At 71.3% G+C, this 57127-nt stretch carries 50 protein-coding genes (1 of these 50 cut by a window edge); 6 read left to right on the top strand and 44 right to left on the bottom strand.

Annotation, left to right across the window (positions count from 1 at the left end):
• Positions 1 to 217: 217 nt before the first annotated feature.
• The 3 genes from DDW44_RS21880 to cimA form a co-directional block, all read right to left on the bottom strand.
• Positions 218 to 490 (bottom strand): DUF1876 domain-containing protein, encoded by a 273-nt coding sequence (locus DDW44_RS21880; protein WP_017946708.1) that lies wholly within the window; start codon positions 488 to 490, stop codon positions 218 to 220.
• Positions 490 to 1815 (bottom strand): hypothetical protein, encoded by a 1326-nt coding sequence (locus tag DDW44_RS21875; RefSeq protein WP_108907461.1) that lies wholly within the window; start codon positions 1813 to 1815, stop codon positions 490 to 492. Before DDW44_RS21875 ends, DDW44_RS21880 begins: the two co-directional genes overlap by 1 nt.
• 161 nt (positions 1816 to 1976) lie before the next feature.
• On the bottom strand, positions 1977 to 3602 hold the full coding sequence (gene cimA, locus DDW44_RS21870) for a citramalate synthase (protein WP_018891250.1): 1626 nt from the start codon (positions 3600 to 3602) through the stop codon (positions 1977 to 1979).
• Between the two features lie 533 nt (positions 3603 to 4135).
• Between cimA and DDW44_RS21865 the strand changes: the two genes are divergently transcribed.
• Positions 4136 to 4840 (top strand): hypothetical protein, encoded by a 705-nt coding sequence (locus DDW44_RS21865; protein WP_108907460.1) that lies wholly within the window; start codon positions 4136 to 4138, stop codon positions 4838 to 4840.
• Positions 4841 to 5137: 297 nt separating this feature from the next.
• On the opposite strand, the gene DDW44_RS21860 is transcribed toward DDW44_RS21865, so the two are convergent.
• The 4 genes from DDW44_RS21860 to ureA form a co-directional block, all read right to left on the bottom strand.
• On the bottom strand, positions 5138 to 5677 hold the full coding sequence (locus DDW44_RS21860; RefSeq protein WP_212765379.1) for a TetR/AcrR family transcriptional regulator: 540 nt from the start codon (positions 5675 to 5677) through the stop codon (positions 5138 to 5140).
• 250 nt (positions 5678 to 5927) lie between these two features.
• Positions 5928 to 6947, bottom strand: a complete 1020-nt coding sequence (locus DDW44_RS21855; protein ID WP_017946713.1) for an agmatine deiminase family protein — start codon at positions 6945 to 6947, stop codon at positions 5928 to 5930.
• 51 nt (positions 6948 to 6998) lie between these two features.
• A complete protein-coding gene (locus DDW44_RS21850; RefSeq protein ID WP_017946714.1) occupies positions 6999 to 8711 on the bottom strand; it encodes an urease subunit alpha in 1713 nt (570 codons plus the stop codon).
• Positions 8708 to 9517 carry an urease subunit gamma gene (gene ureA, locus DDW44_RS21845; protein ID WP_108907459.1) on the bottom strand — a complete coding sequence of 270 codons (810 nt, stop codon included), beginning with the start codon at positions 9515 to 9517 and terminating at the stop codon, positions 8708 to 8710. Before ureA ends, DDW44_RS21850 begins: the two co-directional genes overlap by 4 nt.
• A 195-nt stretch (positions 9518 to 9712) precedes the next feature.
• Between ureA and DDW44_RS21840 the strand changes: the two genes are divergently transcribed.
• Positions 9713 to 11158 carry a cytosine permease gene (locus DDW44_RS21840; RefSeq protein WP_108907458.1) on the top strand — a complete coding sequence of 482 codons (1446 nt, stop codon included), beginning with the start codon at positions 9713 to 9715 and terminating at the stop codon, positions 11156 to 11158.
• Positions 11159 to 11246: 88 nt separating this feature from the next.
• On the opposite strand, the gene DDW44_RS21835 is transcribed toward DDW44_RS21840, so the two are convergent.
• From DDW44_RS21835 to DDW44_RS21810, 7 genes are all read right to left on the bottom strand, one after another.
• Entirely contained in the window at positions 11247 to 12335 is a 1089-nt protein-coding gene (locus DDW44_RS21835) for a branched-chain amino acid aminotransferase (protein ID WP_018891256.1), read from the bottom strand.
• Between the two features lie 261 nt (positions 12336 to 12596).
• Positions 12597 to 13670 carry a 3-isopropylmalate dehydrogenase gene (locus DDW44_RS21830; RefSeq protein WP_108907457.1) on the bottom strand — a complete coding sequence of 358 codons (1074 nt, stop codon included), beginning with the start codon at positions 13668 to 13670 and terminating at the stop codon, positions 12597 to 12599.
• A 224-nt stretch (positions 13671 to 13894) separates the two neighbouring features.
• Positions 13895 to 14041: a hypothetical protein gene (locus DDW44_RS32145; RefSeq protein ID WP_017946719.1), complete on the bottom strand. Its 147-nt coding sequence runs from the start codon at positions 14039 to 14041 to the stop codon at positions 13895 to 13897.
• Between the two features lie 592 nt (positions 14042 to 14633).
• Positions 14634 to 15191 (bottom strand): GNAT family N-acetyltransferase, encoded by a 558-nt coding sequence (locus DDW44_RS21825; protein WP_017946720.1) that lies wholly within the window; start codon positions 15189 to 15191, stop codon positions 14634 to 14636.
• 386 nt (positions 15192 to 15577) lie between these two features.
• Positions 15578 to 15817: a hypothetical protein gene (locus DDW44_RS21820; RefSeq protein ID WP_018891258.1), complete on the bottom strand. Its 240-nt coding sequence runs from the start codon at positions 15815 to 15817 to the stop codon at positions 15578 to 15580.
• A 156-nt stretch (positions 15818 to 15973) separates the two neighbouring features.
• Entirely contained in the window at positions 15974 to 17605 is a 1632-nt protein-coding gene (gene pruA, locus DDW44_RS21815) for an L-glutamate gamma-semialdehyde dehydrogenase (protein WP_108907456.1), read from the bottom strand.
• A gap of 308 nt (positions 17606 to 17913) precedes the next feature.
• A complete protein-coding gene (locus DDW44_RS21810) occupies positions 17914 to 18840 on the bottom strand; it encodes a proline dehydrogenase family protein (protein WP_108908901.1) in 927 nt (308 codons plus the stop codon).
• Between the two features lie 183 nt (positions 18841 to 19023).
• Between DDW44_RS21810 and DDW44_RS21805 the strand changes: the two genes are divergently transcribed.
• The gene (locus DDW44_RS21805; RefSeq protein WP_108907455.1) at positions 19024 to 20397 is read left to right on the top strand and encodes a PucR family transcriptional regulator; all 1374 of its coding nucleotides are present in this window, start codon (positions 19024 to 19026) and stop codon (positions 20395 to 20397) included.
• Positions 20398 to 20446: 49 nt separating this feature from the next.
• On the opposite strand, the gene DDW44_RS21800 is transcribed toward DDW44_RS21805, so the two are convergent.
• From DDW44_RS21800 to DDW44_RS21665, 28 genes are all read right to left on the bottom strand, one after another.
• A complete protein-coding gene (locus tag DDW44_RS21800) occupies positions 20447 to 21520 on the bottom strand; it encodes a BtrH N-terminal domain-containing protein (protein WP_240800372.1) in 1074 nt (357 codons plus the stop codon).
• Positions 21521 to 21524: 4 nt separating this feature from the next.
• Positions 21525 to 23303, bottom strand: a complete 1779-nt coding sequence (locus DDW44_RS21795; RefSeq protein ID WP_108907454.1) for a carbamoyltransferase family protein — start codon at positions 23301 to 23303, stop codon at positions 21525 to 21527.
• A 15-nt stretch (positions 23304 to 23318) separates the two neighbouring features.
• Positions 23319 to 23714 (bottom strand): pentapeptide repeat-containing protein, encoded by a 396-nt coding sequence (locus DDW44_RS21790; protein ID WP_017946727.1) that lies wholly within the window; start codon positions 23712 to 23714, stop codon positions 23319 to 23321.
• 15 nt (positions 23715 to 23729) lie between these two features.
• Complete coding sequence (locus DDW44_RS21785) at positions 23730 to 24767, bottom strand: BtrH N-terminal domain-containing protein (protein ID WP_108907453.1); 1038 nt, start codon at positions 24765 to 24767, stop codon at positions 23730 to 23732.
• A 4-nt stretch (positions 24768 to 24771) separates the two neighbouring features.
• The gene (locus DDW44_RS21780) at positions 24772 to 25521 is read right to left on the bottom strand and encodes a DNA alkylation repair protein (RefSeq protein WP_108907452.1); all 750 of its coding nucleotides are present in this window, start codon (positions 25519 to 25521) and stop codon (positions 24772 to 24774) included.
• Positions 25521 to 27020, bottom strand: coding sequence for a B12-binding domain-containing radical SAM protein (locus tag DDW44_RS21775; protein ID WP_108907451.1), 1500 nt, complete (start codon positions 27018 to 27020; stop codon positions 25521 to 25523). The genes DDW44_RS21780 and DDW44_RS21775 overlap by 1 nt, the downstream gene beginning before the upstream one ends.
• A gap of 6 nt (positions 27021 to 27026) precedes the next feature.
• Positions 27027 to 27872 carry a carbon-nitrogen hydrolase family protein gene (locus DDW44_RS21770; RefSeq protein ID WP_244224080.1) on the bottom strand — a complete coding sequence of 282 codons (846 nt, stop codon included), beginning with the start codon at positions 27870 to 27872 and terminating at the stop codon, positions 27027 to 27029.
• Entirely contained in the window at positions 27869 to 28573 is a 705-nt protein-coding gene (locus DDW44_RS21765) for a class I SAM-dependent methyltransferase (RefSeq protein ID WP_108907450.1), read from the bottom strand. The genes DDW44_RS21770 and DDW44_RS21765 overlap by 4 nt, the downstream gene beginning before the upstream one ends.
• Positions 28563 to 29942, bottom strand: a complete 1380-nt coding sequence (locus tag DDW44_RS21760) for a coproporphyrinogen-III oxidase family protein (protein WP_108907449.1) — start codon at positions 29940 to 29942, stop codon at positions 28563 to 28565. The genes DDW44_RS21765 and DDW44_RS21760 overlap by 11 nt, the downstream gene beginning before the upstream one ends.
• Positions 29939 to 30913: an ABC transporter ATP-binding protein gene (locus DDW44_RS21755; protein WP_018891270.1), complete on the bottom strand. Its 975-nt coding sequence runs from the start codon at positions 30911 to 30913 to the stop codon at positions 29939 to 29941. The genes DDW44_RS21760 and DDW44_RS21755 overlap by 4 nt, the downstream gene beginning before the upstream one ends.
• Complete coding sequence (locus DDW44_RS21750) at positions 30906 to 31667, bottom strand: ABC transporter permease (protein WP_108907448.1); 762 nt, start codon at positions 31665 to 31667, stop codon at positions 30906 to 30908. The genes DDW44_RS21755 and DDW44_RS21750 overlap by 8 nt, the downstream gene beginning before the upstream one ends.
• A gap of 14 nt (positions 31668 to 31681) precedes the next feature.
• On the bottom strand, positions 31682 to 32533 hold the full coding sequence (locus DDW44_RS21745) for a carbon-nitrogen hydrolase family protein (protein ID WP_108907447.1): 852 nt from the start codon (positions 32531 to 32533) through the stop codon (positions 31682 to 31684).
• A complete protein-coding gene (mfnA, locus tag DDW44_RS21740) occupies positions 32530 to 33711 on the bottom strand; it encodes a tyrosine decarboxylase MfnA (RefSeq protein ID WP_017946737.1) in 1182 nt (393 codons plus the stop codon). Before mfnA ends, DDW44_RS21745 begins: the two co-directional genes overlap by 4 nt.
• A 1-nt stretch (position 33712) precedes the next feature.
• The gene (locus tag DDW44_RS21735; RefSeq protein WP_108907446.1) at positions 33713 to 34501 is read right to left on the bottom strand and encodes a carbon-nitrogen hydrolase family protein; all 789 of its coding nucleotides are present in this window, start codon (positions 34499 to 34501) and stop codon (positions 33713 to 33715) included.
• On the bottom strand, positions 34498 to 35436 hold the full coding sequence (locus DDW44_RS21730; RefSeq protein WP_108907445.1) for a carbon-nitrogen hydrolase family protein: 939 nt from the start codon (positions 35434 to 35436) through the stop codon (positions 34498 to 34500). Before DDW44_RS21730 ends, DDW44_RS21735 begins: the two co-directional genes overlap by 4 nt.
• Positions 35437 to 35505: 69 nt before the next feature.
• Entirely contained in the window at positions 35506 to 36528 is a 1023-nt protein-coding gene (locus DDW44_RS21725; protein ID WP_244224079.1) for a phenylacetate--CoA ligase family protein, read from the bottom strand.
• A gap of 8 nt (positions 36529 to 36536) precedes the next feature.
• The gene (locus tag DDW44_RS21720) at positions 36537 to 39566 is read right to left on the bottom strand and encodes a flavin reductase (RefSeq protein ID WP_108907443.1); all 3030 of its coding nucleotides are present in this window, start codon (positions 39564 to 39566) and stop codon (positions 36537 to 36539) included.
• Positions 39563 to 41023 (bottom strand): 4-hydroxyphenylacetate 3-hydroxylase N-terminal domain-containing protein, encoded by a 1461-nt coding sequence (locus tag DDW44_RS21715; RefSeq protein WP_108907442.1) that lies wholly within the window; start codon positions 41021 to 41023, stop codon positions 39563 to 39565. The genes DDW44_RS21720 and DDW44_RS21715 overlap by 4 nt, the downstream gene beginning before the upstream one ends.
• Positions 41024 to 41076: 53 nt before the next feature.
• Positions 41077 to 42546 carry a tryptophan 2,3-dioxygenase gene (locus DDW44_RS21710; RefSeq protein WP_108907441.1) on the bottom strand — a complete coding sequence of 490 codons (1470 nt, stop codon included), beginning with the start codon at positions 42544 to 42546 and terminating at the stop codon, positions 41077 to 41079.
• A 7-nt stretch (positions 42547 to 42553) separates the two neighbouring features.
• Positions 42554 to 42802, bottom strand: a complete 249-nt coding sequence (locus DDW44_RS21705) for a ferredoxin (RefSeq protein ID WP_017946744.1) — start codon at positions 42800 to 42802, stop codon at positions 42554 to 42556.
• Entirely contained in the window at positions 42792 to 44171 is a 1380-nt protein-coding gene (locus DDW44_RS21700; protein WP_108907440.1) for a phenylacetate--CoA ligase family protein, read from the bottom strand. Before DDW44_RS21700 ends, DDW44_RS21705 begins: the two co-directional genes overlap by 11 nt.
• A complete protein-coding gene (locus DDW44_RS21695; RefSeq protein ID WP_108907439.1) occupies positions 44168 to 45154 on the bottom strand; it encodes a BtrH N-terminal domain-containing protein in 987 nt (328 codons plus the stop codon). The genes DDW44_RS21700 and DDW44_RS21695 overlap by 4 nt, the downstream gene beginning before the upstream one ends.
• Positions 45141 to 45818 carry a hypothetical protein gene (locus DDW44_RS21690; RefSeq protein WP_108907438.1) on the bottom strand — a complete coding sequence of 226 codons (678 nt, stop codon included), beginning with the start codon at positions 45816 to 45818 and terminating at the stop codon, positions 45141 to 45143. The genes DDW44_RS21695 and DDW44_RS21690 overlap by 14 nt, the downstream gene beginning before the upstream one ends.
• Entirely contained in the window at positions 45815 to 46504 is a 690-nt protein-coding gene (locus tag DDW44_RS21685; RefSeq protein ID WP_017946748.1) for a class I SAM-dependent methyltransferase, read from the bottom strand. The genes DDW44_RS21690 and DDW44_RS21685 overlap by 4 nt, the downstream gene beginning before the upstream one ends.
• Entirely contained in the window at positions 46497 to 48569 is a 2073-nt protein-coding gene (locus tag DDW44_RS21680; protein WP_244224078.1) for a molybdopterin-containing oxidoreductase family protein, read from the bottom strand. The genes DDW44_RS21685 and DDW44_RS21680 overlap by 8 nt, the downstream gene beginning before the upstream one ends.
• Complete coding sequence (locus tag DDW44_RS21675) at positions 48566 to 49600, bottom strand: BtrH N-terminal domain-containing protein (RefSeq protein ID WP_279634813.1); 1035 nt, start codon at positions 49598 to 49600, stop codon at positions 48566 to 48568. The genes DDW44_RS21680 and DDW44_RS21675 overlap by 4 nt, the downstream gene beginning before the upstream one ends.
• A 49-nt stretch (positions 49601 to 49649) precedes the next feature.
• Positions 49650 to 50921: a TrpB-like pyridoxal phosphate-dependent enzyme gene (locus DDW44_RS21670; RefSeq protein ID WP_108907435.1), complete on the bottom strand. Its 1272-nt coding sequence runs from the start codon at positions 50919 to 50921 to the stop codon at positions 49650 to 49652.
• A 374-nt stretch (positions 50922 to 51295) separates the two neighbouring features.
• Positions 51296 to 52339 (bottom strand): ParB/RepB/Spo0J family partition protein, encoded by a 1044-nt coding sequence (locus DDW44_RS21665; RefSeq protein WP_108907434.1) that lies wholly within the window; start codon positions 52337 to 52339, stop codon positions 51296 to 51298.
• A 723-nt stretch (positions 52340 to 53062) separates the two neighbouring features.
• Here DDW44_RS21665 and DDW44_RS21660 point away from each other — a divergent pair.
• Genes DDW44_RS21660 through DDW44_RS21650 form a run of 3 tightly spaced genes read left to right on the top strand, consistent with a single transcriptional unit; the run spans position 53063 to position 54678 of the window.
• Positions 53063 to 53461, top strand: a complete 399-nt coding sequence (locus DDW44_RS21660; RefSeq protein ID WP_108907433.1) for a hypothetical protein — start codon at positions 53063 to 53065, stop codon at positions 53459 to 53461.
• Between the two features lie 3 nt (positions 53462 to 53464).
• Positions 53465 to 54301, top strand: a complete 837-nt coding sequence (locus tag DDW44_RS21655; protein WP_108907432.1) for a hypothetical protein — start codon at positions 53465 to 53467, stop codon at positions 54299 to 54301.
• Positions 54298 to 54678 (top strand): peptidase inhibitor family I36 protein, encoded by a 381-nt coding sequence (locus DDW44_RS21650; protein ID WP_017946755.1) that lies wholly within the window; start codon positions 54298 to 54300, stop codon positions 54676 to 54678. Before DDW44_RS21655 ends, DDW44_RS21650 begins: the two co-directional genes overlap by 4 nt.
• A gap of 149 nt (positions 54679 to 54827) precedes the next feature.
• Here DDW44_RS21650 and serA read toward each other — a convergent pair whose 3' ends face one another.
• Positions 54828 to 56429 carry a phosphoglycerate dehydrogenase gene (gene serA, locus DDW44_RS21645; RefSeq protein WP_026165107.1) on the bottom strand — a complete coding sequence of 534 codons (1602 nt, stop codon included), beginning with the start codon at positions 56427 to 56429 and terminating at the stop codon, positions 54828 to 54830.
• Positions 56430 to 56718: 289 nt separating this feature from the next.
• On the bottom strand, positions 56719 to 57127 hold the final stretch of the coding sequence (gene ilvC, locus DDW44_RS21640) for a ketol-acid reductoisomerase (protein ID WP_108907431.1). It continues 593 nt past the right edge of the window; 409 of the gene's 1002 nt are visible here — the last part of the coding sequence; the start codon falls outside the window, past its right edge; its stop codon occupies positions 56719 to 56721.

The raw sequence follows: 57127 nt of genomic DNA, 5'->3' as shown, positions 1-57127 counted from the left end.
TTTGCGACCGCAACGCCGACTCAAGAGGGGTTCGCGCCATCCTGGCTACGCTTCGCACAGGTTGCGTCACCGAACGGAGCGGATCGACGGCGCGGGCCCTGGCTCGGCCCTGGTGGAGGCGGTGGCTCGGCCCGCGCGAGGCGGGGCGGCCCAGCCCGCGTGGGGCCGGTGGCTCAGCCCTCGTAGGGCCGGTGGCTCGGCCCGCGGAGCCGGTGGCTCAGCCCGCGCGGAGGCGGTGGACCGACTCGCCCGTGCGGGTCTCGATCTCCGCGGCCACCTCGTGCAGCAGCGAGTGGCTCACCCCGTTCAGGGCCCGCGCCACCGCCAGTTCATCGCCGATATGGGGGATGTCCTGGTCCGCTCGGTTGCGGTGGGCCGTGCCCTCGCCGACGTACAGTTCCGCGTTCTGGCCCCGCAGACGCGCCTCCGCCTGGGTGGTGCGGTCGCTCTCGGTGATGACGATCTCGACGTTCCACTTCTTGGTGCGCATCAGAATCCACCGCCTCCGTCGAAGCCTCCTCCGGAGCCCCAGTCGCCGAAGCCGCCGCCGAAGTCGGAGGAGCTGAAGTCGGCCCCGGAGAAGTCGCCGCCGTCGAAATCGCCGCCGCCGTACTCGGCGCCGTACGCCGGGGTGGACAGGGCACTGCCCAGCAGCGTGCCGGCGAGCAGGCCGGGCAGCAGCGCGCCGCCGAAGTAGCCGCCCGCCCAGGGCCCGTAGGCCGGACCGGCCTCCCAGTACGGGCGGCGGCCGGACTCGGTCTCCACGGTCCGGGCCATGGGGTCCTCGCCGTCCTGGAGACGGGCCGCGTCGGCGGCGCACACGGGTACCTCGCGGGGGGTGCCGGCCGCCGGGGTCCAGCTCATGTCGGCCGTGGACGGGCCGTGGCGCGGGTCGAAGAAGCACGGAGCCCGGCGCTCGGGGAGCGGGGCGCCCTCCCTGCGCGCGGCCAGCACCGCCAGCGCGTAGCGGCCCTCCTCCAGCGCCCCGGTGACGACCCGCACGTCGTGGGGGTGTTCCGCGGCCGCCATGGCGGACTTGGCCTCCTCGTAGGAGTCCAGGGCGCGTTCGTAGTCGGCGCGCATCGCGTCGTCGGCGCCCGGCTCGGACGGGTGGAAGTCGAGCCGGTCCAGCTCCTCGCCGTAGGCGGTGATGTCCTCGTCGACGACCACCCGCAGCTTCTCCAGCGCCGCCCGCTCCTCCTCGGCCCTGCGGCGGCGGTTGCGGCGGACCACGGCGTAGGCGCCGGCGCCGCCCGCGGCGAGCACGGCGCCCACGGCGATCAGCGAGCCCGTCCCGGCGCCGGTGGGGTCGGATCCGTCGCTCCAGGACGCCGGTGCGCTGCCGCGGACGGTGGGGAGCGCCTGGTCGACGAAGTTGCCGAGCTGTGTGGCGGCGTCCGTACCCGGGGTGTTCACTCCGGAGACGAGGTTGCGCACCGCGTTCCGCGGCATCACGGTGCCGTCGGCGCCCGCGTCGAAGCGGTCGCCGAGGCGGATGCCGTACAGCCCGGTGATTCCGGTGGCGGTACGCAGATCGCGCAGCACGCTGTCCGCGGGGAACTGCGGGCTCTCGGGCAGGACGGCGACGAACACGGGCTTGTCCGCGTTCACGATCCTCTGCTCGAGGGCCTTCTCGTCGGCCTGGGAGAGCTGGGCACGGGCGGCCGGGTCCACATAGACCGGGTCCTGCTTCAGCGCGGCGGCCGCGTCGGAGACGCCCGTGGTTCCGGCGCCCGCGCCGGGAGCCAGGGCCAGCAGCAGAAGGAGTGCCAGCCCGGCGAGGGCAGACAGCAGGGCGAACGGCCTGGTCCTCATAGCATCGAAGCTACCTGAACAGCGCGGAATAGGACATAGCCCCTGGTGGTGCCACCAGGGGCCGTGTGCAGCACCAGGAGCCGCCGACGGGCCCGGCCACTCCGCGGGCCCGGCACCCCGAAGGCCGGCACCTCGCGGCCCCGGCTACTCCGCGGGCCCGGCTACTCCGCGGGCTCGACGCCCGCGCGCAGCAGTCCGTAGGTGTACGCGTCCTCCAGGGCCTGCCAGGAGGCGGCGATGATGTTGTCGCCGACGCCCACCGTGGACCATTCGCCGGTGCCGTCGCCGGTGGTGACCAGCACCCGGGTGGTCGAGCCCGTGCCGTGCCGGCCCTCGAGGATGCGGACGCGGTAGTCGACCAGCTCCAGCTTGGCGAGCTGGGGGTAGATCCGCTCCAGGCCCACCCGCATCGCCCGGTCCAGCGCGTTGACGGGACCGTTGCCCTCGGCGGTGGCGACGATGCGCTCGCCCTTGGCCCACAGCTTCACCGTGGCCTCGTTGGCGTGGCTGCCGTCGGGACGGTCCTCGACGATGACCCGCCAGGACTCGGTGCGGAAGTAGGTGAGCGCACGCCCTTCCGCCTCCGCGCGCAGCAGCAGCTCGAAGGACGCGTCGGCGGCCTCGTACGTGTAGCCGCGCAGTTCGCGCTCCTTGACCCGCTCGACGACCCGGCCGATGAGCTCCCGGTCGCCGCGGAGGTCGACGCCGAGCTCCCTGCCCTTGAGCTCGACGGAGGCGCGGCCGGCCATGTCGGAGACCAGCATCCGCATGGTGTTGCCGACCCGCTCGGGGTCGATGTGCTGGTAGAGGTCGGGGTCGACCTTGATCGCGGAGGCGTGCAGCCCGGCCTTGTGGGCGAAGGCGGAGACACCCACGTAGGGCTGGTGGGTGGACGGCGTGAGGTTGACGACCTCGGCGATGGCGTGCGAGATCCGGGTCATCTCCCGCAGTGCGCCCGGGGGCAGCACCTGCTTGCCGTACTTCAGCTCCAGCGCCGCCACGACCGGGAAGAGGTTGGCGTTGCCGACGCGCTCCCCGTAGCCGTTGGCGGTGCACTGGACGTGCGTCGCACCCGCGTCGACGGCGGCGAGCGTGTTCGCCACCGCGCACCCGGTGTCGTCCTGGGCGTGGATGCCGAGGCGCGCGCCGGTGTCGGCGAGGACGGTGGCGACGACCGCCTGGACCTGGGCGGGCAGCATGCCGCCGTTGGTGTCGCAGAGGATGACCACGTCGGCGCCCGCCTCGTGGGCGGTGCGGACGACCGCCTTGGCGTAGCCGGGATTGGCGCGGTAGCCGTCGAAGAAGTGCTCGCAGTCGACGAACACGCGTCTGCCCTGCGCGCGCAGATGGGAGACGGTGTCGCGGACCATCTCCAGGTTCTCGTCGAGGGTCGTGCGCAGCGCGAGTTCGACATGGCGGTCGTGGGACTTGGCCACCAGTGTGATCACCGGGGCCCCGGAGTCCAGCAATGCCTTGACCTGCGGGTCCTCGGCGGCGGCCGCACCCGCACGGCGGGTGGCGCCGAAGGCGACGAGCTGGGCGTGCTTGAAGTCGATCTCCTGGCGGGCCCGGGCGAAGAACTCCGTGTCCCGGGGGTTGGCGCCCGGCCAGCCGCCCTCGATGAAGCCCACGCCGAACTCGTCGAGGTGCCGGGCGATGGTCAGCTTGTCCGCGACGGTGAGGTTGATGCCCTCGCGCTGCGCTCCGTCGCGCAGCGTGGTGTCGAAGACATGGAAGCCGTCGTCGAGGACCGTGTACCCATCGGTGTCGGTGGCCTCTGTGGTCATGGCTGTTGTGACTCCTGTCGGATGAGTGGCTCCGGAAGCTCTGGCTCCACTTGCCCCCATCTTCGCGCGCCTCGGTCTCCGGCCGCGGGTGGGGCCGCAAAACGAAAAAACCCCTCGCGGGTGCGAGAGGTCTGCGCGCGGGTCTGGGGCACGGTGCCGCCGCCGCGGGGGGTTGCTGTCCACGGTTCAGCGGTCACTGCGGACCGGCGCGCTGCTGCCGATAATCATGGCGAATGCGAGCACGGTGGCAGTCTGCCACATATGCGTGCCGGGGTGGACAGCGGTCTCAGTATGCGGGCGGTGTGCCGACCGCGCAGGCGATCGGGCCCGCTCCGGCACCCGATCGGCGGGCGGGGGCCGCCCGGCCGGGTGGTAGGGGAATCCCCATGAGCTCACTCCCCCCCACGGGTCCGCCCACGGGACCCGTCCCCCGGCCCTCCGGACCGCCTCCCGGTCAGCCCCCTCCGGGGGGCGGGGCACGCCGCGGAGGCGACCGGCGCAGGCGTGCACTGATCGCCGGAGGCGCGGCCGCGGTGCTGGTGCTCACCGTGGTGCTGGTGATGTCGCTCGGCGGCGGCGATGACGAGGGCGGCGGGGGTGCGGTCTCGCCCGCGCCCACCGGAACGCGGCCCACCGACACCAAGGCCGCGGAGGCCGAGGCGCGGGCCGTCGCGACGCGGGTCGCGCTCACACCCCCGGACTGGGGTCCCGGCTTCGCCCGGCACACACCGTACGAGGTGGACCCCGCCCCGGAGTCACTGGTGCGGGAGAACTGCGAGTTCGCCAGCCGGCCCAGCCGCATCGGAACGCTGGCGTCGCTGCTGCGCAACGTGACCGAGACGGCGACGGGCATCGCGGGGACGTCCGAGGTCAAGGTGTTCGCCGACGACGCCACGGCGCAGCGGTACCTCGCCGACGCCCGGGACAACATCCACCGCTGTCCGGAGCAGTTCCGCGGCAAGGAGCGCTGGAACGACGTGCGCGAGGCGAGCCCCCCGGAACTGCCGGGCTTCGACGAACTGGTCGCCGAGGAGGGCCGCCAGGTGGTCACGGCGAAGGGGGCCAAGGTCAACGACGTCTATGTGATCGCCACCGGGCGGGACGGCCGGAACGTCCTCAGCGCCTACGTGGTCGGCAAGGCCGATCTGGACGCGCAGATCCGGAAGTACGCCACCGACACGCTGCGGAAGATGCACCAGCGCCTCGGGCAGCAGCCGGAGGCGGCCGCGGGGAGATGACCACCGGCGCGGGGCGACGACCACGGCACGAGGAGATGACCACCGGCGCGGGACGATGACCACGGCACGAGGGATGACCACGGCGCGGGACGGTGACCACGGCGCGGGACGGTGACCACCGGCGCGGCGCCCGCGCCCGCGGACCGTCCGGGCGGCCCGGACAGCCCCCGGCCCGACCCGTACCGTGGCGCCCGCGCCCGTGGAGCGTCCGGCCGCTACCGGCGGCGCCCGTACCCCCGCGGGACCGCGCCGCCGAAGGGCCGGGCGGCCGGGCACCCCGGGCGCGGCGGCCGGCGGTCACGGGAGCAGCGAGTCGGCGATGAACTCCCGCACATGGGCCAGCACCTGGTCCCGGCCGGTGCCCGGTATGCCGACCGCCACATGCACGCTGAAGCCGTCGAGCAGCGCACGCAGCCGCGCGGCGTAGCGGTCCGGGTCCACGGCGCGGAACTCGCCGCGCGAGACGCCCTCGGCGAGCAGGGCGACGAGATCGCGGTGCCAGGCGCCCTCGATGGCGGCCTGCCGGGCGCGGGCGTCCTCGTCCGCGTTCTGCGAGCGGTTCCAGACCTCCAGCCACAGCGTCCAGTGCGGATCGCGGGGCCCGTCGGGGACGTACAGGTCCACATACGCGTCGAGCCGCTCGCCGGCGGTGGCCGGACGGGACAGCAGCGCGCTGCGCTCGAGACCGAGCCGCCCCTCGCTCCACTCCAGGGTCCGCAGCAGCAGCTCGTCCTTGGTGCGGAAGTAGTAGAGCAGATGCCCGCTGCTCATACCGACCTCGCGGCCGAGTCCGGCCATGGTCAGCCCGTCGAGCCCGTGCTCGGCGATCGTCGCCATCGCCGCGGCGAGCACCTCCTCGCGGGGAGGTGCGGTGTTGCGGCGTCGGGAGCCCGGAGGAACGTTCACCCGTACGTTCTACCCGATCCCCCGGCCGGCCGCCGACGGGCCCGGAGCGGGCCCGGGGCGGCCCCGAGGCCGGTTCCCGGGCCCGCCGGAGGGCCGCCGTGCCGGGGCCCGGACACCGGAGCCTCGCCGCCCGGTGGACGGCGAAGCGCACGCGCCGTGCCGGGCACTCCCGGGCACCGGGTCAGGCCTTCGGCTGCTGCTGGGTGATGCAGTGCACGCCCCCGCCGCCCGCGAAGACCGCGCGGGCGTCGACCAGGGTCACCGTCCGCTCCGGGAAGAGGCGGCGGAAGATGCCGGCCGCGATCTCGTCGTGGGGGTCGTCGAAGGAGCCCAGTACCACTCCCCCGTTGCAGAGGTAGTGGTTGATGTACGAGTAGTCGACCCACTCCCCCTGCTCGTCCCTCAGCACGGTCGGCGCCGGGACCTCGACGACCTCCAGCGTGCGCCCGCGGGCGTCCGTGTGACCGCGGAGGATCTCCGCGTACGTCCGGGAGCGCTCGTGATCCGGGTGGGCCGGGTCCTTCTGGCTGTGGACGAGGACCACACCCGGCCGGGCGAACGCCGCGACGATGTCGACATGGCCCTGGGTGCCGTATCTGCCGTAGTCGCCGGACAGGCCGTGCGGCAGCCAGATCGCCTTGCTGGTACCGAGCTTGGCGTGGATCTCCGCCTCGACCTGCTCACGCGTCCAGCCGGGGTTGCGCCCGGCACCGAGCTGGACGGTCTCCGTCAGCAGGACCGTGCCCTCGCCGTCGACGTGGATCGCGCCGCCCTCGTTGACGAGCGTCGAGGGCAGGACGGGCACGTCCACCAGGTCCGCCACATGGCGGGCGATCTTGGAGTCGTGCTCCCAGCGCGCCCAGTCCTGGGCGCCCCAGCCGTTGAACACCCAGTCCACTGCGGCGAGGCCGCCCTCGCCGTCGGTGACGAACGTCGGGCCGATGTCCCGCATCCACGCGTCGTCCAGCTCGCGCTCCACGATCTCGACGTCCGCCCCCAGCAGCGCCCGCGCGCCCTCCGTCTGCCCGGGTCCCACCACCATGGTGACCGGTTCGAAGCGGCGCACGGCGCGGGCGACGGCGGCCCAGGCGGCACGGGCCTCGGCGAGCTCCACGTCGTCGGTGAAGGTCGGGTTGGGGCCCGGCCAGGCCATCCAGGTTCGCTCGTGCGGGGCCCACTCGGGCGGCATGCGGAACGTCATCACGGATCCTTGGTGAGGGGTTCGGAGCAGGGCTCGGGAACTCGGGCGGGCTCAGAGGAAGTACAGGCGGTTCAGGGACATGGACTCCACCGGATCGGAGCGCAGGGGATCGCCGTCGAGCGTGACGAGTCCGCTGTGCGCGTCCACGGCCACCTGGCCGACGCGGGAGTTGCGGAGCAGGTCCCTGGGGCCGATACCGCGGGTGCCGCGCACCGCGACACGCCGCCTGCGGGTGGGCATGGTGTCGTCGCCGAGGGCGGCCGCGGCCTGGGACACGAAGGCCACGGAAATCTCCGCCGGGGTCGCGCCGTGCGCCCCGAACTGCGGTCCGAGGACGAGCGGTTCGCAGGTGTCGGTCGCCGCGTTCGGGTCGCCCGTCACCCCGTACGCCGGAAAGCCCGACTTCAGCACCAGTTGCGGCTTGGCGCCGAAGAACTGCGGCTTCCACAGCACGATGTCGGCGAGCTTGCCCGGCTCGATCGAGCCGATCTCGTGCGACAGCCCGTGGGCGATCGCCGGGTTGATGGTGAGCTTGGCGATGTAGCGCAGGACGCGGGCGTTGTCGTCGTGCGCGCCGTCGCCCTCCATGGGGCCCAGCTCGGCCTTCATCTTGCCGGCCATGGCGAAGGTGCGCCGGACGGTCTCGCCCGCGCGGCCCATGCCCTGGGCGTCGGACGAGGTGATGCCGATCGCGCCGAGGTCGTGCAGCACGTCCTCGGCCCCCATCGTCCCGGCGCGGATCCGGTCCCGCGCCATGGCCGCGTCGCCTGGCAGGTCGGTCTTGAGGTCGTGTACGGAGACGATCATCCCGTAGTGCTCGGCGACCGCGTCCCGGCCGAAGGGCAGGGTCGGGTTGGTGGAGGAGCCGATGACGTTCGGCACCCCCGCCATGCGCAGCACGTTGGGCACGTGGCCCCCGCCGCAGCCCTCGATGTGGAAGGCGTGGATGGTCCGGCCCTCCAGGACCCTCAGCGTGTCCTCGACGGAGAGGCACTCGTTGAGGCCGTCGCTGTGCAGGGCGACCTGCACGTCGTACTCCTCGGCCACCCGCAGGGCGGTGTCGAGCGCGCGGGTGTGGGCGCCCATGTCCTCGTGGACCTTGAAACCGGACGCGCCGCCCTCGGCGAGCGCCTCGACGAGGGGGGCCTCGCCGGAGGACGAACCGCGGGCCAGGAAGCCGATGTTGACGGGCCATGCGTCGAAGGCGCCGAAGGCGTGCCGGAGCGCCCAGGGGGAGTTGACGCCGACGCCCCAGACCGGGCCGAACTCCTGGCCGATGATCGTCGTGACGCCGGAGGCGAGCGACGCCTCCATCACCCTCGGCGAGAGCAGGTGGACATGGGTGTCCACGGCGCCGGCGGTGGCGATGAGCCCCTCGCCGGAGACGATGGTCGTACCGGTGCCGACGACGACGTCCACGCCGTCGACGGTGTCCGGGTTGCCGGCCCGGCCGATGCCCGCGATCCGGCCCTCGCGGATGCCGATGGACACCTTGCGGACGCCCTGGACGGCGTCGATGACCAGCACGTTGCTGATGACCACGTCGCAGGTGTCGCGTACGGCGGCCGCCTTGAGGTGCAGTCCGTCACGGGCGGTCTTGCCGAAGCCGGCGAGGAACTCGTCCCCGGCCTTCTGCGAGTCGGACTCCACCCGGACGACCAGGCCGGAGTCGCCGAGGACCACCCGGTCTCCGGCGCGCGGGCCGTGCACGCCCGCGTACTCGTACGGGTCGATGCCGTACTCGTACGGGTCGATGCCGCTCACTGGTCCTCCTCGGGCCGGCAGGGCGCCTGCTGCCGGGATGGGCGCGGTGCGGATTCCCGCCGGACGGACTGCCCGGCGGCGGGCCCCTGCCCGGCCGTGTTCCGGCCGAGGGGGCGCTGCTGTCCGCCGGTGGCTCCGAGATAGCCGCAGGCGGCCGCCCGCCGCAGGGCCTCCGCCTTCGCTCCGGGGGCGTCGAGCGGGCCGTCGACCAGGCCCGCGAATCCGATCGCCACGCGGTCGCCGCCGATCGGCACCAGTCCGACCCGGACCTCGTCGCCGGGGCCGAAGCGGACGGACGAGCCCGCCGGCACGCAGAGCCGCATGCCGTAGGCCGCCGCCCGGTCGAAGTCGAGCCGCGGATTGGCCTCGAAGAAGTGGAAGTGGGAGGTGACGCTGACCGGTACGGCTGCGGTGTTGCGCACCGTGAGCCGCACCGCGGGCTCCGGCTCGGGGTCCGCGGGTCCGGGCAGTACGGCGCCGGGCGCCGATGCGCCGAGCCCTCCGCCGCCGATGGGGTCGGAGACGACGGCGAGCCGCGACCCGTCGTCGAACACCGCCTCGACGTGGACCTCGGTCACGACGTCGGCGACGCCGGGGAGGACGTCCTCGGGGCCGAGCACGGAGCGGGCCGCCTCGACGGCCTCGGCGAGCCGGCGGCCGTCCCGGGCCGCCTCGCACACCGTGTCGGCGATCAGCGCGGTCGCCTCGGGGACATTGAGCCTGAGCCCCCGGGCACGCCGCGCCCGGGCCAGTTCGGCCGCGCCGAACAGCAGCAGCCGGTCCCGTTCGGTCGGGGTCAGTCGCACGTCACCACGCCTCCCTGGAGGCCCGCCGGGGGTCCTCCCACTGGATGCAGCATGCCGGAATCCTCACTTCCGATTCCGGATGTTCGAACGACACTCTAACCCCGAAATCCGTTCACGGGAAGCATTGACCCGGGACGTGGAACCGGTCCACATTGAGCAGCACTCAAACCATTGCCGGCGGAGCAGGAGAGCCCGATGCCGATCGAACAGCACGGAGTCGACACCATCCCCGAGGCGGAGCGGACCAGCGGCCCCCGCGATCTGGTGGCGATCCTGCTGGGCTCCAACCTGTGCCTCGGCGTGATCGTCTTCGGCTGGCTCCCGGTGTCCTTCGGACTGGGCTTCCGGGGCGCGGTGACCTCGGTCGTCGCGGGCACCGCCGCGGGGGTGGCCGTGACGGCCCCGCTCGCACTCGTCTCGCTGCGCACGGCGACCAATCTGTCCACCTCCAGCGGCGCGTTCTTCGGGGTGCGCGGCCGGCTGATCGGCTCGGTCGTCGGACTTCTGCTGTCCCTCGGCTACACCGCTCTGACGCTGTGGGTGGGCGGCGACGTCATGGTCGGCACCCTGGCGCGGGCGCTCGGCATGCCGGCCGGGGACGCCACCCACGCGGTCGTCTACGCCGTGCTGGCCGCGCTGACCGTCGTCGGCGCGGTCTTCGGCTACCGGCTGCTGCTGCGGATGAGCAGGATCCTGGCCGTGGGCATGATCGTGCTCCTCGCCCTGGGTCTCGTCGCCTACGCGCCGGAACTCACCACGGCGGCGCCGGCGGGCACCCCGTACCTGCTGGGCTCCTTCTGGCCCACCTGGGCCCTGTCCGCCGTGGCCGCCGGGCTCAGCGGCCCGATCGCGTTCATCACGCTCCTCGGGGACTACACCCGCTACATCTCCCCCGGGCGGCACACCCCCCGGTCCGTGCTGAACGCCACCTGCCTCGGCCTCTTCGCCGGGCTGCTGATACCGCAGCTGTTCGGCACCGTGACCGCGCTGGCGGCCCGGGCCTCGCTCGACTACGCGGGGCCCCTGGTCGAGGCCGCCCCCGCCTGGTACGTACTGCCGCTGCTGCTGGCCGCAGCGGCCGGCTCGGTCGGCAACGCCGGACTGATGCTCTACTCGATGGGCCTCGACCTCGACGCGATCGTGCCCCGGGCCGGCCGCACCACGGCCACCGTGATCGTCGCCGTCGCGGCCACCGCGTTCGTCTTCCTCGGGCACTTCACCTGGGACGCGCGGGCGGCGATGACCTCGTTCGTACTGCTGCTCACCGCGATCGGCACGCCCTGGGCCGTGATCACCCTCATGGGCCATCTGCACTGCCGCGGCCGCTACGACGCCGACGCCCTGCAGGTCTACAACCGGCGCGCCCGGGGCGGCGCGTACTGGTTCCGCGGCGGCTGGGAGCCGCGGGCGACGGCGGCCTGGGCACTCGGCGCGGCCGTCGGGCTGCTCTCCGTGTCGACCCCGTTCCACGAGGGCCCGCTGCTCGGCCTGACCGCGGGAGTGGACTGCAGCTTCGTACTGTCGGGCCTGACGGGTGGGCTGGTGTACGGCGCGGTCCGGCCTCGCCGGGACCGGAACGGCTCCGGCGGCGCGCCCGCCACCCCGGGCCGGACCGGGCGGGCGGCGGCCGGGGCCTCCTGAAGCCGCTCGCCGACCGGGCGCGAGGGGGTCGACCGGGGGCGACGGGGTGCGCCGCGGGGCGCGTCCCGCGGCACCGGCCCGCCAGGGGTCAGCCGAGCTCGTGCATCCAGCCGTGCCGGTCCTCGGCCGTGCCGGTCTGGATGTCCAGAAGGGCCCTGCGGAGCTCCATCGTGACCTTGCCCGGCTCGCCGTTCGACTGGGTCCACTCGCCACCGGTGGACTTGACGGTGCCCACGGGCGTGATGGCGGCGGCGGTGCCGCAGGCGAAGACCTCGGTGAGGGTGCCGTTCTCGGTGTCCCGCTTCCACTGGTCGGTGGTGATGGTGCCCTCCTCGGACTCATAGCCGAGGTCCCGGGCGAGGGTGAGCAGCGAGTCGCGGGTGATCCCGGCGAGCAGCGAGCCGGTGAGTTCGGGCGTGACGATCCTGTCCCCGTACACGAAGTACAGGTTCATGCCGCCCATCTCCTCGACGGTCCGGTGCTCCAGGGCGTCGAGCCAGACGACCTGGTCGCAGCCCTTCGCCGCGGCCTCGGCCTGGGCGAGGAGGGAGGCCGCGTAGTTGCCGCCGGTCTTGGCGAAGCCCATGCCGCCGGGGACGGCGCGGACGTAGTTCTCCGACAGCCAGACGGAGACGGGCTTGACGCCGCCGGGGAAGTACGGGCCGGCCGGCGAGGCGATGACGATGAACAGGTACTCGTTGGCCGGGCGGACGCCCAGGCCGACCTCGTTGGCGAACATGAACGGACGCAGGTAGAGGGAGCCCTCGCCGCCGTGCTCCGGGACCCATGCCTTGTCCTGCTGGACCAGGGCGTCGCAGGCCGCGATGAAGGTCTCGACCGGCAGTTCCGGCATGGCCAGGCGGCGGGCGGACAGCTGGAAGCGCCGGGCGTTCGCGTCGGGCCGGAAGGTGGCGACCGAACCGTCGGGCCTGCGGTAGGCCTTCAGCCCCTCGAAGATCTCCTGCGCGTAGTGCAGGGTCATGTTGGCCGGGTCGATCGACAGCTGCGCGTAGGGCGTCAGCTGGGCGTCGTGCCAGCCCCGGCCCTCCGTCCACTTGATCGTCACCATGTGATCGGTGAAGTGGCGGCCGAATCCCGGGTTGGCCAGGATCGCCTCGCGCTCCGCGTCGGACAGGGGGGTCGAGGAGGGCTTGAGCTCGATCGAGGGCGTCGTCATGTCTGCGTGTCCTTCACCGTGTGTTTGTGACGGACCGCGCTCACGTCTGTACGTCCGCCCGCCTCGCCCGAGGCGGTACCAGGACGTCCGAGCTTCCCCGCATGAAGCGGCCCCACGTTCGATTATCGCAGTGCGTGGGGGCCGGAACGGAACAGCGTGGGCTGCGGCCCATGAGTCGATGGTGGCACCCGTAGGCCGCAGAGGAGAAGCCGCCGGGTGCGTGTGCGACCCGGCGGCTCCGAGGTTTCGGGATCCGACGGGTCAGCCCGCTACTCGTACCGCGAGCGCGTCGCCGATCTCGTCGGTGGTGCGGAGACTGCCTCCCGCTGAGCCCTCCGGGCCGGGGCGGGACTCCCCACGGGCCGCCAGGTCGGCGGCGACGGCCTCCTCGACACGGACGGCCTCGGCCTCGTGACCGAGGTGGCGCAGCAGGAGGGCGACGGACAGGACCGTGGCCGTGGGGTCGGCCTTGCCGGTGCCCGCGATGTCGGGAGCGGAACCGTGGACGGGCTCGAACATCGACGGGAATTCACCCGTCGGGTTGATGTTCCCGGAGGCGGCCAGGCCGATGCCGCCGGTCACGGCCGCGGCGAGATCCGTGAGGATGTCACCGAAGAGGTTGTCGGTGACGATGACGTCGAAACGCTCGGGCTGGGTGACGAAGAAGATCGTCGCGGCGTCGACGTGCAGATAGTCGGTGGTGACCGCGGGGTACTCCTCGGCGACCTTGTCGAAGATCCTCTTCCACATGTGGCCCGCGTGGACGAGGACGTTGTTCTTGTGAACCAGCGTCAGCTTCCTGCGGGGGCGGGCGTCGGCCCGCGCGAACGCGTCCCTGACGACCCGCTCGACGCCGTACGCCGTGTTGACGCTCACCTCGGTGGCGACCTCCGCGGGCGTACCGGTGCGCAGGGAACCGCCGTTGCCGGTGTACGGGCCCTCGGTGCCCTCGCGGACCACCACGAAGTCGATCTCGGGGCGGCCGGCCAGCGGCGTCGCCGTGTTCGGGAAGAGCTTCGAGGGACGCAGGTTGACGTAGTGGTCGAAGGCGAACCGCAGCTTGAGCAGCAGCCCTCGCTCCAGGACGCCGGCCGGTACGGAGGGGTCGCCGATCGCACCGAGGAGGATCGCGTCGTGGTGCCTGAGGGCGTCGAGTTCCGCCTCCGGGAGGGTCTCGCCGGTGCGGTGCCAGCGCTTGGCGCCGAGGTCGTACTCCCGGGTCTCCAGCTTCACGTCCTGGGGAAGCACGGCCGAGAGGACCTTGAGGCCCTGGGCCACGACCTCCTGGCCGATGCCGTCGCCGGGGATCACTGCGAGATTGAGGCTGCGAGACATGACCGCACCGTACTCCGCGTCCCACCGAATGACACTCGACGTCCACCATGCGGACGCATGCGGCGTCCGCGACCGCTCTGCGCCGCGCACCGGTTCCCGCCCTTCACCGCGCCCGCGGCGGGCACGTGCTTCGGAGTGACGACGCGTACCGGGGTCCCGGTCCCCGGCCCGCAAGGGGGCGGTGGGGCCGGTGACCCCCGGGCGCCACCGGCCGGTCCCGCCGGTCAGTGGCCGGTTTCGCCGCCGTTGTCCCTGCGGTCCAGGGCGCGCTGGAGAGCCGCGGCGGCATTCGCGGCGGTGCTCCTGCGGTCGGTCTCGCTGATGCGGGGCGCGTGGCGGACACGGCGACGGAGAAGGGTCTGCTCGGGCATGGGTCGACTCCTTGAGATCGGGAACGATCGAAGGCGCCGGAAGGGGCGGGGAGCGGGCCGCAGGGGTTGCCTGCTTCGGGGCTCCGGCTCGGGCCGCCATTCGCTGGATCGAGCGAGACGTTCGGCTTCTACAAAGCTAAGGGACCGGGGCCTCGCTGTCTCCACAATTACTCGGACTTCCTACAATCTGAGACGCGATCTTGGAGAGTCGCTGGTCGGAGCGATGTCTCCGCGGCGATTCGGGCGCGCTCCGCAGGGCGGGCGGCGGGAGTCAACGGGGCGGATGCCACTGGCGGCTGACGCGGGGTGCTGCCGCGGGGTGCTGCCCTGGGCGTCATCGCGGGGGCGAAGCCGTCCCCGCGGATCGTCCGGATCCCGGAACGACCGGACTCGGGGCCTGGCCGCAGGCTCGGCAAGAGGCTCGGCAAGAGGCTTGGCCCCGCAAAGGCTCGGCCCACAGCCTGCCTTGGGCCTGGCCCCGGGTCCGGCCACCGGCGCCGGACGCACCGCGGCGTCACCGCGGACCCGTCGCCGTCAGAGCACGCCGCCGGAGCACGTCGCCGGAGCACGTCGTCACCAGAGCGCGCCGCCGTCAGAGCACGTCGCCGTCGCGCCAGTCGAAGAGCAGGGAGGCCGCCGCGGGGTCCGGCAGGGACCGTCCGGGGGGCTGCCGGAGGAAGGTCGAGTCCTCCTCGCCCGGGAGGGGGACGACGCCGTCGGGGCCGAGGACCTCGACCCTGCCGCGCCACTGCCGCCAGCCGCGGCTGCGGTACAGCTCCGCGCCGTCGTCGGACGCCGACAGCGCGCCGAGCTCGTACGCGCCGTCGATCACCCGCTCCAGAGCGCCCGTCACCCGCCCGCCCAGCCCTTGGCGCCGGCGGTCGGCCCGGACGGCCACCGCCTCGACGTAGCCGACGCGGTAGGAGCGCCGCCCGTGCACCACCCGGCGCATGATCACGCTGCCGTGGGCGGCCAGGCCGTCCCGGTCGCGGATGAAGGCGTGGATGCCGCCGAGCCCGTGGGACCAGTCGTCGTCGTCGAAGTCGCCGTCGAAGGCGGCGTCGAGCAGGGCGCGGATCTCGGCGAGGGCGGCTTCGGACAGCTGGTAGGTGTGGGCCGTGCGCAGCGACCCGGTCGTGTTGTCCGTCATGCGGGCAACTCTCTCAGGCACGGGCGCTCCCGCCGCTGCCGAGGACCGTCACGGCGTCGGGAATCCGCCACGCCCGGGGCGAGTTGGGCGCCTTGCCGGTCCCAGGGCTCTCCGGCCTCCACGGCCGTCGCGACGCGCACCGGCCCCGGAGGCCGCCTTGCCCGTCCACGATCCGCGGGCCGGCCGGGCTCACCCGGCCACGACCTCCCCGGACGGAGCAGCTAAGGACTGTCCCGCAATCCCCAGCGGGCGCACGACGACAGCTGCGGCACCTCGCCGTGTTGTCGGATCGCCCGAATACGCCCAGTATGAGGACGACCCTCCGCCTTGCGATGCACCCCCATCTGACGCCGCGCGCTGATCCGCCGGTGATGACGGGACAGCCCTTAACGCGAGACCGCCTTCTCCAGCTGGTGCGCGACCCGGTCCACCCAGTCGGTGAACTCCTCGCGGCGGTGGGCCTCGCCGCCGCACAGCGCGGCGGCCTGCGGATCCGTGATCCTGTCCGGCCCTGCCGCCACCAGGAGCCGATGGAGCTCCTTCATGACGGAAGCGAGCCGCTGTGCGTCGGAATGCTCGATGGCGTCGACCCCGTGGCCGGGGCCGAGTGTGGTGGAACCGGGCATGGCGTGCCTCCTCGCGCGGGCCCCCTCCCCAGCAGCGTAAGCCCGCCCCCGGCCGGGCGCCGGACGTGAGCCGCCCCCGGCCAGGCGCCGGACGTGAGCCGCCCCCGGCCGGTCCCCGGGGAACCGGCGGGGGGCGGTGCTCACGGGAGCGGGCCGTCAGCCCATGTGCGGGTAGCCGTACTCGGTCGGCGGGACCAGCGTCTCCTTGATCGCGCGGGTCAGGGTCCAGCGCATCAGGTTCTGCGGGGCACCGGCCTTGTCGTTGGTGCCGGAGGCGCGGCCGCCGCCGAAGGGCTGCTGGCCGACGACGGCGCCGGTCGACTTGTCGTTGATGTAGAAGTTGCCCGCCGCGTAGCGGAGCTTGTCCATCGTGTACGCGGTCGCCGCACGGTCACCGGAGACGACCGAGCCGGTCAGCGCGTACGCCGACACCGACTCCATCTGCTCCAGCATCTCCTCGTAGGCGTCGTCCTGGTAGACGTGCACCGCGAGGAACGGGCCGAAGTACTCGGTGGTGAAGACCTCGTTCGCGGGGTCCGTGCACTCGACGACGGTGGGGCGGACGAACCAGCCCTGGGAGTCGTCGTAGCTGCCGCCGGCGACGATCGTGCAGGTCGGGTCCTCCTTGGCGCGGTCGATCGCGGCCTTGTTCTTGGCGAACGCGCGCTCGTCGATGACGGCGCCGATGAAGTTCGTCAGGTCGGTGACGTCGCCCATCCTGATGCCGTCGACCTCGGCCGCGAACTCCTCCTTGAAGCCGGAGTTCCAGATGGAGGCCGGGATGTACGCGCGGGAGGTCGCGGAGCACTTCTGGCCCTGGAACTCGAAGGCGCCTCGGGTCAGGGCGGTCTTCAGGATCGCCCGGTCGGCGCTCGGGTGGGCGACGACGAAGTCCTTTCCGCCCGTCTCGCCGACGATCCGCGGGTAGGAGCGGTACTTCTCGATGTTGTTGCCGACCGTCTTCCACAGGTGCTGGAAGGTCCTGGTCGAACCGGTGAAGTGGATACCGGCCAGGTCGGGGTGGTGCAGCGCGACCTCGGAGACGGCGATGCCGTCGCCCGTGACCAGGTTGATGACGCCCTTGGGCAGCCCGGCCTCCTCCAGCAGCTCCATGAGGAGCACGGCGGAGTGGGTCTGGGTCGGGGACGGCTTCCAGACCACCACGTTGCCCATCAGGGCCGGGGCGGTGGGCAGGTTGCCGGCGATGGCCGTGAAGTTGAACGGCGTGATCGCGTAGACGAAGCCCTCGAGCGGGCGGTGGTCGAGCCGGTTCCACACGCCGGGGGAGTTGGCCGGCGGCTGCTCGGCCAGGATCCGGCGGGCGTAGGCGACGTTGAACCGCCAGAAGTCGACGAGCTCGCAGGGCGTGTCGATCTCGGCCTGCTGCGCGGTCTTCGACTGGCCCAGCATCGTGGAGGCGGCCAGGGTCTCGCGCCAGGGGCCGGAGAGCAGTTCGGCGGCACGCAGGATGATGGCGGCGCGGTCGTCGAACGACATCGCGCGCCACGCCGGGGCGGCGGCGAGGGCCGCGTCGACCGCGTCCTGGGCGTCCTGCCGGGTGGCGCCCCGGAAGGTGCCGATGACGGCCTGGTGGTTGTGCGGCTGGACGACCTTGAACTCGTCGCCGCCGCCCATGCGCTTCTCACCGCCGATGGTCATCGGCAGGTCGATGGGGTTCTCGGCCAGCTCCTTGAGCTTGGCCTCCAGCCGCGCGCGCTCGGCCGAACCGGGAGCGTAGCCGTGCACCGGCTCGTTGACGGGGGTGGGGACCTGGGTCACAGCGTCCATGGCTACCTCTTCCGAGTGAATATCCAAGTGAATGGCTGACTCCAGCCGGCGGAGCTGAAGCGGTGGCAGGTGTCGGTTGCGTCGCGGTCAGGGCCTGACCGTCACGTGCCCGCCGCGGCGGGTGTGTGACGGGACATTCGGGGCGGAGTCACGGCTTCGGTGTCTCCCGGTGTGCCTTCCGGGGGCTTCCCGGAGTGCCTTCCGGTGCACCGGGCGCGGAACCGGGTCCGGCCCGGCCGGCCGGAGCGGCGGCGGATGCCGGCGTCCGGCAGGGCTCCGGGTGGTGGCCGTCGCCGATCCCTCCCCCATCAGTTCTTGGTGATCATCGAGCGGACGAAGAACAGCAGGTTGGCCGGCTTCTCGGCGAGTCGGCGCATGAAGTAGCCGTACCAGTCGGTCCCGTACGCGGTGTACACCCGCATCCGGTGGCCCTCGGCCGCCAGCCGCAGGTGCTCCTCGCTCCGGATCCCGTACAGCATCTGGAACTCGTACTCATCCAGTTTGCGCCCGGCGCGGCGCGCGAGCTCCTGGCCGACGGAGATCAGCCGCGGGTCGTGGGACCCGATCATCGGGTAGCCCTCGCCCTCCATCAGGGTCCTGAGGATCCGGACGTACGCCTTGTCGATCTCGGCCTTGTCCTGGTGGGCGACGGAGGCCGGCTCCTTGTAGGCGCCCTTCACCAGACGGACGCGGCTGCCGTCGGCGGCCAGCCGGCGGGCGTCCTCCTCGGTGCGGAACAGATAGGACTGGATCACGCACCCGGTCTGCGGGAAGTCCCTCCGCAGCTCCTCGTGGACGGCGAACATCGAGTCCAGGGTGGTGTGGTCCTCCGCGTCCAGGGTGACCGTGGTGCCGATCGCGGCGGCGGCCTCGACGACCGGGCGGACGTTCGCGAGCGCCAGCTCGTGGCCGCCCTGCAGGGACTGGCCGAACATCGACAGCTTGACCGACAGCTCGGCCCGGGTGCCCAGGCCCAGGGGGGCGAGCTGCTCGATCAGCCGCAGATAGGCGTCGCGTGCCGCGGTGGCCTGCTCACGGGTGGTGATGTCCTCGCCCACCACGTCCAGGGTGACCTCCAGGCCCCTGCCGGTGAGCCCGGCCACGATCGGGATGACCTGGTCGACCGTCTCCCCCGGGATGAAGCGGTCGACGACCGGCTTCGTCATCGGCGCGGCCGAGACGAGACGGCGCATCCGGTCGCTGCGCGACGCGGCGAGGATCAGGGGACCCAGCACGGGCACCTCCACGGAACACGGGTAGCGGGGGCCGGAAACCGGCCGCTCGGTGTACGGCACGGATAACCACCGTGAAACCTAAATATCGCTCCGGCGCCGGGCCATCGACAGCTGTCACGCATCCAGCCGCACCTCTTCAGACATTTGTCTGAAGAGGTGCTCTCCCGATGGGAGAATGCTGGGGTGAAGGGCGATTACCAGGAACTGGTGGACGAGATATCGGGGCTGCTGGGCGTCCCGGCGACGCTGGAGAACCGGGACTTCGAACTGATCGCCTTCGGCGCGCACGACAGCGACGACGACAGCACCATGGACCCCGTCCGCACCCGTTCGATCCTCACCAGGAAGTCCACCGCCGAGGTGCGGTCCTGGTTCGAGGGCTTCGGCATCACCCGGGCGGCCGGCCCGGTACGGATCCCCGCGGCCCCCGAGGCAGGCGTCCTCCGCGGCCGGATCTGCCTGCCCGTCCGCCATCGCGGGATCGTCCTCGGCTATGTGTGGCTGCTCGACTCCCGGCCCGGGCCGACGGCCGCGCAGCTGGCGTCGGCCATGGACGTGACCGACCGGATCGGGGCCCTGCTCGCCGACGAGGAACGGGCCGGGGCGGATCTGTCGCGGGAGTTCCGCGCCGTGCTCACCGCCGAGCGCGGCTGGCAGTACGACATGGCCCTCGCGGCCCTCCGCACGGCGCTCGGGCCGGCCGCGGACGGGCTCCACACCGTGGTGTGCGTGGCCCCCTGGTCCTCCTTGGACGAGGCCCCGTCCGCCCGCGCCGTCGCGGGCGCGTCGGCCCTGTGCACGGTGCCCTGGCCCCGGCCGCGGGGTCCGGTCGAGCAGCGCCCGGCCGCGGCGCCCGGGCCCGGCGCGGTCACCGGCGCTCCTCCGGCCGGCCCCGGCGGCCCAGGCGTCCCCGGCAGGGACGGCAGGGACGGTACGGCCGGGTCGGGACGGACCGGGCAGGGCGCACGCGGCGGGCGGGGTCCGGACGAGGACCCTCGTACCGCCTTGGGCCCGGCCGGCGACGGCGGTGCGGACGGGCACGCCCTCGCCGTGCTGGTGCGCCTGCGCGCCGCCGACGTGCTCGCACCCGCTGTCGGCGCGGCCGGCCGGCTCGTGGAGGCCACCGGGACCCGCGCCGGTACCGGAACCCGTGCCGCGGGCGTCGCCCTCCCCCGCCGGGGCACGGTGGGCCTCGACGCCTCCTGGCGGGAGGCCGCCTCGGCCGCGCGGGCCGCCCTCGCCGAGCCCCGGCACGGCCCGGTCGCCGCATGGGCCTCGATCGGCCCGTACCGGCTGCTGACCGCCCTGCCGTCCGGGCTCTCCCCGGACCCCGTGACCGCGGCCCTGCTCGCGCCGGCGCACGCCGAACTCGCCCGGACCGCAGAGGTGTTCCTGGACTGTGCGGGTCAGGCGGGCCGTGCGGCCGCCGCCCTGGGCATCCACCGCCAGACCCTCTACTACCGGCTGTCCCGGGTGGAGCGGCTCACCGGGCTGGATCTGGACGAGGGCGAGGACCGGCTGCTGCTGCACATGGCGCTGAAGGCCGCCCGGCTGTGACCCGGTCCGGAACCGCGGCTCCGGCCGGCAGCGCGAGCCCGAGGACCGGTCAGTCCGACAGCTCCAGCAGACGCTGCATCAGGCGCTGCTCCTCCCCGGCGGCCTCGTGCACCAACGCGGACGCGTCGCGGAGGGGTTCCGGCGACGACACGGCGCCCGCCTCCTGCACGAGTCCGGCCACCTCGGTCCACGTCTTCGACACCTGCCGGTACATGTCCGAGACCTCTTTGAATTCGCCGGTACCGGTGACATCGGCGGTCTCCGCCAGGAACTCCGCCCACATCGTGCGGAACAGGCCCCCGCCGGTGCCCGCGTCCTCCATGATCGTGCAGATCTCGGAAAGGCTGTCCGCGGGCGACTCCAGGTCGTCGAGCCACTGCGGCATCAGGTCGGCGACCTTGTGCATGCCCTTGTAACCGAAGTTGGAGATCGGCGGATTCAGAAAATTCTCCGCCGCCGACCTGATGCCTTTGCGGGCGGCTTCCCCCAGATCGGGAATACCGCCCTTCGGTAGATCGAGGGTGAAGGCGCGGTTACGCGAACTCATCGGGCCACCGGCGTTCCGCGCGGTCGCGAGGGATTCACCGGAGGCCCATTGCAGGCCGAGCGGCTGAGTCTCCACCAGGGCGAAACGGTCGTCGTCGTACCCGACGCAGGCGACATAGTGGGCCGCGAACCGGAAGTCGTCGGTGGAGTAGTCGAGGAAGTAGCGGTCGAGCTTGAGACCGACGACGGTTCCGGAATCAAGCTCGGCCAGCAGGTGTTCCCTCGCCCGCTTCGCCGAGGACGTCTCGTGCACGGACAGCCGCAAGTTCAGCGCCTTGGCGAGATTCTCCGACAGCGTGTCGGGCTTGATGCGGCCTCCGAGGAACGGCGTCGGCATCTGCTTCGTCCGCCAGTAGATGAACGACAGGCCACCGGCGAGGCCAAAGACAAACGACTCCGACAAGCCGATCTCTCGCTGCTGCAAAAGATTCACGAGGGTGGTCGATTCGCAGTGATTACCCACGTACGGATCTGCCTTTAATAGCGACATGAACTCACGTCTCCCTTCCTTCGCGTAGAGCGTAGCGCAACCCGCTGAACCGGGTTTGCCGGCGCCCAAGATCAGGAAGGTGTCCACTCGCTCATATTCGCGACACCAGGAAGTTGCCGAGGAACAGGTGGTCCATCTCCGTCTTGAGGTAGCAGGACAGAGCATCCGCGGGCGAGCAGACGATGGGTTCACCGGCGACGTTGAACGAGGTGTTGATCAGACAGGGAATGCCGGTCAGCTCGGTGAACTGGCGGAGCAGCTCGGCGAGCAGGGGATTGCTCTGCTCGGTGACCGTCTGGATCCGCGAGGTGCCGTCGACGTGGCAGGCGCCCTGGATCGATTCCCGGTACTCGGGCCGCACCGGGACCACGAAGGTCATATAGGGCGAGGACTTCTTCTTGCCGAGTTCGAAGACGTCGGGCGCGAGGTGCTCGAGGACCACGGGGGCGAAGGGACGGAACTGCTCCCGGTGCTTGATGCGTTCGTTGATGATGTCCTTGATGTCGGGGAACTTCGGGTTGGCCAGGATACTGCGGTTGCCGAGGGCCCGCGGCCCGTACTCCATACGTCCCTGGAACCACCCGATGACGCACCGCTCCCGCATCAGGGTCGCGGCCTCCCGCGGCACGTCCGCGGGGTCCAGTTCGCGCCAGACGACCCGGTCGGCGTACTGCCGGAGGGCCGCCTGGATCTCCCGGGCGTCGTAGCGGGGGCCGAGGTACGGTGACGCGCCGGCCCGGGGCGGTGTGCCGGCCTGCCGGCCGGCGAAGAGAGCCGCCCCGATGGCCACGCCGACGTCGCTGGCGCCGAAGCTGACGTCCATCTCGGAGAAGCGTGAACGCTCCAGCAGCTTGCTGTTGTTGACGCAGTTCAGGGCGAGTCCGCCCTCGAAGATCACGCGGGGCAGATCGCTTCTGGTCTCGAGCGTACGGAACTGGCCCGCGGTCACCGTCTCGAGCATGTGCTGGGCCGCGCAGGCGACGCGTACCCGGTAGTCGAAGTCCTCCCGGCATTTCGCGTCTCCGCCGAAGATGCGATCGAAGAGTTCGTAGTACGCGGGAACGGCGTTCCCCGGGTAGGGAATCCGGTAGGTGCCGTCGGGGCACATCTCGACCACGTGTGCGAGGAACGGGTTCGGCTCGGGCGGTGTGCCGTAGCCGGCCAGCCCCATCACCTTGTACTCGTCGTTGTTCGGGACGAATCCGAGGTACCGCGTCACCACGGAGAACAGCATCGCCAGCGAGTGCCGCGAGTCGATGGTCATGTCGTCGAAGATCTTGACCTCGCCGTCGCGCACCTCCCCCATGATCGACGACAACCACTCGGCCCGGCCGTCGCTGACCAGGAAGGCCGCGTCCCGGCCGCCCGACAGGTGGTATCCGGTCATCAGGTGTGCGATGTGGTGCGGGACCCGGACCAGCTTCCCGGGACTCAGCCGGTGGCCCGTGTGCTCGAGGAAGTCGGCTGCGGTCGCGGACTGGGCGAACATCGCCTCATGGGTCTGCGCCAGGCGCTCCAGGCGGGCGAACTTCTGCTCGACGGTCGCCGCGGGGTCCTCGGTGATCTCGGTGATCATCCTGTTCACCACGTCCTGGGAGAACTGCCAGGAGAAGGCGAAGGTGTCGACGTCGTCGAAGGACATCCCGGCCGATTCCAGGCACCAGCGCATCGCGTTGACCGGGAAGCGCGACGTCTTCTTCTCCCGGTTGAGCCGTTCCTCCTCGACCGCGGCGACCAGCTTCCCGTCGACGACCAGGGCGGCGGACGAGTCATGGCCGTACAGCAGGTGACGGTCGATTCCCGTGGCGCGGTAGAGGCGCCCGAATATCTCCGCGGACCTGCCGAATCCGTTGTAGCCCAGAACGATCACGAGGAGTTCCTTTCGCTATGGCCAGATCGTGAGGTAGTCCGAGATCACAGCCGACCGCCGGAAGCTCGCGTCCAGCACCGCGCCGGTCAGGTCGGCACCGCTGAGGTCCGCGCCCTCCAGGTTCGCGCCCACGAGCCGGCAGCCGTTCAGCTCGGCCAGGATGAGGTACGCCTCGCACAGATCGGCGCCCGCGAGATTCGCGCCCCTCAGGTCGGCGCTGATCAGATACGACTCGGTCAGCACGGCGCCGGTGAAGTCCGCGTCGGCGAGCTCGGCGCCCTGCAGATCGGCACCGTGCAGCACCGCCTTGCGCAGGTCGGGCCGGAAGGGGCCCTGTGCCCGGCGCCGCCGGGCGTACTCGTTCCAGCGTCCGGGCCCCTGGAGCAGTACGGACTCGTCCTCGGTGGGCATGCCTCCACCTCGCGTCTACAGAGTGGTGAGCGCGGTGAGCGCCCGCTTCTCGACGTCCATCGCGGACCGCGCCGTGTCCGCCACGGCGTCCACGAGCGTCTTGAGATCGTCGCGCGCGGTGGCGGTGCCCGCTGTCAGCAGTGCGGAGCCCAGGTTCGACCACAGCCGGCCGCTGTCCAGGAACCGCCCGGCCGCGTCGGCGTAGCGTGCGTCGCCGGTGCTGTCGGCCATCCTCGTCAGGAAGCGGCCGATCATCGGGCGGAACAGCCCGCCGCCGGTGCCGAAGGACTCGATCTGACGGCCCAGGTGGAGCAGTTGACGCGCCAGGGCGTCGGTCCGCACCGCACGGCCGGCCGAGTCCACGTCCTCGACCTCGCCGCGCTTGGACTGCGGCCATGTCACCGCCGTCGTGGCCAGCAGCTTCATCCCGGGGATGCCCGCCTGCCGGCTGCCCGGCCTGAGCATCTCGCGGCACAGGTTGCGGACGGCGACCGGGCCGACGAGGTCCAGCTGCGGCGTTCTGCGCGGTGCGCCGAAGACGTAGACCCGCCAGTCCGGGTTCAGCGGGGGCGAGTTGCGGCTGGAGCGGGCCGCCTGCAGTTCGGCGGCGCTCACGGCCACGGGTTCGTCGAACGCCGGATCCGACACCTCGAAGGCGTCGGATCCGAGCGGGCGTACCACGTTGACGAAGTACCCGCCGAAGGAGGAGCGCCCGTCCAGCCCCCAGTACGGAAGCAGCCCGAGGTCCACCCGGGTCATGACGGCCGGCGCCGACTCGAGCAGCTTGGCCAGGCCCGCACCGGACTTCGGCGCGTGGGTGGCGACCTCGACGCCCATCAGCCGCGACGCCCGGAGCGGCATGATCGTCTGCTTGCCGACGGCTATGTCCGGAGCGTCGCCGTTCGCCGGGAAGAACGAGAAGCCGAAGCCTCCGTCCAGCCCGAACACGATCTCCTCCTCGACCTCGTATCCGCCGGCCGCGAGAACGGCGCACTGGCAGGCCGACTCGCAGTGGATACCCCTCCGGTGGACGTAGCGGCCGGTCGCGCTCATCGCGTCACCCCTGTCCCAGTTCCATCAAGGACCGCCGCAACCGCGGGTCCATCTTCTCCACCGCGTACCGGAACGTGTCGCGGGGCATCTCGGTGTGCCAGGTGCGCAGGAACTCGGCCACCTCGTCGGGATGGACCTCGGCGGTGACCTTGAGCAGCCAGCCGCAGCCCTTCTGCACGTAGACGTCGTCGTCGTGCATCAGCCGGACGCAGTTGCCGAGGACGTGCGGCAGCGGCAGCTCGAAGACCGTCCGGCCCACCGTGCGCCGGACGAACTTCACGACGGCCACGTTCGCGGCGCGCCTGACCCACGGGGAGTCGGACTCGACCCAGCGCCGGGTCCGCGGGATCAGGTCCGGATGCCCGAGGAAGAACGGATACAGCAGCTTCAGGCACAGGTCGTCGCACTGCGCCCAGTTGGACACGTACGTGCCCAGCCAGTGCTCGCAGTGGTCCAGCAGTTCGTCGCCCAGCTGCGTCCTGGCGACCTTGTGCAGGACCGCGAAGCCCAGCAGCACCTCCTCGTGGTACTTGGCGCGCGCCAGCAGCTCCTGGGCCAGCAGCAGCCGGGTGGCCGCGGGGACGTCGCGCCGGTCGCGGAAGTAGTCGGCGGCGATCCCGGCGACGGCGGCGTTGCCGACGCCCAGCGCCCGGATCTCGTACGGGAAGTACCGCTGCATGCCCGCCGCGAAGTCCGGATCGGCGCGGGCCGCAAGCGTCGTCGACAGCTCGCCGGCGGCCTCCGGCACGTTCATCACGAGGTGCCGATCGTGAGGGTGAGGGGCCGGGTCGTCGCGGCCTTCGGCGCGCGTTCCAGCCGGGGCTTGCCCTGCATCACGTACTCGTACTCCTGCTGCATGTCGGCCACGGCCCGGATGGTGTCCCGCGAACGGTCCGTCAGGTTCTGCCCGCCCAGACCCCACCACAGATACCAGTTCTTGTGGCTCAGGTAGGCGTTGCGGACGAAGTCGAGCGTTTCCCGGTCGTCGAGGATCGCCGGCTCCACGTAGAAGGCGGGGACGAAGGTGCCCTGCCCCTCCTGGAGGATTCCGGCCTTGACGGCCTGGCGCTGCAGCTTGGTGCCGCTGAGGATCCGGATGCCGAGGTTGGCGTAGATCTGGGCCGGGTTCAGGAACCGCTCGGTGAACCGGATCGACTCCCTGAGCGCCTGCGGGGTCTCTCCCGGCCCGCCGAGGAAGATGCAGTGGGTGTGCTCGATCGGGCTGGCCGTGAACAGGCGGTCGATCTCGAGGACCCGGGCCATGTCGAAGCCCTTCATCAGGTCCGAGAGGGCTTCGTCGGTGAGCGCGTCGGTGCCGAGGTCCACCCGGATGCAGCCGGCCGCGTGCAGCAGTTCCACGAACTCCGGTGTGACCGCGTTCGGTGTCAGCTGGCAGTACCAGGGCACGTCGAGCTTGGCCCGGATCATCTCCTCGCACACCTCGGCCGCGTACTCCATCGGGTAGTTGAAGGTCGCGTCGACGATCTCGAACTCCCGCACGGCCGTGTTGTCCTTCATGGCCCGCTGGATCTCGCCGACGACCTCGGCCGGATCCTTGAACCGGTCCCCCTTGCCCTCGGTCTTGCGGATGATGCAGTAGGAGCAGAACAGCTTGCAGCCGCGCTTGGTCTGCAGGGTCTCGATGGCGGGCTGGTGGTCGCGGGTCAGGTCGGAGGCCGCGGAGACGCCCTCCTCGAAGTACCGGGGGTCGTAGACGGACCGGTCGGGCTCCAGCGCGCCCAGGTCGAACGCGGAGTTCGACGGGTTCTGGCAGAACTTCCCGTTCTCGTCGAGGTAGCAGAGTCCCGAGATCGACTCCAGCCGCCCGCCGGACTCGAGGTGGTCGAGGAGCTGGACCACGCCCGCCTCGCCCTCACCCGCGATGCCGTAGTCCGGCTGGGCGTACTCGAAGAAGGACAACGGCTCGACCGAGAAGCCGGATCCGCCGAGGACGACCTTGGCGCTGGTGTACTTGCGTACGCACTGGACGATCTTCTCGGTCATCGGGCCGAAGAAGACCGGATCGATGAACGTCAGGTTGTCCAGGTTCCGCACGGCGATGCCGACCACGTCGTACGTCCGGGTGGTCAGCTTCTCCCGGACCGCCTTGAGCTCCCTGGACTCCCAGAGCAGGTCGAGGACGTCCACGTGGTGGCCGGCGTGCTTGAGCGCGGCGCTGATGTAGGCCATGCCGATCGGCAGGGCCGGCCGCGGCACCCTGATCTTGTTGGTGGAGATGAGCAGTACGCGCATGGGCCTTCACTCTCGTTCGAGCTGCCAGTACGTCGCCGGCTGCAGGTCGCCGCTGAGGGTGGCCTTGGTGCGGTAGCGGCGCATGCGGTCCAGATCGACCTCGACGACACCGACGCCCGCTTCCTTGCCGAGGTCCACCATCCGTTCGTCGCCGTCGACGAAGTCGAATCGCTCGGCCTCGAGGAACAGCGGGTCCGCCAGGATCTGGCTGCGTCCCATGTAGCCGAATCCGGCGTACAGATTGGTGCCGATCCCGGACGCGAACGCGATGATGCACTCGGCGTCCACCGCCCGGACCGGCAGGCGCATGTTCGCCACGTACGCGAACATCTCGGGCACCAGCGCGGAGCACACGATGACGTCGACTCCGCGGCGGCCGTACTCCCGTGCGACCTCGGGGAAGTTGATGTCGTAGCCCTGCATCAGGCCGACACGGCCGAACCCGACGTCGAAGACCGGGTACTCCGACCCGCTGCTGAGGTAGCGGGCCTCCAGTTCGTGGCAGTGCACGCGCCGGTACCGGCCGAGCAGGGTCCCCTCCGGGCCGCACAGCACCGAGGTGCTGTAGTAGCGGCCGTCGTCGCCGCGCTCCAGCAGGCCGGCTACGACATGTGCACCGGCCCGCCCCGCCTGCTCGCAGAGGAACTCGGTCTCCGGCCCCGGGATGGGCACCGACACGTCCGCGACCTCGAGGATGTTGCCGGAGGTGGAGAACGCCTCGGGCAGGCAGATCAGGTGCGCCCCCTGCTCGGCGGCCTGGTGGATGTACCGCTCGGCCTTGCGCAGGTTCTGGGCGGGCTTGCCGAGTTTGGACTCCATCTGGACGATCGCGATCGTGGTCCCGGGCATCATGTGCTCACCGGTTCGAGGGGACGGGAGGAGATCACCAGGCCGAGGTCCTCCTCGACCGCCTGCCAGTCCGTCAGGCCCGCCTCGCGGAGCAGCTCGGCCGCCTCCTCGCGGGTGTACGCGGCCTGCAGCGACCGCATGAACTCGTCGCCGCCCTCCTTCACGAACTGCAGGATGAAGGTGATGTGCCCCTCCTCCGCGTGCCGGTTCATGTCCTCGATGATCACGACGCCGTCGGGCTTGCAGATGCGGGCGCACTCCCTCAGCGTCTCGACCGGCCGGCGCCAGCGGTGCAGCGACGAGAACGAGAACACGATGTCGGCGGAGTCGTCCGGGAACGGCAGCCGGTGCAGCTTGGCCATCTCGAACTCGACGTCGCCGGCGGTGTTCGCCCACACCGCCAGCGTCAGGTTGTCCTCGGCGACGTCGACCAGGTTCTGGTTCTCCTCCACCCCGGACACGGCCAGGTCCGGCAGCTTGCCGGCCACATGGAGCGACAGCAGTCCGGTGTTGAAGCCGACCTCGACGAGGTCGGTCATCCCGTCGCGGACGTTGGCCAGGATGCGGTCGCTCGGCCGCTTGTACGCCATCAGGGCGGACCGGCGCATGCCGAGGTCGTAGAAGCGCACCTTGTCGATGTCGTCGTGCGGTGACGGCTGCGGCACCCGGTCGGTCAGGTTGAGCAGTCGGGTATCAGTGGTCACAGCCGGTCTCCTCGCTCCTCGGCCGGGAGGTGATCTGCAGGGGGATCGGCTGGCGCGAGATGAAGTTGGAGATGTCGGCCCCCAGATGCTGCGGGTAGCGCCGGTACTCCGGCGAGTAGAACGCCTTGGAGATGTTGTCCAGGTAGTACCAGCCCTTCGGGCCGGTCACCTCGATGCCGTCCTCGTCGGCGGTGATCAGCCCCTTCTCGGTCAGGTCGTCGATCTCGGCGCGGAACATCTCCATGAAGTCGACACCGTGGATGCGGCGGAAGCGGTCCCGGTTGACCCGCCCGGCCTTGACGCCGAGGACCATCGACCGCCGGATCGCCTCCGGCTTGGTGATGTGCTTGCCCATGGAGATCGGCAGCCGGCCCTCCGTCACCGTCTGGATGTAGCGGCCGATGTCGGGCTCGTTGAAGTACCAGTGGTCGCGCAGGTGCCCGGTCGCGGTGGGGCCGAGCGGGATGATGGGGATGTCCTCGCTCCACGACGTCTCGCCGTACTTCGGCTGGTAGCCAGGCTTGGCGAAGCAGTCGCCGTAGTAGCCCAGGAAGCCGCTCTTGGAGAGCTTCTCCGCGGCGAACAGGAACATGTCGTCGACCACGGCCTTCTCCGGGACCGGCGGCAGCTTCCTGCGCTTCGTGGAGACCTGTGCGAACTCCATGTACGTGTAGAACGAGATGCAGGTGACCCCAAGGTCGATGGCGACGTCGAGGCTGTGCTCCCAGCTCTCCATCGTCTGCCCGTTGATGCCGTGCATCAGGTCGATGTTGATGTTCTCGAACCCGCACCGGCGCAGCAGCCGGATGCTCTCCTTGAGCATCTCCGGGTCGTTCGGGCGGCCGATGTTCTTCAGTTCCTCGGGCACGAAGGTCTGCACGCCGAGGCTGATGCGCCGGATCCCCCGCTCCAGCAGGACGGTGGCCTTCCGCTCGGTGATGTCGACCGGGGTGGTCTCGATGGAGAAGTCCGCGCCCTCCTCGACGTTCAGGCTGCCGAACAGATGGCCCAGCAGATCGTCGAGCTGGGGGGCGGTCAGCGCGGTCGGGGTTCCGCCGCCGATGTAGCCGAGGGTGATGACGTGGTCCTGGATGTACGGCCGGCCGGCGTAGTTGGTGATCTCCGTCTTCAGCGCGTCCAGGTAGGTGCGCGTCAGGTCCCGGTCGGTCTGGTGCTTGATGTACGGGCAGCTGAAGCAGAGCCGGTTGCAGAACGGGATGTGGACGTACACCCCCATGGGCTTGCGGGCGAACACCTCCTCCTCGTTCACCGGCACGTGCTTCGTCGGGTACTGCCGCACCCACTCGCTGTCGCGTTCCGGGTACTCCTTCCAGAACGGCATGCTCGTGGTCGTGGTGGTGATGCTCATGCGATGTCCTCCGGTTCGGCTTGGTCGACGAGGGAACGGACGACGTCCGCCAGGGTGGGCTGGAAGTAGGACGCGGAGCGCAGTGCGAGGCCCGCGGCGTGGGCGCGCGCCACCAGTTCGGCCAGGGTGGTCTGGTGGTCGCCGTCGGACAGGTCGAGCTTCACCCCGTGTTCGGCGGTGTGGACGCGGCGGACCAGGCCGTCCGGCGCCGCCTCCCGCTCCGCCCAGGAGTGCAGCCGCGCGAGGTGCGCCTCGGTGAAGGCCTCCAGGATCAGGCTGGACCGCTCCCCCCACCGGGTGACGGCGTCGAGCGAGGCGTCCTCGACCTGGCGGCCCTGGTGCAGCACCACGACCGAGTCGGCCAGTGCGACCAGTTCGTCACGGTGATGGCTGGCGAACAGCACGCCGACGCCGTCCTTCTTCAGGCTCCGCAGCAGCTCCAGCAGCGTCTCGCGCGCGGTCGGGTCGAGGCCCGTGGTCGGCTCGTCGAGGATCAGCAGGTCGGGGCGGTGCGCGACGGCGCAGATGACGTGCAGCTTCCGCTGGCTGCCGCCGGAGAGACTGCGGACGTACTGGTGGCGGTATTGTTCGAGACCGGCCAGCGCGACCAGTTCCTCGTACCGGCCCGGGTCCGCGCGCCGGAGCTTGAGCTGGTGCTTGAGGTAGGTCTCCACGGTGACGCCGTCCGGCAGGTCCTTGGCCTGCTGGACGTACCCGATGTGGCGGCCGACCTGGCCCCAGCGGCGGGGCGCGGTGCCGCAGACGCGCACCGTGCCGCCGGCCGGGCGCAGCAGTCCGGCGACGAGCCGGATCAGCGTGGTCTTCCCGGCGCCGTTGGTGCCGATGATCGCCATGCCCTCGCCCGCGTGCACCGAGAACTCGATGGAGCGGAGGGCGAAGTCGGGGCTCACCCGGTGGTCGAGCCGGGAGACCGAGAGCACCGGTGCTCCGGTGCCTGTGGTGTCAGCCATGGCCGATCCTCCTGCGGAAGGCCCAGGAGGCGATGCCGAGGGCCAGGAACGAGTAGGCCACCGCGAGGACCGAGGCCGCGGTGGCGGAGAGGTCCGGCGAGGTCGCGGCGCGGAAGATGTCGACGTGCACCGAGAGCGGGAGTTTCTCGAAGACGTCGCCGAGCGTGCCGAGGTTGTCGAGCGGGAAGAAGATCCCGGCGAAGTACATCAGCGGGATGACGATGATGTTCACGACCGCCGGGAAGGAGATCTCGTTGCTGTACGTCGCGATGAGGATGCCGAGCCCGGCGAAGGCCGTGCACGCGGTGAAGAACCCCAGCACGAACAGCGGGACCGACTCGATCCGGGCGTCGAAGACCCCGACCCCGAGCACGAGCACGAGCACGAACTGGAACAGGCACTTGAGCACGACGCCGACGATCCGGGCGAGCAGGAACCCCGAGTACGACAGGGGCGACAGGATCAGGTCCTCGATCGTGCGGCGGTTGCGGTCGATGATGACCGTGTAGCCGACGGTGTAGGTGCAGCTGAACATGATGCCCGCGCCGATGATGCCGGGGAACACGAAGCCGAAGTAGTTGGCGGCGGTCGGTGCCGGGCTCACCATCTGGTCGGTCGCCGCCCCGAAGGCCAGCACCATCGACACCGACGTCAGCAGCGTCGAGACCGCGAACAGGCGGTTGTCGAAGAACTGCCGCATGTCCAGGGCGACGAGCCCGAGGACGTCGCCGAGCCAGCTGGACTCGGGCTGCATACGCGTCGCCCTCATCAGGCCCGCCCCCCGTGCGTCGTGGTCCAGGTCGCGCGCAGGTCGTCGTGGAACGGCAGGCCGGAGCGGGCCTTCCGGCGCTGCCGCCAGTGGACGTCCGCGTCGATCACCGCCTCGCGGGTGCCGGGGCCGGCCTCGGCGAGGACGTCCGCGTCCGGATCCTGCCGGGCGTCCTGCACCAGACCGTCGACGATCATGCTGCGGCCGAGGTAGCTCATGTTCGCGAACCGGTTCTCCCCGACGCCGCTGGCGAACACCAGCGCACACTCGTTGTCGGCGGCCCGCGCACGGCAGATGGAGCGCAGCGGGTGCGAGAAGGACCCGAAGAGGTTCGCCACGCAGACGATGAGGTCGGCGTCCTGGGCGAGGTACTGCCGGCTCGCCTCGGGGAACCGCAGGTCGTAGCTGACCAGCAGGCCGATCCGCCCGACCGGCGTGTCGATCGCCTCGCCCGGCGAGCCGGTGGACACGTACGCGGACTCGCCCGACCACACGCAGGCGCGGTGGTACCAGCCGAGCGGGTCGCCGCCGGGGCCGACGAGCACGGCGGCGTCGAAGACGTCACGCCCGGCGGACAGCAGCACGCCCGCGGCGATGTGCATGCCCAGGGTGCGGGCCTGCTCGGCGAGGAACTGGACGATGGGACCGTCCTCGGCGGTCGCGTCGGTGCGCAGCGTGGGGAAGTTCAGTCCGGTGGCGAACGTCGCCGGCAGGCACGCCAGGTCCGCCTCGCGTTCCCGCGCGGTGGACAGCAGCTTGGCGGCTCGCGCCAGGTTCTCCTCCCGCTGCCCGGCCTCGATCCGCATCTGGAGGGCGGCGATCCGGGTGCGGGGGCCGCGGAAGAGGCTCATCGCGGCGCCGCCTCGGCCGCGACTTCCTTGCACGCCCGTTCCAGCACCGGCAGGAACTCGTCCACCATCTCCGCCGTCACGTGCCGGGTGACGACCAGCCGCAGGGTCTCGCCGAACCGCTTCGAGGTGGAGACGATCCAGCCCCAGGACTCCAGCAGCTGGGAGATCCGCACCGCGTGCGGCATCCTGACCACCACGATGTTCAGCTGCGGTTCGGCGAACAGCTCGTGCCCGGCCGCCCGCAACCCGGCCACGAGGTGCCGCGTCACCTCGAAGTTGGTTCGGGTGAGGGCCCGGAAGCCGTCGCGCCCGAGGTGCTCCAGGACCGCGTAGGTGGACACCGCGGCGGCGCCCGGACGGGTGCCGAGCAGGGTGTTGTGCACCGGCGTGTCGATGAAGAACGAGTCGACGGCGAAGCGTCCGGCGTCCTGTGCGCCCCGGAACAGGACCGCGCCGGCGGGGACGTTGGCCAGTCCGTACTTGTGCGGGTCGATGGTGATCGAGTCGACGCCGTCGACGCTGAAGTCGAACTGGGGCAGGTCGTGGCCGAGCTCGCGGGCGAAGGGGATGATGAAGCCGCCGGTGGCCGCGTCCACGTGCAGGTGCACGTCCCGTCCGGACACCGCCGGTCCGATCTCGTCGACCGCGTCGACCACACCGAACTCGCTGCTGCCCGCGGTCGCGATGACCGCGACGGTGTGCTCGCCGATGCGCCGGGCCACTTCGCCGGCCGGCAGCCGCAGGGAGTCGTCGACCGGCACGACGACCGGGGTCAGCCCCAGCAGGCCGAAGATCTTGGTGAAGGAGAAGTGCACGGTGCTGCTGACGACGACTTCGGGCCGGCCGGTCAGCCGCCCTCGGGCGCGCGCCGACTCGCGGGCCACCAGCATCGCGATCAGGTTCGCCTCGGTCCCTCCGGACACCAGGCTCCCCGACCCGCCGGGGTTGTCCAGCAGATCGAGCAGCAGCCGGACGACCTTGCGCTCGATCCGCTTGGTGCCGCGGAAGATGCGCACGTCGCCGAGGTTGGTGTGCGCGGCGGCGGACGCCATCGCCACACCCAGCGGATGGGGTTCGGTGCAGATGGAGTTGAGCACCCGGTTCCACGGCACGTCGTCTGCCAGCTCCGTTTCGATCCGCCGTCGGACGTCGGAGGCTGGAGCACCGGCGTTTCTCATGTCAGCTCACCTGCGCCGTGAGGTCCGTGTACAGCTCGGTGCGGCGCGCCCACAGCCCGAACCAGAGCGTCTGCTGGAAGCGCAGGTCGGGTTCGCGCAGGTGCCGGATCCTCGCCGCGTCCCAGGGCGCCTCGACGACGCCCTCCTCGGTGCCCGCCTCGGCGACGAAGCCCTCGGGCATCGCCATGGCGCTTCCCCCGCCGCAGCGCTCGCCGAGCGAACCGGCGAAGGCGACCGCGACGGTGTTGAGGGTCGCGATGCCCCACACCGCGGCGCGCTGCGCGGCCTGCTGCGTACCGTCGAGGGATCCGGCCACCAGCAGCAGTTCCGCTCCGGCCAGGCATTGCGCACGTGGCGGTTCGACCAGCCAGAAGTCGGGTCCGAGGAGCACCCCGACGTGCCCGAACGGCGTCTCGACGACCGGGAAGTCGTCGCCGGTGCCGGTCGTCCCGTCGGGCAGGACGGGCCGCTCCACCCGGGCGCACACCGATCCGGCGGGGTCCAGCAGCCGGGCCACCTGCATCAGGCCGCCGTCGGGCCGTTCCTCGGGCCACGAGCCGGTGAGCACATAGGTGCCCCGGTTCCGCGCCAGTGCCGTCAGGCGGTCCAGGCACCGCTCGCGCAGCCGCCGGGGCAGCGCCGGGTCGCCGTCGCCGGTGGTGAAGACGTTCTCGGGGAGGACGACGAACGACGCCTCGCCGGTCACCCGGCTGTCGAGATCGTCGAGCACGGCGGTGGCCGTCGCCTCGGCGTCCGCCCGGCGGGCGTGTTGCGCTAGGAAGATGGTCACGGACGGGTCCCCTCGTGTGCGCTGGGTGCCGGGACGGGCCGACTCCGGTCCGGGCCGTCGCCGGAGGTGAGGCTGTCCCGCAGTTCGGCGGCGAGATCGCGGTCCGCTCCGACGTACGGGGTGAGCAGCGTCCGGTACGCGGCGGGCCTGCGGAGCTGCTGCCAGCGGCGGCCGTCGCCGGGCGCGGGCTCGTCGATGTCGACGACGAGCGTCTCCGGCTTGTCGCTGCCGGCCTGCGCGATCACGCCCGCCGGGCGGGCGACCAGGCTGGTGCCGGCGAAGTGGATCTCCACGAGCCGGTCCCCGCGTTTGCCCCGGACGACGCCGACCGAGCTCGCGTAGACGATGTTGACGTCGTTGAGATACGCCGCCGTGCGCAACGCGTTCACCATCAGCGGCTGGTTCTGCCCCAGCGTGCCGCCCGGCACGAAGATCGTCCGGGCGCCGGCCAGCGCCAGCAGCCGGATGACCTCCGGCATCCAGAAGTCCGAGCACACGGCGATGCCGATGCGCCCGAACTCGGTCGTCAGGACGCCGAGGGAGTCCGCCTGGCGGCACACCACCATCTCGTTGCCGAAGGCGTGCGCCTTGACGGCGCGCCCGACGATGGCGCCCTGCCGGCCGATCAGCAGGGACGTGTTCCGGTACATGCCGTCCTGCAGGTCCTCGACGAGCGAACCCAGCAGGATGTGCGTGCGGAGCTCGCGGGCCAGGGACTGGAAGCCGTCCACGACCGGTCCGGGGATCGGCGTGTCGGTCCGCCCCTTGAGACCGTCCTGCCCCGGCATGTACCACGGCGGGCCGAGCAGGAACTCGGGAAAGCACACCAGATCGATGTCACCGCCGCCGCAGACGTCCTCGATCGCCTGGTACGCGTTGCGCAGGCCTTCCTCGTGATCGTCGACCCATTGGGTCTGTACTACCGCTACCCTCATACGTCTCGTCTCCTCGGGATGCCACCGGTGGATCGGCCGCGGCGGCTGCTCGCCGCGACCGGGTGCGGGTCATGTCGTGGCGGTGCTCCAGTCCTTCACGTCGACGATCGTGACCTCGGCCGCGACCCCGAGCGCGTCGGCGATCCCGCTGCGGATCGACCGCCGTACCGCGCCGTCGGCCACCGTCTCCGGGTCGGTCGCGGCACAGGTGACATGGAAGGTGCCGTCCCTGACGTCGCAGGCGAAGTGCGGCGCGAGCCCGGTGTGGCCGAACACGATCCGCTCCACGTCGGCGGCGGAGACCAGGCCGTGCGGTCCGGGTATCGCCGCGGCCACCCGCCCGAGCGGGACCAGGACCCGGCCCGCGGCGCCGCAGTGGCAGCCGCGGTCCGCCGGCCACAGCTCGGCGAGCTCACCGGTCGGCCGGCCGTCCAGCAGCAGTTCGCCGCGCGGCCCGTCCCGGACCTCCGCGCGCAGCCGGTGGTCGCACAGGTGCAGTGCGCCGTGCTCGCAGGCGACGGCCACCGTCGGTGTCGACGGCGTGCCGTAGAGGGCGGAGGTCTTGGCCGCCCAGGCGGCGCCGACGTGCTCCAGGCGCTCGGTGGAGCAGACCTCCCCCACGCAAACGATCATCCGGATCGTCGAGTGCGGCGGCCGCTGCCCGAGCGAGACCGCGAGGCTCGCCAGCTCCGCGGCGAAGGCCGGCGAGCACACCAGCGCCGTCACCTCGTACTGCTCGATCAGGCCGAGCAGCCGCGGCATCGGGCAGATGGTCCCGCTCGTCCCGACACTGATCACCGAGGCGCCGACCATCTCGATCACCCGGTCCACCTCGGCGCCGATGAACGACAGTTCGTACGGCACGGCCGAGACCACGACGTCGTCCTCGGTCAGCAGCCGGCCCAGCGCCAGCGTCAGGTCGATCTGGTTCCGGATCCACTCGTCGCGCATCAGCACGATCGGCTGCGATCCGCCGGAGGGGTCGACCCGTTCGCCGTAGCGCGCGCGGACCGTGTCGCGGCCGTCCGGCGTGCTGCCCGGGTCTCGGCCGAGCAGCTCCAGGAACTGCTCGTAGTGCGCTGCGATGGACATGGTCACGGTCACCTGGCCTCCCGGGCGAATCGGCGCCACCCGTGGTCGTCGGGAACGCTGTCGTCCGGTTCGGCGCGCAGCAGTGGCCGGCGGTCGGTGCCGGCCTCCATGTCGACGTTGACGACCGTCGCCAGGACGAACTCGTGGTCGCCGATCCGGTAGGTGGACTTCAGGCTGCAGTCGATGGTGCCGACGGCGCCGGAGAGCCGGGGGCAGCCGTTGGCCGACGGCGTCCACGACAGGGCGTCGAAGCGGCCGTCGGGCCTGCCCTGCGAGAAGGCGTCGGACACGTCGCCCTGGTCCTCGCCGAGGATGTTGACGCAGAACCGGCCGGTGTCGGCGATGGCGGTCCAGCTGGTGCTGCGCGAGCGCACCAGGAAGCCGATCAGGGCGAGTTCGTCGGAGACGACGGTGAGCGAGCCGATGACCAGTCCGTACGGGGTCGGCCCGTCCTGCTCGGACGGCCGCGCCGTGCCGGCGACCACGGTGACGGCCCTCGGCAGCAGCTCGCCGATGACGCCGAGGCTCGCCGCCGTACCCGGCTGCCCGCCGCCGGCGGGGTCGGGCCCGGTCCCGGCCGCGCCGGGTTCGTCGCGCAGCCCGCGGACGAACCGGCCGGTCACGCTGGCCGGGTTGGCGGCGAGTTCCTCCGGGGTTCCGCTGTGCACCACCCGGCCGCCTTCGCGGCCGGCGCCGGGCCCCAGGTCGATCACCCAGTCGGCGATGGCGATCACCTTCACGTTGTGCTCGATGACCACGACGGTGTTGCCGGTGGAGATCAGCCGCTGGAACAGGGCCAGCAGATGGCGGATGTCGGCTGAGTGCAGGCCGCGCGTCGGCTCGTCGAAGATGAACAGGGTGCGGCTCCGGCGCTGCTTGAGCAGTTCCCCGGCCAGGTTGAGCCGCTGTGCCTCGCCACCGGAGAGGGTGGTCGTCGAGCAGCCGAGCTGCAGGTAGCCCAGCCCGAACTCGTCCAGTACGCCGAGCGCCTGGACGACCTTGGGGTGGCTCTTGGCGTCGAACCACCCGAGCGCGTCCTCGACGGTCATCGACAGCACGTCGTGGATGCTCTTCCCGTTGAGCCGCACCTGGAGGACGTGTTCCTGGAACCGGCGGCCGTCGCACTCGGGGCAGACGATGAACTCGCTCTTGAACAGGGTCATCTCGATCTCGGCCAGCCCCAGCCCCTTGCAGGCCTCGCAACGCCCGCCGGCGACGTTGGGGCTGAACTCGGCACGGGCGAGGCCGCGTTCGACCGCGTCGGCGCTGCCGGCGAAGGCGTCGCGGATGTGGTCGCTGATGCCGATGTAGGTGACGAGGGTGCTCCGGCTGGAGCGGCCGATCGGGCGCTGCTGGACGTGGATGACGTCGTCCAGCGCCTCGGCTCCCTCGATGCCGGCGGTCCCGGCCCGGGTACCCGCCGGCCGCCGGGCGATGGCCCGGGAGACCGCGTCGTGGATGCCCGCCACCAGTGAGCTCTTGCCCGCGCCGGACACGCCGGAGACGCAGGTCAGCCCGCCGAGCGGGAACCTCGCGGTCTGGTCCAGGACGTTGTTGCGGGTGATGCCGCGCACCTCGAGCCAGTGCGCGCCGGTGAGGTCGGCCTTCGCCCGCGACGGACCGTCCGACAGCATCGCGGTCGCCGTCGGCGAGTCACCGGAGGTCAGCAGGTCGGCGAACCGGCCCTCGAAGACGATCTCGCCGCCGCGGGATCCGGCCCCGGGCCCCAGTTCGACGATCCAGTCGGCGGCCCGGATCACCGACTCGTCGTGCTCGATGACGATGACCGTGTTCCCCAGGTCGCGCAGCCGTCGCAGTGAGTCGAGGATCTTCCCGGTGTCGGCCTCGTGCAGACCGGCGGTGGGTTCGTCCAGGACGTACATGACCCCGGTCAGGTCGCTGGCCAGATGCTGCGCCAGCAGCAGCCGCTGCAGCTCGCCGCCGGAGAGGGTGGTGACCGGCCGCTGCAGCTGCAGGTGCCCCAGGCCGACGCCCTCGATGTTCGCGCTCTGCTTGACGATCGCGGAGGCGAGTTCACGGACCTGCGCCGGAACGCCGCCCGAGGAGAGGCCGTCGCGCAGCCGGGTGATCGAGCGCGACAGCTCGTCGCTCTGGAAGTCGTGGAAGGTGTGCCCGGCGACCGTCGCCCGCAGCGACTCGGGGCGCAGCCGGCCCCCGTGGCATCCGGGGCAGACCTCCCGCCCGAGGTAGTTGGCGAAGGCGTTCTTGCGGGCGGCCGACGACGCGTTGCGGTACGCGCGTTCCAGGAAGCCCAGGATGCCCTCGAAGCGGAAGTCGTTGGTGACCTTGCGGATCTTGAGGGTGTAGACCGTGTCGGAGCCGTGCAGCACCCGCTCGGTCTGCTCCGGGCCGAGCTTCTCGAACGGCAGGTCGAGGTCCAGGCCGATGTCCGCGGCCATCGCCTCGAAGGCCTTGCGTACGTTGGGAACGGCGAACGTCCCGGGGTCGGCGCCGTTCCAGATCTCGGTGAGTGTCCTGGACCGGTCCGGGATGATCTTGTCCAGTGAGAAGCCGACGAGTTCGCCGATGCCGTCGCACCGGAGGCACTTGCCTTCCTTGCGGTTCGGGCTGAAGTGCTTGGCGGAGTGGGGTTCGGCGAAGCAGCCGCAGTCGTCGCAGAACAGGTCGGGGCCGGTCGGGCCGAGGCAGGCGGGGCAGACCGGCCGCGAACCGGCGCCGAACAGCAGCCGGTACAGCCCGTCGAGACCGGTGAGGGTGCCCACGGTCGAGCGGGGATTGGAGGAGCCGCCGTCGCGCTGGCGCAGCGCCACCGGGGGCTGCGTCCCCGCGATCCGGTCGAACTGGTAGTCGCCGTCGCCCATGTCGAGGGACTTGCTGGACAGGGCGCCCAGGTAGAGCGTCTTCGAGTGCTCGAAGAGGGTGTCGATGACCAGGGACGACTTGCCCGATCCCGAGACGCCCGCGGCGACGACCAGCTTCCCCTTGGGGAAGGAGACGTCGACCGACCGCAGGTTGTGGGTCGTGACTCCTTCGAGTCGAATGCTGTCGAAACTCATGAGTTGTCTTTCCGCCCTTCGGCCAGGTCGCGGGCCTGGGTTTCGCAGCGCTGCAGGTCGGGATACCGGGCGTAGAGCATCGAGCGGACCCGGGCGGGATCACCGCGGTTCCACGTCTCGTAGAGCTCCTGGCGCATCCCGAAGCGGTCGACGGCCAGATCGGCGGCGAGCCGGAAGATCCGGGACTTCTCGTCCGCGCTCGTCTCCCGCCCGCACATGTACGTGTCCAGCACCGCGCGCAGCTCGGGGGTGGCCAGGTCGGCCTCCGAGGGCTGCGTGATCAGGCCGGACGCGCCGATCTGCCGGATGATCTCCGAGGCCCGTGTCGAGAAGCGGCCGGCGACGGCGTCGAGCGCGGCCGTCGGGCCCGGGGCGAGCAGGCCCGAGGCGGTGGGCCGGCTCTCTGCGTCGATCGCGGCCAGACCGAGCCGCACGATCTCGACGTACGAGGTGAGCTCGCCGAGCAGGTCCGTCACCTGCCGGAACGTGTGGACGCCGATCGCCTGGGCCATCAGCGACGCGACACCGAGCAGGGTGCGCAGCCGGTGGTAGTAGCGCAGCTGGCCGGTGTAGAGCGACCACTTGTTCAGCTCGCCGAAGCCGCGGACGGCCGTCTGGGAGTCGTCGAGCAGGAAGACCCGGTTCATCGGGATGAACACGTCGTCGAACACCAGCATGGCGTCCTGCTCGTCGTAGTGCGCGGCGAGGCCACCGGAGCCGTCGGCGTACGGCCTGCGGCACAGGACGCGAAGGCCCGGCGTCGCCAGGGGAGCGGCGAACCAGCAGACGTAGCTGGGGTCCTCGCGCAGGTAGTTCGCGGGCGACAGGTAGACGAGCACCTCGTGTGCGTACGGCGCGAGGGTGGCGATCTGCTTGGCTCCCCGCACGACGATGCCGTCGGCGCCGCGCCGCACCACCCTCAGCCCCAGCTCGGGCCGTTCGGCGGGGGTCGAGGAACGGTCGATCTGCGGGTCGCCCAGGCCGTGGGTGAGTGCGAGGTCGTTCTCCCGGCAGTAGTGGTAGTAGTCCTCGGCGTTGCGCCCGAACTCCGGGTCGACCTCGGCGAGCTGGAACCGGAAGTCGTACAGGCCGACCACCACGTTCGACATGAAGTCGGGCACCCGGGAGAGCTGGCCGTAGGAGGCCTCCACCCAGCGGTGGGAGTTGGCCCACTTGCGGCTGAGGCCGTCTCGGTCGGCCGGTGCCAGGTACGACAGGCTCACCAGGTTGCCGGAGGTGTCCGACCGGTGGAGCATCTCGTCCGCCCGGTCGGGCCGGTGCTGGGCGTCGTACAGGCCGGCCAGCGTGGACAGCATGGGCTGGAAGCCCGGGTCGCCGGTCACGTCGACCCTGCGCCCGTCGCACCAGACCTCCCGCTCGTCCTTGATGCTGGCGACGTAGTCGGACCCTCGCCAGGCTCCGCCGGGCGAGCCCGGCGGCAGGGCGGTCCCGGCCACGGGTGGGACGCTGTCAGAGGCTTGGGATTCTGCGGTGGTCACCGTCGGCACTCCTACGGGGTCCGCTCGGCCGCACCGGACCGGAACGGCTGATAGCTCTGCTCTTGCACCTGGGGGAAGTACTCGCGGGTCGCCTCGCCCACGACCCGCATCAGGTCGGAGTCGAGCGAGCTGGGATCGGTGATGAGTTTGGCCAGCGGCGAGTCCGGCACGGCGTTCGCCAGACTCGTCCGGCGGGCCCGGTGGATCGCGGCCAGCGAGTGCTGCGCGTTGGCCGCGTCCCGCATCTTGTAGACCGCCTGGGGACCGTCCGGAATGCCGATCATGGACTTGGTCCCGCCGCTGCCCAGGCAGTTGCGGGGCATGTGCAGATGCTCGTGCCGCCACTGCTGGTGGGCGGAGTGCAGCTGGAAGGCCCGGTCGACGACGGTGTGCCGCAGCCATGTCTCCGGATCGTCGTGGCGGCGTGCGTCGATGTCCCGGACGGTCTCCTCGAGCGACGCCTCGCCGAGCGAGCGCAGCCAGGCCTCGAGGTCGTTCCACATGTGCTTGAACAGGTCACGGAACATGTGCTGCTTGATCGCCAGCGAATGGGTGCCGCTCGCGGGTCCCAGGTTCGTCCGGAACTCGTGGTACTCGCCGGTCGCCAGGTGCTCGGCCATCACCCGCTGCGCCTCGACCACCGGGTCGAGCAGCTCCCGGCAGGCCGCGAGGTGCTGCGCGGCCCGGCTCAGGGCCGATGCGCGGATCGCCCGGATGGCGATTTCGAGGTGGTCGTTGGCCTCGGCGCAGAGGATCTCCGGGACCTGGTGCAGGGCGACGAACTCGCCGTGCATGGTGCCCGCGTCCAGTTCGGTCGCGGCGACCGCCTGCGCCAGTGTCTCGGCGGAGATCAGCTCGTCGGTGCTCCGGCCCGCCCCGACGGGCACGGCGGTGAGGTCGCTCTCCCACTTGGTGGCGTCGTGGCAGCCGATCCGGATGCCGTGCAGCACGCGGTACAGCGGGTCGTCGATGCTCCCGGTGGCGATGGTGGAGCGGGTCAGCTCGGGCGCACCGGCCATCAGCGAGCCCCTGGCCGCGTCCTCCAGTCCCCTGAGCGCGTCGACGTAGGAGGCGTAGCCCGCGGACTCGGAGATGCTGAGGGCCGCGGTCCCCGCGGACGCGCCGGCTCCGAAGATGCCGCGGGCGTGGAACATCACCGTGCCGAGCCCGCGCAGCAGCCGGTGGAACCCTACGGCCCACTGGACGTACCGGGACGCCGCCGGGATGTCGTCGGCGAGTACGCGCGCCTGCGTCCGCCGCGCCAGCCGGGCCAGGTTGAGCAGGCACACCTCCGACGCCTGGAACACCGCGCACACCGTCGAGTCGTAGGTGCCCTCGGGCACCCCTCGGGCGGAGCGCGCCTCGCCGATCAGGTCGATGCGGTGCAGCTGGTCGTAGCTCTCGGCCACCGGCCCCAGTTCGGTCGTCTGCCGCCGGCCGGGGCACGCGTCGGCCGCCACCGGGTCGTCCAGGCTTGACATTGCGCCATCACTCCTCAGTAGGCCCAGCTGAGTACCGGATCGATTCGGTGGGGCAGGATTCGAACGCGTCGAGGACCCGTTCCAGCTCGTCGGGTGTCTCGGGCTGCTTGCACACGTAGTGGACGTCGTTGTCGAGATCCGCGTCGAAGTTCTCCGGCGCCAGGTCGTTGCAGAGCTTGCAGTCGATGCACGTGTCGTCGATCTCGAAGCGCCCGTCGATCGGCACGCGCGTGGGAAGCGGCAGTTCAACCCTCACCCCGGGCCCTCCCTCCCGCGTGGGCTTGGAAGTTGCGCATGGTCGGCTTGGCCGAGGTGCGCAGCGCCGTCTCGAACCGGTCGGTGTCCAGCCGGCGGAATCTGGTGGACGCGCCGAGACGGTCGCGGACGCCGGCCGCGATCGACTCCCGGGTCGCGTCGTCGCCGCTCGACGGCGGCAGGGCGATCTCCAGGGTGTCCCCGTCGACGTCGAAGGCGAAGTAGTACGGCGCGGCGGTCATGGCGCCCAGCACGATGTCCTCGATCTCCAGCTGGGAGGTCCAGCGCCCGCCGACCGGGATCCGGTCGCCGATCCGGCCGCGGTGCTGCAGCCGGCGCAGCGGGGAGCCGCAGCCGCACGGCGCCGCCTCGATCCGGCAGACGTCGCCGGTCCGGTAGCGCAGCAGCGGCATGGCCCGGCTCGCCAGGGTCGTCACGGCCAGCTCACCGGCCGAGCCGTCCGGCAGCCGCTCGCCGGATGCCGGGTCCACCACCTCGAAGAACGTGCGGGTCTCCACCAGGTGCAGCTCGCGCTCCCGGCAGAACATGGCCAGGGTGTTGGTCTCGGTCATGCCGAACATCGAGTACGCGACGGCGTCCCACTGGTCGGCCAGGCGCCGCTTCTTGGCCGGCGACGCGCCCTCCCCCGCCATGAGGATCTTCGAGACCGGCAGGTCGCGACGCGGGTCCACGCCGCGGCGGCGAGCGATCTCGCCGAGGAACAGGGCGCGCGTTCCGGAGCACACCAGCGTGGTCGCGCCGGACCGCCGCAGGGCGTCGACCATCCGGTCCGGGGTGCAGGACGGTGAGGCCGCGCCCAGCGGCACGATGGTGCACCCCAGGATCTCGATGGCGCGGTCGAGGTCCTGGCCGACCCCGGCCAGCTCGTAGGGGACGGCGATGGCCGCGACGTCCCGCTCGTCCAGCACGGCGGCGAGCAGCCCGGCGACGGTGAGGTTGTTCTCCAGCCAGTCCGCCATCGTGAAGAACGCCGCGATCGGGCGCCCGTTGCCGGTGCCGGAACTCTCGTCGAACCGGATGACCTCACGCCGCGGTACGGCGAGCATGCCGAGCGGATAGGCCGCGGAGAGGTGTTCGCGCGTGGTGAAGGGAACGGCCTCGAACGCGTGCGGACGGCCCCGGGCGACCGCTCCGGCCACCTCGGCCGGTACGAAGCCGGCGTAGAACGGGGAGTTGCGGCAGGCGTGCTCCACGGTCGCGGCGAGCGCCTGGGCCGCCCATGCGTCGAGCTGCCGCCGGTCCAGGGACGTCACCGCGGCGACCTTCCGCGCGATGTCGACGCGGGAGGCGAGGGTGTCGTACAGCCTGCTGCGCGGGTCGTGGCCGGCCGGCCGGGTGAGCGCGGTCATCGGGACGCCTCCTCCAGCCGCACCATCGCCGTGCGCTCCTCGGCCGCGAGAGCGTCCACGATCGACGCCGCCTCGTCGAGTGAGCGCCGGGCAGCGGCGTCGTCGGCGTCGCGCAGCAGGTTCGCCACGTCCGTCCAGCACTTGGAGATCCGGCGGTACTCGACGGCGAGCTCGTCGTAGACCTCGATGCCGGTCAGCTCGTAGGCCTCCTCCAGGAACTGCGCCCACAGCGTCCGGAAGAGCCCGCCGCCGGTGCCTCCTTCCTCCATGCTGGTGCCGACGGCGCCCATCGCCTCCAGGGGACGGTCGAGCCGGTCGTGCCATCCGCGCATGAGCGAGCCGGCCTTCGCGATCCCCTTGAATCCCATGTTGGTGATCGGCGGGCTGAGGAACTCCTGTGCGGTGGCCAGGATCGAGGACTGGCAGGCCTTGGCGAGGACCGACTCGTCGTACCCGCGCGGCCTGACCCGGACCGACAGGTTCCGCGAGGACATCGGGCCCCTGGCGGACCGGGCCCGTGCCAGGCTCTCCCGCGATGTCGACTGGACGCCGAGCGACCGGGTCTCGACGACGACGAACCGGTCGTCCTCGTATCCGATGCAGGCGACGTAGTGCGCGGCGAAGTGGTGGTTCTCCCGGGCGTAGTCGAGGTGGTAGCGGTCGAGCTTGAGGCCCACCACATCGCCCTCGTCGAGCGCCGCGATCAGGGTGGCCTCGGCCTTCGCCGGTGACGTCGTCTCGCCCGCCAGCAGTTCGAGGCCGAGCGCGTCCGACACGTTGCGCATGAGGTGGTCCGGCTTGACCCGGCCGGCGAGGAACGGGTTCGGCATCTGCTTCGAGTGCCAGTACAGGAACGACAGCCCCTGCCCCAGGCCGAAGATCAGCGGCTCGCTCAGCTCCACGTCGTGGTTGCGGAGCATGTTGAGCAGCGCGGTGGACTCGCAGTGCTCGCCGGAGTACGGCGATATGTCAATGACCGCCATCGCCGTGCCCCGTCCCGCCGCGCGGTGCCTCGTACACGATCTCCAGCACCGTGCCGCTGTCGTTGTTGCGCAGGTGCCCGTAGGTGTGGCCGAGTTCGTCCGCCTCGGTGAACGCGATGTTCTCCAGGTGGTCGACGTCCCGGTCGAGGACGTCCAGCAGGTAGCGGACGTCGGTGTCGGCGTGCACGTCGATCGCGACATGGGACATCAGGCGTCCCCGCTCGTCCGCGGACCGGTCCGCCCAGGAGCCGAACCGGCGGCACGCGAACATCTCGACGGCGCGTCCGTCGGAGAGGACGATCGCGTTCCACCAGCCCGGTGTGCCGTACTGCCGGGGGGAGATGTACGACGGCCCCATCTCGACGGTGGCGATCCGGCCGGACGCCCTGAGGTCGTTCAGGTAGGCGTTCCAGCCGAACACCTCGTCGTCGCTGTCGTAGTCGCCCATGTAGATGCCGACGTGGTTGACCCCGGCCAGCCTCCCGACGACGTGGTCCGGCGCGTGTCCGCACCAGGCCGCCAGGTACTGCCCGCAGTCGATGTCCCGCCACGCGGCCGACGTCTGCAGGATCTCCTCCCAGGTCCGGTCGAAGCCGGGGCGGTCGGGGAATCGCCCGTCGCGCGTGGCGGTGATGGCCGGCGAACTTCCCGCGGGTGCGTTCATGGCACTTCCTTCCTGCCGGTGATCACGATTCCCATCTGCACTTCCGTCACGACGGCCGTCTCCAGCGCGGTGCCTCGCAGGATCTCCTCGACCTCGCTCTTGACGTACGAGGAGCGGATCGAGGTCCGGAAGCCCGGGCGCATGTCGGCCGCGATGTTCGCCTTCATGAACTGGAAGGTCGTGCGGTCGACGTCGCGGCGCAGATCGGAGACGCAGTACCGCCCGCCCGGTCTGAGCACGCGGTGCATCTCCGACAGGGCGGTCACCGGATCCGCCCATTCGTGCAGCGAGGACGCGCTGATGGCGTGGTCGAAGCGGTGGTCCGCGAACGGCAGCGCCAGCACGGTGCCGCAGGTGTAGGTGCAGCGGCCGGTGACGCCGTACCCGTCCGCGTTGGTGCTCGCCCGCCGGAGCATCGCCGGTGAGATGTCGAGGCCGACGAGCCGGGCGGAGGCGTCGGCCCGGGTGATCCATTCCAGGCCCAGGTAGCCCGGCCCGCAGCCGAGTTCCAGGACCTCCCCGGAGTCGATCTCCGCCTTCAGGATGTCCTCGATCTTCTCCTCGAGCCAGCCGTTGTCCCGGATGTGGCGCTGCATCTCGTCGTACTTGAGGGCCAGTTCGTCGCCCTGCAGGCCCTCGTCGGTCTCCGGCACGCGGGCGGCGACGGTGCCTCGCGCGCTAGCCACGGCCGGGTCCTCGCCGCCGGATTCCCACTGCGAAACCTCTCATCGTCGCGCTCCCCATATGCACGTCGGAACGGTCGTTGGTCGTCACGAGATTGACCGAGGATCTGAGCTGCCCGTCCACCGAGGACTCGTGCGGATACCACCAGCCGGCATCCGCCATCACGACGTTCGGTGCGACGGAGTCGGAGATCCTGACCGTCATGCGCACCCCGCGCGCGCCGGCCCGCGAGTAGAGGTCGACCTCGTCGCCGTCCGTCAGCCCCTCCCGCTCCGCGGTGTCCGGGTGGACGGTCACGCGCGCCGCGGTCTGGCCGCGCGAGGTGGTCGGCAGTTGGTGGAACTCGGTGTTGTAGAACCGGCGCGAGTGGGCGCTGGTCATGATGTACGGCAGGTCCGGATCCGCCTCCGGCTGCGCGCGGTAGGACGGGAACGGCTCGTAGCCCAGGGCGCGCAGCCCGTTGTTCATCAGGTCGACGCGTCCGGACCGGGTGGCGAATCCGCCGTCTCGGTACTTGCGGTACCGCTTCTCGTTGCGGATGTAGCCGATCTTGGTGAACTGTTCCCAGGTGAGGTCGATGCCGGCCAGCTTGGCGTCGAGGGCGGCCTCCAGCGAGGGGAAGAAGTGCCTGCTCAGGCCGAGCCGCGCGGCGAGTTCGAGGATGATCTCCTCGTCCGAGCGGCAGCCGTCCACGGTGGCGATCCGCTGCCGGGCCGCGATGTAGGAGTTGAACTCGACGATCTGGTCCCGCTCGAGCCAGCTCGAGGTCGGCAGGACGACATCCGCGTACCGGGCGGTCGGCGTCATGAACAGGTCGCACACGACGAGCAGGTCCAGCTTGCCGATCGCCTCGCGGACCAGCCCGGTGTTCTCGTGTGAGGCCAGGATGTTGCTGCCGAAGACCACCATCGAGGTGACGGGGTACGGCGACCCGGTGACGATGGCCTCGTGCAGGTCTCCCGGCGCGACCCAGCCCGCCATCGAGAGGATCTTGTGCTTGTCGCCGCCGATCCGCTTCCTCGCCTGCTCTTCGGGGAGCAGGTCCGAGCGGGGGAAGGCACGCCGGCCCTCGATCGGCATCGGCTCCCAGATCAGGTCGCCACCGGGGGCGTCGATGTTCCCGCAGAGGGCGGCGAGGAGGGCGATCGCGCGGTGCGTGTCGAAGGAGTTCTCGTTCTGCGACAGACCGGTTCCGGCCTCGATGCACGCCCGTGCCGCGAGGGCGTAGCAGCGGGTCGCGTCGTGGATGAGCCCGGGTGCGAGACCGGTGATCCGCGCGACCCGCTCGAGGTCGTACGCCCGTACGTGCTCGGCGAGTTCGTCGAATCCGGAGGTGTGGGCGGCGACGAAGTCGCGGTCGTACCAGCCCTCGTCGATGACGATCCTGATCATGCCGAGGGCCAGTGCGCAGTCGGTTCCCGGCCGGATCGCGAGGTGCAGAGCGGACCGGGACGCGATCTGCGTCCGCCGCGGGTCGACGGTGACGACGCGGCTGCCCCGTTCCACGGCCCGCAGCAGCTTGACCCCGATCACGCCGTCGGAGTGGGTACTGGGCTTGTTGCTGCCCCAGAGCAGGACCACCTCGGGGTCGCCCTCGTAGTCGCAGAAGGTGAATCCGCCGTACGTCATGATCGAGGCCATGACCCGGGGGTAGAAGCACACATGTGCCGGACCGACCACGTTCGGCGTCCCGAGCGCGTTCGCGAGCCGGAACACCCACTCCTGGTAGTTGCGGTCGGTGCCCTGGCCGAGGACGACGGATTCGGGCCCGTGCCGGCCGATGGCCGCGGCGAGCCGGTCGGCGATCCGGTCCAGGGCGGTGTCCCAGCCGACCGGCTCGAACGCCCCCGAGCCGCGCGGGCCGGTCCGTACCAGCGGCGTCGTCAGCCGGTCCGGGCTGCGCAGCAGGTCGAGTGACGCCTTGCCCTTGATGCAGAAGTACCCCTCGCTCGTGGGATTGTCCGGGTCCCCGTGGATGCCGGTGGGGACTCCGTCCACGAGTTCGACGACGGCGCCGCAGCCGCCGTGGCACATACGGCAGACGGACTTCATCCGGGTGGTCGTCAAGCCCGCTCACCCGCCCGCTTGCCGGCCGGCACGAGCAGCCGCTCGAAGGCGGACTGCTCGGCGTCGGCGATCGCGTGCAACCGGGCGGCGACGGCTTCCAGGGTCCTTCGCCCGCGGTCGGCACCGCGGTAGGCCGTCAGCATGTCGATGGCCTGGTCCCACTGCCGCTGCACGTCGCCGAAGTCGGCGACGGACGGGTCGAGTTCGCTGTCGCCGGTGCGCTCCCGCGCCTCGCGCAGGAACGCCCGGTAGAGCTTCCGGAAGTTCGCTCCCCCGGTTCCCGCGAAGCGCCAGAAGCGGCCGACACCCGGCACGGCCTCGTCCGGGCGGGCGAGAGTGTCGCCCCACTCGACCATCTCGGAGGCGGCCCGCCGCAGGGCGCCGAAGCCGTATCGCGGCCCGCGGTCGCCGAGCATCCTCTCCGCGGTCAGCCGGATGGCGTCCCAGATCTGCTCGGACAGGACCGCGTCGGTGTCTGCGGTCAGCCGCGCCGGCAGCCGCTCCACGTGCATCTGCAGATGGGGCGACGGCATGAATCCCTGGTCGGAACCGCGGGCACGGCGCAGCGACTCCTCGGGGAGCGTCTGCGCCCCGCCCTGCTGATCGGTGTCGACCACGTGGGCGAGGGACTCGTCGAGCCCGTACAGCGCGATGTAGTGCGCGGCGAAGTGGCTCCGGGACGAGAAGTAGTCGAGGTGGAAGATGTCGACGGACACCCCCACGACATGTCCCGCTTCGAGCAGCTTCCTGGTGGCGGCGAAGGCCGACTCCGGGTCGGGTGCCCGCCACTCGCGCAGTTCCACGCCCAGGGCCGAGCAGGCGTTGCGGGAGAGCAGGGCAGGCCCGATCCGCCCGGTGAGCATGGGCGTACCGCCGGGGTCCGGAGCGTCCCGGTACTGGAAGTCGATGCCCTGGCCGAGGCCGAAGAGCATGGGTTCGGAGATGTCGGCACCGGCGTGGTGAAGCATGTTCCGGAGGGTGGTCGTCTCGCAGTGAACGCCGAGCCGGGGCTGAAATGTCGCCAAGCGCATACGGCTTCCCAATCGCGCGGTGCGGAGCTGCGGTGGAAGGTGGTGCGGGCTACGTGTCGAGCAGAACCTCGTGGTAGCCCTGAAGATCGAGGAAGCCGGAGCCGCTGGCCAGGACCACGATCACCGGTTCCCGGTTGTCCGCGTCGGCCTTGGCCGCGACGTCCAGGGCCGCGGCGACCGCGTGGGCCGCCTCGGGGGCGAGCAACAGGCCCTCGGTCTGCAGCAGTAGCCGGCCCGCCTCGAGCGCTGTCCGCTCGTCGAAGGCGACGGCATCGAGGACTCCCTCCCGCCGCAGCAGGCTGACCAGGGCGGAGCTGTGGTGGTTGCGCAGGCCGCCGACGTGGTTGGGCGGTGGGACGAAGCTCTCCCCCATCGAGTAGCCCAGCACCTCGGGAGTGAATCCGCCCAGGTCGGTGCGGCCGTACCGGTAGACGCCCCGGGTGAGCCGGGGCGCCGCGGTGGATTCCGCGGCGAGGAAGCGAAGGTCCGATCCGCCGGCCCTGGCCCGCAGGTGGGGGCCGATGAGGCCGCAGAGGTTGCTGCCGCCGCCCGAGCACGCGACGAGGTGGTCGCCCCGCCCCTCGACCCCGAGGTCCTCGCCGTGGATCTCCTTCAGCTGCTGCGCGACCTCCAGCCCGAGCAGTGTCTGATGGAGGTAGACGAGCGGCATCCCGCTGCCGGCGAGGTACGCGGCGGAGGGATGCTCCAGCGCTCGCTCGATGGCGTCGCTGATCGCGGTGCCGAGGCTGCCGGGGTGGCTGGGGGCCTCTTGGAGGATCCTGCGCCCGATCGCCGTGTGCGTCGACGGCGAGGGCCGTACCTCGGCTCCCAGGAGCTCCATGTAGTGCCGCCGGTAGGGCTTCTGCTCGAGCGAGCACTTCACCATGAAGATCTCGGCCCGCAGACCGGACATCTTCGCCGCCAGCGCGACACTCATCCCCCACTGACCGGCCCCGGTCTCGGTGATGAGGGTCGTCCGCCCCTCCTGGGCCGCGTAGTACGCCTGGGCTATCGCGGTGTTCAGCTTGAAGCTTCCGGTGGGCAGAACGTCCTCACGTTTGAGGTAGATCCTCGCGCCGGTGCCGAGATGCCTCTCGAGTCGGTGCGCCCGGTGCAGCGGTGTCGGCCGGCCGCATTGGCGCAGCCACTCCACGACCGGTTCGGGTATCGCGATCCATTGCTCGTCCGAGCCGTTCTGCTCGATGAGAGCCCGTGGCCGGACCTTCGCGGCGATCTCCGCGGCGGTGGGAGTTCCGAGGTCCCTGACCTCGGGCATGGGGCCGGGCAGATCTCCCAGGAAGTTGTACCAGTGGGTGGGCATCCCCGGTAATGGCGAACCGCTGCGAGCAGCGCGGTGAAGCACGGGCGGTTGCTCATTCCCGACACGGCTCGGGCCCAAAGAATTCATGTCCCCCCGCTTAGAACGTGTGAGAGTCACCGTACAAATCGAGCGAGCGGCGCGCAACCGTCGCACCGAGGTTGCGATATCGCCGTTGAGATCTTTCGGCGACCACCCCACTCGCGGACGGAAATCAGCGACACCCCGCGCATGAAAGGGCCGCGAGTGCCACCGAATACGCCGCGGCGGCATTTCACGGAATGTGCCGGAAGAAGCGAGAAGGCATTGCCGAACGAATCGGCCGGGAACGCCGCGCCGAGGAGGTCGGCGACGGCGCCTGCCACCGGCTGAAGCCACTATGCGTCAGTGTCTCCGGATTTGATCCGCTCCGTCAACGATTCCGCCAGAAGGTGCCAGCTCTCGGCGTAGTGCCGGGCCAGCTCGGCGATCATCGGCGCGCAGTGCATCGGAAGGCTGCTCGCCATCGCCGCCCAGTCGTGGGGTCGGGTGGCCGAGGGGTCCAGCGTTCGCAGCAACTTCCGGCCCACCTCGGTGAACCGGAGCGAGGGGTCGGCCTGCAACCGCCGGACCGCCGCCGACAGGTCGGCGCTCGGCGGGTGCGCTCCGGGACGTTTCACGGCCGCGGGGTGGCCGGCTCCGCGCTCCCGGACCGGCCGGTCCTCGGACTGCTCCGCGGCCTGCGGTTCCCCCGGGACGGCGCGCGCCCGCTTCAGCGCGTCCTTGGCGGTGGTGAGCGAGATGCCGACGGCGCCCGCCACCTCCCGCGCGGACGCGTCGGGATGCGCGGAGAGGTACGCCAGCGCGCGGCTGCGGCCCTCGGCCGCGGCCAGCGGGTACGCCACCCCGTCCCGGCCGACTCGCACGGCGGTCGGGTGCGGAAGTTCCGCACCCGACCGCCGGCGGAGAGCCGCGATGGTCTTGTCCGACAGGCCGACGACCCCCGCCAGCCGCCGGTTGGACCACTCCGGGAAGTCGGCGAGCATATGGAGGGCCGCCGCCCTGCGGTCGGCCAGGGACAGCGGCAGCCCGTGGTGGCTGTTCAGCTTGACCGCGAGCACGAAGGCCTCTCGCTCGTCACCGTTGAAGAGCACGGCACTGATGTGCGTGGCGCCGCTGTTCTCCACGGCCCTGAGCCGGTGCACACCGTCGATGACGGTCATCGACTTCCGGTGGATCACGATGGGCGGCAGTTCGGAGCACACTTCGGCGAGTGCCGTGACGTGCTCCGGATCCTCGCCGCCCGTGCGGAGCGACCCCGCGACCGTGATTCGGCTTATCGGCACCTGGGTGATCTCCGACAGGAGTCCGCCGAAGTACGAATCCGGGCGACGTAAGTGGTGCGGTATCGGCGTCTGCGCGGATACGGAGATCTGGTCCATCACCCTCCCTCTTCCAGCTGCGCGTACCGTCAGGCAGCGCGACGACCCGCGGATCGATGGAAGGAGGAGCTGTCACGGGTGATCGGAAAGGTGCACGACATCGAGTCCCCCCGTGGCCGAAAATCGAGAACCGACCCCCAAACCCTGACAGGAGGATCGATTGTATGCAAGACCCGCGTCACGGCGCCCTGGCGAGAAAATGGTTCGCCTTTCAAGCGTCGAATGATCGACGACGGGAGCGAAAGGGCCCCGTGGAAAGATCCCTGTAGGTGGAATGATCTATTCCCCGCAGGCGGGCAGGGAATATCCCCGTGAAGAACGCATGACCCCCTTTGCATTCCGAACGCACGCCACTTCCCGCACCGCTCCCGCACCACGCGCCACATCGTTTCCGCACCACTCGCCTCCCGCGCCCGCACCACTCGCCACGTCGCTCCCCACCCTGCCCACGGCCTCCGGATCCGCGGCCGGAGGTTCGCCACCGCCCACGGACCCCGGCCCTCAGCCGGAGGGGCAACGGGCCGGGATCACGGCGCCCGTGCTCCCGGACGAGGCCCCCGAACCATCACCCGAAGGCCGCTCTGACCTGCAGAAACGCTCCTCCCGGGGAGTCGTGTCCCCCTTCGGGTGAACCGCGCATGACGGCGATCGGGGCAGGGCAGCTTGACCGCGTCCTCCCGTCGCCCAGGGACGGGGTCCTCCACCGCACTCCGGGAGCCGCCCATGCTCCGCAGGTCCGCCCTCCGCACCGCCGCCCTCTCCCCCACCGCACTCGCCGCCACCCTCTCCGCCGCCCTCTCCCTCGCGGCGCTCCCCGCCCCCGCGGGAGCCGCCCCCGTGGCACCCGCCGCCCCCGGTCAGGTCTGCTTCTGGACCGGGGCCGGGCAGCACGGCACCGGATGGTGCTACAGCCCACCGGGCTACCGGGACGTCCCCGCATTCCTGCACGACAACGCCGCGTCCTTCCGCTCCGACGTCAACCGCGCCGTGTACGCGATCGACTGGGCCCGCGGCACCTGCTACGCCCGGCTCATCCGCGCCTACGACCACAGCGACAACTGGTCCTGGGGGTCGCGGATCGACGGTGTGGCCGACACCGACCAGGGCTGCGAGGCCGGCTGAGCCGTGCGTGCCCTGCGAACCGCGTGCGCCGCCGTCGCCGCCCTCGTCCTCGCCGGATGCGCGACCGCGCCCGCCCGGCCCGCTCCCGGCCCGCCGGCGGCCGAAGGACGCCGGGACGCCCTCATCCGGCACGCCCAGCGGATCCTGGTCGACCGCTGCCTCGCCGGCCAGGGTCTCACCTCGGCGCGGAAGCCCTCGTCGGAGGAGGACGACAGACGGCTGCGGACCGCGCTCTTCGGCTCCGGTCCCACGGAGCTGTCCCTCACCCTCCCCACCGGTCACACCGTCCACGCCCACACCGACGGCTGCCTGGCCGCCGCCCGGCACACCCTCTACGGCGACCAGCGCCGCTGGTTCCGCGCCGAGGTCACCGTCAACAACCTGCGTGCGGAGGCCGCCGCGCGGATGCGGGCCGATCCGGCCCACCGTGCGGCCCACGCCCGGTTCATCCGCTGTCTGGACCCGGCCGGTGAGGCCGGAACGCCGCCTCGGCAGACGGCCGTTGAATCCCGAACGCCGCCCCGGGAACCGGCCGTCGGGACCCGAACGCGCCCTCCTCAAGCGGCCCTTGAGCCCCGAACGCCCGCCCGGCAGTCGGCCGGCGAGGCCCGAACGCGCCCTCCGCACATGGCCGTCGAGCGGAGATGCCGCGGCGAGAGCGGGCTGGCCTCGGTGGAGGCCAGGCTCGAACCGGTCCGGCTCGCCGAGGTCCGCTCCCTCCGGCGCGCGGAGCTGGCCGCCCACACCCGGCTGCGCACCAGCGCAGCGCACCGCGCGGCGGAGATCTCCGCCGCCGTCCGCCACGGGAAAACCCCAGAGAAAGGTTCCGTATCGCCATGACCCTGAAGCGCACCCTCGCCGCCGCGGCGACCACCGTCCTCCTACTGACCGGCGGGCTCGCCGCGGCCGCCGCGCCGGCCGGCGCCGCCGACTGCCCGAGCGGTGAGTTCTGCGTGTGGGAGCACGCCGACTTCACCGGGCAGCGGGCCAACTGGTCCGGGGACGACCGCTGGTGGGAGAGCTGGATCGCCGACGAGGACTCCTCGTGGGCGAACCACGGCATCTCCGGCCCCGGTATCAGGGACCACGTCAGGGTGTACTCGAGCGCCAACCTGGGCGGGCATATGACGATCTGTCTGGCTCCGGGTCAGGAGGTCGGCTACAACGGCGCGGCCAACGACGACGGTGACTCCCACACCTGGGCCATGAGCTGCTGACCCGCCCGGTGCCCCCGCACCCGGGTGCGAGGGCACCGGCCGCCGATCGGCCCCGGGGCACCCGGTGAACGCGACGCACCCGCCTCCCTGCACGCCCGTGCGGGACGGGCGTGCGGCAGACGGGTGCGGGAAGCGCGGGGGAACCGGCCTCAGGTGTCGAGGTTCACCGAACGGGCCGACGTGGCACCGATCTCCTCGGCGATCTCGCTGAGCACGTTCGGCGGCACGGTGTCGTCGACGGTGAGCACGACCAGCGCCTCACCGCCCTCCTCCTGACGCGAGACCTGCATGCCGGCGATGTTGAGCCCCGCCTCACCCAGGATGCGTCCGACGGTGCCGACCACGCCCGGACGGTCCTCGTAGCGCGCGACGACCATGTGGTCCGCCAGCGCCAGGTCGATGTCGTAGTCGCCGACGGCCACGATCTTCTGCAGGTGCTTGGGTCCGGCCAGGGTGCCGGACACCGCGACCTCCTCGCCGCCCGCCAGCGTGCCGCGCACCGTCACCACGTTGCGGTGGTCCGGGGAATCCGAGCTGGTGGTCAGGCGGACCTCGACACCGCGCTCCTGCGCGAACAGCGGGGCGTTCACATACGACACGGTCTCGTCGATGACGTCCTCGAACACGCCCTTCAGCGCCGAGAGTTCGAGCACCTTCACATCGTGCTGGGTGATCTCGCCGTACACCTCGACATCGAGCCGGACCGCGACCTCGCCCGCCAGCGCGGTGAAGATCCGGCCGAGCTTCTCGGCGAGCGGCAGGCCCGGGCGGACGTCCTCGGCGATGACCCCGCCCTGGACGTTGACCGCGTCCGGCACCAGTTCACCGGCGAGCGCGAGGCGGACGGACTTGGCCACCGCGATGCCGGCCTTCTCCTGGGCCTCGTCCGTGGAGGCGCCGAGGTGCGGGGTGCAGACGACCTGGTCGAACTGGAACAGCGGGGAGTCCGTGCACGGCTCCTTCGCGTACACGTCCAGGCCCGCGCCCGCGACCCGGCCCTCCTTCAGCGCGCTGGCCAGGGCCTCCTCGTCGACGATCCCGCCGCGGGCGGCGTTGACGATGCGGACGGTCGGCTTCACCCGGTGCAGCGCCTCGTCGCCGATCAGGCCGATGGTCTCGGGAGTCTTGGGCAGGTGGACGGTGATGAAGTCCGAGACCTCGAGCAGTTCGTCCAGCGAGAGCAGCTTGACGCCCATCTGCGCGGCGCGCGCGGGCTGCACATAGGGGTCGAACGCGACGATCCGCATCCCGAAGGCGGACATCCGCTGGGCCACCAGGACGCCGATGCGGCCGAGGCCGACGACGCCGAGGGTCTTCTCGCTGAGCTCCACGCCGGTGTACTTGGAGCGCTTCCACTCGCCGTTCTTCAGCGCGGTGTTGGCCTGCGGGATGTTGCGCGCGGTGGCGACGATCAGACCGCAGGCGAGCTCGGCGGCGGTCACGATGTTGGACGTCGGGGCGTTGACGACCATGACGCCGGCCTTGGTGGCCGCGGAGACGTCGACGTTGTCCAGTCCCACACCGGCGCGGGCGACCACCCTGAGCTTCCTGGCGGCGGCGACGGCCTCGGCGTCGATCTTGGTGGCGGACCGCACCAGGACGGCGTCGACATCGGCGATGGCGGGGATCAGCTCGGCGCGGTCCGCGCCGTTGCAGTGCCGGATCTCGAAGTCCGGACCGAGCGCGTCCACGGTGGCGGGCGACAGCTCTTCGGCGATGAGTACAACGGGTTTACGGGGCGCAGTGCTCACGTGAGTCCTCACTGGTCCAATGCGGACGGCCGTCCCGACGGCCGCTGGCGGTGAAGGGGCTAGCCGCGTGGAAGACGCACGACGCTGTGGGCCTGACCTGACGCGTATGTGCTGACCACTCTAGTGGGGTGGCGGGGCGTCTTTTCCGCCTTGGCGGAAGGATCACCCGTCCGGGTTGGACTTGCTGTCCAACGGCGGTCCCGGGATGTGGCACGAGGGTTCCGGAGGACCGTCGCCCAGTCCCGGGACGAGGTACGGCGGGCCCGCGAGGGGCCCGCCGTACCGGGGCTCACGCCTCCTCGGCGTCCACCCAGCTCATGAGCTTGCGGAGCTCCTTGCCGGTGGTCTCCAGCAGGTGGTTCTCGTCCTGCGTCTTGTACTCGTTGTACTTCTTCAGGCCGCCGTGGTACTCGTCCATCCAGTTCTTGGCGAAGGTGCCGTCCTGGATCTCGTCGAGGACCTTCTTCATCTCGGCCTTGGTCTGGTCCGTGATGATGCGCGGGCCGGTCACGTAGTCGCCCCACTCGGCGGTCTCGGAGACGGACCAGCGCATCTTCTCCAGGCCGCCCTCGTACATGAGGTCCACGATCAGCTTCAGCTCGTGGAGGCACTCGAAGTAGGCGATCTCCGGCTGGTAGCCCGCCTCGACCAGGGTCTCGAAGCCCGCCTTGACCAGCGCGGCGGTGCCGCCGCAGAGC

Origin of the sequence: Streptomyces tirandamycinicus, from assembly GCF_003097515.1 — a bacterium.
In the GTDB taxonomy this organism is placed as follows: Bacteria; Actinomycetota; Actinomycetes; order Streptomycetales; family Streptomycetaceae; genus Streptomyces; species Streptomyces tirandamycinicus.
The sequence above is the reverse complement of the archived record's forward strand: the minus strand, read 5'-3'. Positions and strand labels throughout refer to the sequence as shown.

What these genes read in the sequence shown, in the direction of transcription:
- DDW44_RS21770 (WP_244224080.1), bottom strand. Translation starts at nt 27,872, where the DNA reads ATGATGCCCGGGACCACGATCGCGATCGTCCAGATGGAGTCCAAACTC.
- DDW44_RS21665 (WP_108907434.1), bottom strand. Translation starts at nt 52,339, where the DNA reads ATGGACCAGATCTCCGTATCCGCGCAGACGCCGATACCGCACCACTTA.
- DDW44_RS21725 (WP_244224079.1), bottom strand. Translation starts at nt 36,528, where the DNA reads ATGTCCATCGCAGCGCACTACGAGCAGTTCCTGGAGCTGCTCGGCCGA.
- DDW44_RS21730 (WP_108907445.1), bottom strand. Translation starts at nt 35,436, where the DNA reads ATGAGGGTAGCGGTAGTACAGACCCAATGGGTCGACGATCACGAGGAA.
- DDW44_RS21855 (WP_017946713.1), bottom strand. Translation starts at nt 6,947, where the DNA reads ATGACGTTCCGCATGCCGCCCGAGTGGGCCCCGCACGAGCGAACCTGG.
- DDW44_RS21660 (WP_108907433.1), top strand. Translation starts at nt 53,063, where the DNA reads ATGCTCCGCAGGTCCGCCCTCCGCACCGCCGCCCTCTCCCCCACCGCA.
- DDW44_RS21825 (WP_017946720.1), bottom strand. Translation starts at nt 15,191, where the DNA reads ATGACGGACAACACGACCGGGTCGCTGCGCACGGCCCACACCTACCAG.
- DDW44_RS21780 (WP_108907452.1), bottom strand. Translation starts at nt 25,521, where the DNA reads ATGAACGTGCCGGAGGCCGCCGGCGAGCTGTCGACGACGCTTGCGGCC.
- DDW44_RS21750 (WP_108907448.1), bottom strand. Translation starts at nt 31,667, where the DNA reads ATGCAGCCCGAGTCCAGCTGGCTCGGCGACGTCCTCGGGCTCGTCGCC.
- DDW44_RS21875 (WP_108907461.1), bottom strand. Translation starts at nt 1,815, where the DNA reads ATGAGGACCAGGCCGTTCGCCCTGCTGTCTGCCCTCGCCGGGCTGGCA.
- DDW44_RS21690 (WP_108907438.1), bottom strand. Translation starts at nt 45,818, where the DNA reads ATGAACGCACCCGCGGGAAGTTCGCCGGCCATCACCGCCACGCGCGAC.
- DDW44_RS21670 (WP_108907435.1), bottom strand. Translation starts at nt 50,921, where the DNA reads ATGCCCACCCACTGGTACAACTTCCTGGGAGATCTGCCCGGCCCCATG.
- DDW44_RS32145 (WP_017946719.1), bottom strand. Translation starts at nt 14,041, where the DNA reads ATGCCCGAGCAGACCCTTCTCCGTCGCCGTGTCCGCCACGCGCCCCGC.
- DDW44_RS21835 (WP_018891256.1), bottom strand. Translation starts at nt 12,335, where the DNA reads ATGACGACGCCCTCGATCGAGCTCAAGCCCTCCTCGACCCCCCTGTCC.
- cimA (WP_018891250.1), bottom strand. Translation starts at nt 3,602, where the DNA reads ATGACCACAGAGGCCACCGACACCGATGGGTACACGGTCCTCGACGAC.
- pruA (WP_108907456.1), bottom strand. Translation starts at nt 17,605, where the DNA reads ATGGACGCTGTGACCCAGGTCCCCACCCCCGTCAACGAGCCGGTGCAC.
- DDW44_RS21790 (WP_017946727.1), bottom strand. Translation starts at nt 23,714, where the DNA reads ATGCCCACCGAGGACGAGTCCGTACTGCTCCAGGGGCCCGGACGCTGG.
- mfnA (WP_017946737.1), bottom strand. Translation starts at nt 33,711, where the DNA reads ATGAGAAACGCCGGTGCTCCAGCCTCCGACGTCCGACGGCGGATCGAA.
- DDW44_RS21860 (WP_212765379.1), bottom strand. Translation starts at nt 5,677, where the DNA reads ATGGCGACGATCGCCGAGCACGGGCTCGACGGGCTGACCATGGCCGGA.
- DDW44_RS21695 (WP_108907439.1), bottom strand. Translation starts at nt 45,154, where the DNA reads ATGGCGGTCATTGACATATCGCCGTACTCCGGCGAGCACTGCGAGTCC.
- DDW44_RS21775 (WP_108907451.1), bottom strand. Translation starts at nt 27,020, where the DNA reads ATGCGCGTACTGCTCATCTCCACCAACAAGATCAGGGTGCCGCGGCCG.
- DDW44_RS21675 (WP_279634813.1), bottom strand. Translation starts at nt 49,600, where the DNA reads ATGCGCTTGGCGACATTTCAGCCCCGGCTCGGCGTTCACTGCGAGACG.
- DDW44_RS21820 (WP_018891258.1), bottom strand. Translation starts at nt 15,817, where the DNA reads ATGCCCGGTTCCACCACACTCGGCCCCGGCCACGGGGTCGACGCCATC.
- DDW44_RS21760 (WP_108907449.1), bottom strand. Translation starts at nt 29,942, where the DNA reads ATGAGCATCACCACCACGACCACGAGCATGCCGTTCTGGAAGGAGTAC.
- DDW44_RS21880 (WP_017946708.1), bottom strand. Translation starts at nt 490, where the DNA reads ATGCGCACCAAGAAGTGGAACGTCGAGATCGTCATCACCGAGAGCGAC.
- DDW44_RS21755 (WP_018891270.1), bottom strand. Translation starts at nt 30,913, where the DNA reads ATGGCTGACACCACAGGCACCGGAGCACCGGTGCTCTCGGTCTCCCGG.
- DDW44_RS21700 (WP_108907440.1), bottom strand. Translation starts at nt 44,171, where the DNA reads ATGACCGCGCTCACCCGGCCGGCCGGCCACGACCCGCGCAGCAGGCTG.
- DDW44_RS21745 (WP_108907447.1), bottom strand. Translation starts at nt 32,533, where the DNA reads ATGAGCCTCTTCCGCGGCCCCCGCACCCGGATCGCCGCCCTCCAGATG.
- DDW44_RS21720 (WP_108907443.1), bottom strand. Translation starts at nt 39,566, where the DNA reads ATGAGTTTCGACAGCATTCGACTCGAAGGAGTCACGACCCACAACCTG.
- DDW44_RS21840 (WP_108907458.1), top strand. Translation starts at nt 9,713, where the DNA reads ATGCCGATCGAACAGCACGGAGTCGACACCATCCCCGAGGCGGAGCGG.
- DDW44_RS21785 (WP_108907453.1), bottom strand. Translation starts at nt 24,767, where the DNA reads ATGAGCGCGACCGGCCGCTACGTCCACCGGAGGGGTATCCACTGCGAG.
- DDW44_RS21650 (WP_017946755.1), top strand. Translation starts at nt 54,298, where the DNA reads ATGACCCTGAAGCGCACCCTCGCCGCCGCGGCGACCACCGTCCTCCTA.
- DDW44_RS21710 (WP_108907441.1), bottom strand. Translation starts at nt 42,546, where the DNA reads ATGTCAAGCCTGGACGACCCGGTGGCGGCCGACGCGTGCCCCGGCCGG.
- DDW44_RS21830 (WP_108907457.1), bottom strand. Translation starts at nt 13,670, where the DNA reads ATGTCTCGCAGCCTCAATCTCGCAGTGATCCCCGGCGACGGCATCGGC.